This is a genomic window from Legionella spiritensis (assembly GCF_900186965.1).
GTDB lineage: Bacteria > Pseudomonadota > Gammaproteobacteria > Legionellales > Legionellaceae > Legionella_C > Legionella_C spiritensis.
The window spans coordinates 3,233,064-3,290,734 of record NZ_LT906457.1 but is presented as its reverse complement, the minus strand read 5'-3'; the positions used below and the strand labels follow the sequence as shown (position 1 = coordinate 3,290,734).

The following is a 57,671-nucleotide window of genomic DNA, read 5'->3' as shown; positions in this document are numbered from 1 at the left end:
CCTAGGGAGCTTGCCTGGCCAGGGTACGGCTTTGCCAGGCTGCCAGAAGCAGGCCCAGCTCGTAGAGCAGGCATAAGGGAACTGCGAGCATAATCTGGGAAAAAACGTCGGGCGGGGTCAGTAACATCCCTGCCGTAAACGATCCCACGATGACATATGGCCTGATTTGCTTTAATACGCTCAATTCTATCCAGTGCAGGCGAACGGCGGCCATACAAAGCAAGGGAACCTGAAAGCACAATCCAAACAAGATCAGCATATTGGTTATGAAGCCCATGGCTCCGGCTATATCCGGCATGAGTTTGACACCTGCGGGAACGGCCCGGGCAAAAAACTGAAACATAAAGGGCAACACCACATAAAAGCAAAAGAGCAGACCGGCGCAAAACAAAAGCAGGCTCATGATCATGGCGCCTGTCAGGATGCGGCGTTCATCCCGGTACAAACCGGGCGCTACGAACAGCCATATTTGGATGAGCGCAAAGGGCATGGCACCTAACAAGGCCGCATCGGCGGCCAGTTTGACAGGGGTTAAGACAGGTGAGGCGATTTGAGTGGCTATTAAGGTGTTGCCGCTGGGAAGTGCCTGGATCAGGGGGGTCACGACAATTTGAAATAAAGGATTGGCGTAGAAAAAGAACAGGAAAAACAAGCCTGCAAAAAACAGGATAACCATTAATGCGCGTTTTCGCAATTCGATAAGATGGTTTAGCATGGGCGAACCTTGCTGGTGCCGGCATTTTAAAATGATCAGCTTACAGGGATTGTCACTATTTAAAAAGTATTCCTCTGAAAAAACGGGTTGTCTATAGACAGCCCGGGGAATCTATTGGTCAAAATTAATTAACCGGAAGGCATGAAAATTCGTTATAATAGGGGCTTGTTGACATGTCAACATCCTAGTGTGATTATTTGAGGTAATATCCTGTGCGTCACCAGCCACGTAAGCGTTTCGGCCAGAATTTTTTACAGAGCCAGCCTGTTATAGCGAATATACTCACCGCTTTAAACGCGCAAACCGACGATCGATTTGTTGAAATCGGTCCTGGATTGGGCGCTTTGACTCTCCCTCTGTTGCAGCGCCTGAAATCTCTGACCGTCATTGAAATCGACACGGATTTGCAGGACTATCTTGCCGGTTTACCGGATACGGAACAACGCTTGCATCTTGTGCGGGCCGACGCGTTAACGGTTGATTTTTCCCAATGGGGGGAGCGGTTGCGACTCATTGGTAATTTACCCTACAATATTTCAACGCCTTTGCTGTTTCATTTGCTGCGGTACGTATCATTCATGCAGGACATGCATTTCATGTTACAAAAGGAAGTGGTTGAACGCATTGTCGCAAATCCGGGCAGCAAAACCTATGGTCGGCTCAGTATCATGATACAATATTTCTGCGAGGCTTATCATTTGTTCGATGTGCCGCCGCAGGCGTTTCATCCTCAACCCAAGGTTCATTCCGCCGTGTTGCGATTAATTCCTCATAAGACACCGGTTTATCCCGACGTTTCGATCACTACGCTGGAGTGTCTGGTAGCCAGGGCTTTTGCCATGCGTCGCAAGACTCTGGCAAATAATTTAAAAACGCTGCTGAGTGCACAACAACTTCGGCAATTGGGCATTGATCCCGGCGCCCGCCCGGAACAAATATCCGTTGGAGATTATGTCCGTATGGCGGACTATCTTGCCCATGGTGTAAAATTATAAATGTAGTATCAATTCTGGAGGTTCCATTGTTTCATCGCTACGGGAAAAAAGGGAAGTCATCTCAAGCCAAGCCATTGAAGGAGTTGACTCGTATCGTCGCTACGGAATTATTGCTGGACGATGAAAAGCGACGTGTTCTTTTACAGCGGATTGAAGACGCGTGCTCTCTGGAGACGACGCGTTACGACAGTCTGTGTCGGGTTTTAGTCCATAATCTGGTCAATCACTGTCAGAGTTTACCGGAAACGTCAAACAGTTACTATTCCCAGCCCGGCGGTTTGCTGGATCATGCGTTGAATCGTACAGAAGCCGCGTTAAGTCTGTTTCGTCGTTTTCTTATCCGGGAAGATAGCAAGGATGAGTTGTCGGAAGAGCAGAAACTTTGGCAATACGCCTTATTTTCCGCCGCCCTGCTACAGGGAATAGGAAAGCTGTACATGGATTTGCGTGTGGATATCTTTGATAACAGCGGCCTGTTTTTAAAACAGTGGAATCCCTTGCTGGAAAGTCTTGTCGCAGTAGGCAGTCACTATAAGTATGAGTTTCAGAAGGAAGGTGATATTGAGTTTCGGCGACGTTTGAATTTGATGCTGGCGCGTTGGTTAATGCCGTCCGCCGGATTTGCCTGGATTGCCTCCAACCCACAGGTTTTGACGGTCTGGCTGGCGTTGTTGAATGAGGATCCTTATGCAGCAGGAACGCTGGGTGCGATATTAATCAGAGCCGATGCCATCGCTATTCAGCGATATTTTAACCAGTTGCTGGCGCGAAACTATGGCGCGCGGACCGGGCGTTACAGCCGGGTCAGCACGTTTGCGGGAGGAACTCCGGAGTCACTGAGCGATCTGGAGCAGATAACCGGAATGGAATTTATCCAATGGTTGACCAAAGCGCTGGAGGGCGGACGGTTGATGATTAACAAGGCGCCATTGTTTATGGTGCCCGGTGGTTTGCTGATGTCGCCCGATGTTTTTAAATTGTTCGTCAGAGAGCATCCCGAATTCAAAAACTGGCAAGCGATTCAAAATGGTTTCCTGTCATTGGGCATGCATAAGGTGGGGCCGGATGGCAATGCGATTTCCCGCTTTGAGCAAAGCAGTAATCAGCAAATGCACAGCGGAATTGTTTTTGCGGATTATGCCGTCGCCTTGCCGGACGAAGTGGGGCTTCACCAGATGAATACAGGAAAATCAAGCAAAATTTCTGCAACGGAATTTATTTATCAGGCTAAATTTAATCAGCATTTTACCGGTCAGACATCCCAGATGGCTGCCCAATCCATGCAATATCTCAATGCGTCCGGACAATGGCAGCAAACGGCGCCAGCGGCTGCCGCGGCATTACGGCCTGGCTCCGGAGCGTTGCACGGTGTCTGATTACGCCATCGGTGATGTACAGGGATGTTATGAGCCGCTTGTCCGTCTTCTGGAGCAGATCCGGTTTAACGAGCATCGCGATCGCTTGTGGTTTGTCGGTGATTTGGTGAATCGTGGCCCTCAGTCACTGCAGGTCTTGCGATTGATCAAAGCCCTTCCCGTGCCTCCCCGCATCACACTTGGCAATCATGATTTGCATTTATTAAGTACGCTTTTCGGTGAGCCGGTCAAAAACAACGAAGACGATACCCTGCATGATATTCTGATAGCCGAAGATGGGGAGGAATTGGGGCATTGGCTACGAAATCAGTCCATACTTCATTACGATGAAACATTGAACGTGGTTATGTGTCATGCCGGGATTGCTCCCATGTGGGATCTCAAACAGGCGAGGCGCCATGCCCGGGAGCTGGAGCAAGCGATAGCCGGGCCAGACTATCGAGAATTTTTTTCCCATATGTACGGCAATCATCCGGATGTGTGGTCTGACGATTTAGCCGGAATGGATCGGTTGCGAGTGATAACCAATTATTTTACCCGCATGCGCTTTTGCGATGTTCAGGGCCGTCTGATCCTGAATTACAAAGGTACTATCGCCAAGGCGCCACCCGGCTTAATGCCCTGGTTTGCCGTTCCCGGGCGATTATCTGTTTCCGCCGATGTTGTGTTTGGCCATTGGGCTGCCTTGCAGGGGCAATGTCCGGATCCGCGTATTCATGCTATTGATGGCGGCTGTTTGTGGGGCGGGGAGCTGATTGCGCTGCGGTTACAAGACCGGAAACGGTTTGCCGTTCCCGGCCTCAGGCCGTAAGGTGACTCGATACGTAGGCACGGAACCTGGTACCTGATTCACAATCAGGTTGTTGGGCTGTCTTCGGCGCGATATTCTATAATATTGCCGGGCTGGCACTGCAAATAGCGGCAGATTGCTTCAAGTGTCGCAAATCGAATGGCTTTTGCCTTACCGTTTTTTAGAATAGACAAATTGGCTTCGGTGATCCCTACCGCCTCCGCCAAATCCTTTAGACGACATTTGCGCCTGGCCATCATGACATCCAGATTAATAATAATAGACACAGACGTTTCCTTATATGGTTAATTGGGCATCGGCTTTTAATTGATACGCCTCTTTAACTATCCAGGAAGCCAGCAGAATAATTATAGCGGTCATCAGGGTACTGGCGTTTGCTTCTCCGAACGTAATACTTATAAATCGTTGTCCCGGCGGATTATTAAAGCTTAGCGCCGCTGTTATCAATGGTTGATACAGGACAAGATGGATAAGCTCTCCCGTGATCATAAACAGGCTGATTTGCCTGATAATTCGGATATTTTCCACCTCAAACAAGCACCCTTGCTCATACAAACGGAAGAGTCGGGCAAGCTTATGGCAAATAAATACGGTGATAGAAAGCGGAATGGCCTGAATCAGGAAGAGAATAGCCCGTTGAAGCATCGAATAGTCCGTCGCTTGTATGCGGGAAGCGGAAAGAATTTTATCAAACATGCCATAATGGATCATGGCTTCCATGTTAAAAAAAATAAGGTAGGCCATAACGGCCGGAATGAGCCAGCACAGCGATTTAAAAAACAGGTGCAGCAGGCGGCTTAAGCGTTGTATTTTATTCATGATAATAGACACCTCGTTTGTTGTTTTTCGGATAGCATAAGAAAAAAATTATTGTTTTGCAATAATTAAATATCGTTTTTCATTATAATTTTGTGTGGTTTGATGGGTTGTCCAGGGCTTGTTGAACAAAAAGGAGGCTTGCTGCCGTATTGCTGTTTCATGTCGGGACAGCCGGTGAGTCCCTGTATGAGCGTTATCCCGCATTTCGGCTTCGCTTTCATGGCGGGCTACAGGAAACACTACAAAAAAGGGACAAATCACACACCTTTTTGTAGCCGATAAAAGATAAGTGCGCAGAACCTAGCGGGCGAAATGCTCCTTACTGAACGCGACCCTGTCTTTTACGGAGGCTTTTCCCAATGCGGCGTGTTTTTCTATTTCGCGGTAGCGTTGTACACCGCCTTCCCGATTGGCAATTTGAATGTTGAGGCCGGGTCGGGCATTGAGTTCCAGCATCATGGGGCCTTGTTCCTTGTCCAGAACAATATCAACACCAAGATAACCCAGGCCGGTTAATTCATAACAACTGGCGGCGATTTCCAGAATTTTATCCCAGTAAGGTACGGTGATGTCAACGATGGGATTAAGGGTATCCGGATGATAATCAATCATGTCATTATGAAACACGCCCCCCAGGGTTTTACCGGTTGCCAGATTGATTCCCACGCCGATAGCGCCCTGATGGAGATTGGCTTTGCCGCCGGACATGCGGGTCGGTAACCGCACCATAGCCATAGCGGGATAGCCCAGTAAGGTGATGACCCGAATGTCTGGGATCCCTTCATAGCTCACTTCCCTAAAGACCGGGTCAACGATGACGCGATGCTCAATAATGGCATAGTCGTTATACCCTCCCAGGCTGTAAGCGCCGGCCAGCAGGCAGGAAAGATGATAGCCAAGCTCCTGGCCTGTGAGCAACTTTCCGTTAATCTGGCGATATCGGCCAAAGACTCGATCGGTAAAGACCAGAATCCCGTCGCCCCCCGCTCCATGCGCCGGTTTCACGACAAAATCCTTATAGGGAAGAAGGATTTGATCGATTTGCTTGATCTGATGCTCGTTTTCGATGACTTCATACAGTTTCGGTACGGCAATGCCGGCGGCTTCCGCCAACTGTTTTGTTTTTAATTTGTCATCAACCAGGGGATACAGTTTGCGTTTATTGTAGCGTAAAACAAAATCGCTGTTGCGCTGATTGATGCTTAGGATGCCACGCTCCTTAAGACGGCGAAAGGTCTTGAGCATCATTTATCACCGGTCAGACTTTTAAAGCGCGCAAGCTCGGACAGGCGATACCCGCGGTATTGTCCGAACCAGATAATGAGCGCCAGAAGAACCAGTAACAATTCCGGAAATGCGAACAACAGGTATTGGGCGGGCGCGTAGTTCATGGCTCCAAAGGCAATAACAGCCGCCACCAGGCTGCCTATTCCCGCCAGAATGGCTTCACGGGGGCCGCGCTCATCCCAGGTGATACACATCCGCTCAATGGTCATCGTTAAAATGACCATGGGGAATAGTGCGACCGACAGGCCGAATTCCAGCCCCAGGTTCTGACTCATTACGCTGATAAAAATCATTAAAAGAATCACCACGGTCAGGATGGCGGCCAGTCTTGGAACCAGTAAAAGACGCAACTGGTCAAGATAAAAACGAGCCAGTAATCCGAATGAGACTATGAATGTAAACAGGGTGATGCCCCAGATAACACGAGTTTCACGAAAGGCCAGCGCAATCAGAACCGGCATAAAGGTGCCAAAGGTTTTAAGGCCGACAAAATTTCTCAGCAATAGAATAATGAAGGCGCCTATAGGCACGGTGAGCAGTATTTTATAGGTTTCCTGAACCTGAACGGGTAATTGCAGTAACGAAAAGCGCAACAATTGGGAGTCGTCCTGCAAGCCTCGTGCCTTGGCAATGCTCAGGGCATTGATGGGGGTGGGCGATACCGTCAGATTAAATACCGGTTTTTTCGCACCGGTGACATCAAAGACCGGATCGAAACCATATTGCCAGACCAGAAAATTTTTGGGAAACCCGGCACCGCCTGTGCGCGGATTGATGTAAATCCAGTCCTTGTCGTTATAAACGATGAGATAGGATTTGAAATCAGCCTTGCTTTGCTGGCTTAAGGTAATGCCCTTGACCGGCATGGCGTAAATTTTCGCCTGATTCAAAACGGTAATCGCCGCTTTGATAATATTATCATCGTCGTAATCCGAACCCACCAGCAGTTTGGCGTTGCCGTCTTTCTTATTCAATTCCCGGATGGTTGCCTGGGCAAAGGTCTGAATGTCGGCCGACGATTGCCGTACCAGATTGGTAATGGCTTCCACGGCTGATTTCTGGTTCTCTTCCAATGGCTGGACTTTGACGACCGGTGGTTTGGATAAAGAGGATTCGTTGCTGTCCGTTTCCCTGAAAATGGCGCGGTAATAGAGCGATTGCGCCCCGCTGGCGCGACGCAGTGACCAGACGGTCTGGCGGTTGTATCCGCTCAGATTGGTCGTGACGCCATAATTATGAGAGATGAAATACTCATCCAGAATGGCGTAATAAGGGGGCATATAGGGAATGGTAAAGCTTGCCTTCACCGGGGTATTGCGATCGGCGGTGAATTTCAGATTGGCTTCTATCATCCAGCTGTTGACGGTTTCCGTGTCGGTTAACGGTACGTCCAGAACCAGGTGGCGATAGAAAAAAATACCCATGCCCATGACGAACAAGGTGATAATCAAGCCATAGACGTGGTTTTTAGTCGATTTCATGTTATTCCACGGTTTGATTTTTTATGGTGAAGGCCATACCGGGATCAATCAAGCCGTCAAAGGTTTTGATGGCGTCACGGCCAAGCAATAACGGATAATTAAAACGCTTGCGGTTGGTCAGGTTAACCGGAATCATATGTTCCTTGCTCCCAATACGGATCCGCATCATGACTACCGGCCGTTTAATGGGTTTGGCCTTGAAATCGCCGGTCGGCCTCTCTCCTGCCCGGACTTTGATTTTTACCCGCCCGACGTATTCGGAAACAAATTCAACGTCGCCGCTTTTGCTGGGAACGATGAAGCGTAGATAAGTCTTGCCGTCTTTTTCAATTTCCTGAATATTGATGGCGCTTAACGATGCGGATTTGGCACCGGTGTCCAGTTTCGCGGACAAAGTCAGGTTTTTGTCAACCAGCGTGGCTTTTTCAACGTACCCGTAAATTGTTTTATCACTAGCCGCCATGGAGTATCCTGATAACATAATCCCTGCAATAAAAAGAAAATGTTTTAATTTCATTTACCACTCTTTAAGTAACGGTCAAACAGGGTAGCTGATTTTAGCAGATTAGAGCGCTTGCGCCCAGAGCATTACGCCATTGGCTGTTATTTTGCTTTATGATTGGCCGAGAACCCAATCCATGGCGGGTTTAGTGAAAACTGAACGCTTCCACTTCCTCCATTTCAGGGCGGGGAAATAGCTTGTCTGCTTCTTCCATATCTGTCTTAAATGCCGTTAGCTTACTAGCAAGCGACGCTTCATAACCCTCTTCTCCGGGTTCGGTTCTGGATGAAAAATGGCTTAATCCATAGTCAATAAGGTTCAGCAGGTACTTCTTGTTGGTTGTTTCACCGCGTACATGTTCCAGAGCCTTAATACCATCCGGAGCCTCCCTATAGTCTGTGAAAGCGTCATTTAGCTCGTCAATATATTCCGCCCTTTCCTGGGCATCGGTTTTATAACCCAAACAACCCAGACCCATGGCGAGCAAATGGCTGAAGAAATCTTTCAGCCAGAACGTTGCGGCACGTTTTTGCAAGTAGTCATTAAAAGAATTTTCTTCATAGCTGAAATAATGGGTGGCTATGGCATCCGTTTTTTCCTGGAATGTTTGTGAGGCGTGTTCATGGATGGGCTCGATCTCCTCAATCTCCATTTCCAACTCGGGTCGTAGTACCGGGCTTTCAGCTTCTGATGGTTGACGCGCGATGGATTGTCCTGCTTCTTCCAGGATACTCTCAAGTTTCACGATTGTTTTGCTGGCGGAGGAGTTCAGCTCCTGTCGCGATGTCTTCAAGTGCTTCTGTTTATCGGAAAGCTGGCGGTATTCCTTCTGCAATCGTTTCTGTTTGGCTAGCTGTTCCTCTGATGGCTCGTTAACGTCTTTTACCAGCTTTTCCAGCGTTTCCAGTTCCTTTTGCAGGCTATTGAGTGACCATCCGGTACTTTTTTCCAGTTCCTCGTCCGTTTTGTCCCTGTAATCAGTACGGGCTGCCAGGAGCGCATGGGCTTGCAGGGTATTGATTCGTTCTTTTTGCTCTTCGTAAAAGGCCAGTGCATCCTCGGGATTTTTACTCGCGAGGTTTTCCACAATCTCTGTTAACTCGTCTTGTGCTTCCTGGCGGGCTAGTAATTTATGATCCAGCCTCAGGTAATCAAGTGCTATCATGGCCAGTTGATGATCGGTTTTATCCAGTCGATATTGCAGTGTCGCCCACGCCTTGCGTTGCTCCAGTCCCATTTTTTGGCGTTCCCATTGCTCGCGTGGTTCTTCCTGCTCTAACTGGTTCGCAAACTGGTCTTTTTTCTTTTGGACAGATTGATATTCCATTTGTAGCTGCCAGAGGTGATCTTTTTTTAGCAAAGCCACATTCGGTTTGCCGTGGATGTCACTTAAGCGGATATCCGTCTGCAATTCAAACTCGATCAGCGAGATTTTTTCATCAACGTACTCAAGAATGGTATCCAAATCCCAGTCAAATTCGCTAGGGCCAATGATGGAAGTGTAATGATTGAGTTTATTGCTGAAATTAGCCCGGTTAAAACCGCCCCAGCCGCTGGCTTCCCGTTCGGTTTCATAGACGTCATCAATGAACTCTCCGATGCCGTCGTTGCATTCCAGAAAGGCTTTCAATGGCTCTTTGGGGATTAATGCGGCGGGTATGTAAAGACCTTGATGAGAATTGATAATATCCCGGTAATCCTGTAACGCCTTATAAGCGGTTGCCAGAAATTCTCGCCGTTCCTTGCCCTTCTTCTCCAGTTGGTCAAGTGAATGTCCATGGGTACTGATTCCCATGGTTGCCGCTTCGATGCGTTTAACCGCGGGGTTATACATCCGCATGAATTGGGTGTACGCATGGTTTGCCTGAGCCTCTGTTTTTCCGGATTTATCATGCATATTGTTAAAGGCTCTGCGCACACGAGCTTCGGCTTGTTGCCGCATGTCCTGTCTCTTGCTGGCGGAATATCTTGACAACGTATCCTCAAGGTCGTTCTTTTCCAAAGACGCACGGTCGATGAGTCGTTGGGTTAACTCTATCCGTTGAGAAATCGTTTCCAATACCGTTTGTCTGGTTTCTGTACGGGCAAACTCGAAATGACGTTTTCCTTTCAAATGTTCATTCTCGGAGGAAGGCAGCGGGTTATTGCTCTCGAAATCAGTATCCACCGTTCTTTTGAAGAGAATCAATTGCTGCTGATGACGTTGCATCACTTCAATTTTTTTATCATAAATCCGGATATTGTCTTCCAGACGCTCTATCGGATCAGGATCTTCCGATAAAGTGATGTGGTATTCATCTGTTTCATAATCGACAAAGGCGAGAACGGGCATTTCCTTGTCGAGGAGCATTTCGGCGTGCTTTTGTAATGCTTCCTTAAATGTTGCCAATTCGTCCGTGGCTTCTATGATGGCAGGAAATAATGAACTGTGCTGGTTCAGTATCATGAGATAGATATTATCCTCAAGATCGGCCGTGTCTTTGTTTCCATCCTGCCAGGTATCTTCAAGCGCCCCGCTGATTTTTTCAGAAGGGAGGTTATCACAATCGTGATTAAAAAGTTCAAGCCATAATTGCAGCGGATCGTCCTTTCCACTCTCCAGGTTGAGGATGAACCTGGAAACGGGAATTTCATCAGGCAGGTCCAGGACTGTATTTTCCTCATGCCAGCGACTGTTAAATTCAGCGAAGGTTGTTGCTGCCTCTTGCAGTTCCTTTCGGAGAGTGTCGGTCAGGCGTGCTCGTTGTTTCAGGCTTGCAACATCATCGCCACGAAACCAGCTATTCATGATCCTGCCGTTTTCCTGGACAAATTGCTCCAGTTCGTCTAGTTTACCGATAAATTTACCGTGTTCTTCATGCCATATGCGAAGCCTTTCTTTTTTCACCAGCAACGCCTCACGACTTTTTTTCAGTACATTCTCGTGGTGCATTTCATAGGTGGTTATTCGCTGGTTTAGTACGCTTTCCATACCCCGCAAGTTTTTTCGGAGATCGTCTCGCACGTCCTTCACAGGGATAATGGCCAGATTTTCGTCATTTACAGCATTTTCAAAAAAGGTTTGCAGGGCTTTGCCTACTAAATATGTTCGTTCATCAATAATTTTGGGTACCCAGGTTTTTTTATCCAGGTAGATAAATGATTTCTTGATTTCAGTGAAATTTAGAACGGCTTTCCAATAACCTTTTGAGGTATGAGCCGCAATATTCCAGATAGCCTGCAACACTTTATTCGAATAATCTTGCCGTTCCTCATCGCTGACCATATCATCGGGAAGCGGAAGGTCCGCGGGGAATAAATCCTTATTAAAGAAATTCTGTTGGGATTGAGACGCGTCATCCAGCCCTTCCATTGTTGTGACAGGAAGTTTTCCGTTATTAATTTCTGCAAGGTCGTTTCGCAGAATGTTTAATGCCTCGAAGATGTTCATAATTTGTAACCTGCAACAGGTTGGCTGAGTGAAGCAATATAAATATTTTATACACTTAGTATATTTTTTTTATATTAACAAAATATTAAGCATGTAATCAACGGCAGGGACAATATTGTTAATGGCCAGTGCACATTGTCAGGGGATCCGGGTGGGGATTGCCCTGCATGGGCCTTAACTTGAGGTAGACGTCATCGCCAGCGAGGCGATGGCAACAAATAATGTAATCAGATAAAACACTGCCATTTTTAAGCGGCGGTGTTTTCGCATGATTAATCCCATGATCGTCAAGGCGATAATGCCCGGATAGGTGATCTGCAATATCGGCGCTAAAAACGCGCCGATGCCTTTGAAATCGAGCAGGGAGATAATAAAGGAAATGCCCGTTGTGCCAGCAAGAATAAGATAGAACTGACGCTCGCTCATCTTCAGGGACGACTGCAGGTAACGCGCGAAGAGGTTATTTAAGGCAACAGCCGTTGTCAGGCAGGAAAACAGCATGGCAAGACCCATTAACAGGGTGGCCTGGTTTCCGAACGTATTTACGGCAATAGCCGGGAGCATCAGTTCGGGTTTGACGCCTTGCAGCATGGGCGCGTAATGCGCGCCCAGAAAAACAAAGCCATAATACACCAAAGCCAGCAGTCCTGCTCCCAAAAGGCTGGGTTTGAGTGCGTAGCGGATAACGTCCTTGTGGCTGGCGTTTTGTAGTTGCTGCTGGATTTGATTAAAGATCAGCGCGGAGAAGAAAAACGCTGCAAATAAGTCCATGGTTTGATAACCGGAGAAAAACCCGTTTGATAAGGAGGCGTAAGGCTTGATTCCAGTGGTGGTCACTGGCGCCTTGAAAATGGCCATGCCAATCAAGACCATCAGGATAAGCAGAAGAATCGGGCTCATCCATTTTCCTAATACGTTGATCATGATCCGATCATTAATGCAGCAGAAAAAGGTGACGATGCAAAAGAGCAGACTGAATAGCCCCAGAGGAATTTGCGGCAGTAAATAACTGACGCTGCCGTAAGCGACGGTAATACAACGGGGAACGACACCAAACGAGCCGAGCAGGGAAAGTAAAACCAGTGGTAGAAACACGCCTGCGAACGATCCCGCTTCGTTAAAAAAGGAGCGGTAGTTGCCCTGATGTAACTTGATCACGAACAATCCCATCAATGGCAGGCAAATACCGGTCAACAGCAGACCTATAAACCCATAAATCCAGCCTGTACCGGACGCGTAGCCAATCTGCAAGGGAAAGACCAGATTTCCGGAGCCAAAAAACATGGCGAAAATGGCAAAACCATAGATGAAAATCGATTTTTGTTGCTGCATGGATTGGAAGCCCCTTTTAAGATGGTTTCTGGAAAAAATGCGGTAGTTGTCAGGAAAGGTTATATGGCCGGGCGGGCCACATTATCCACGACAAGGGACACTGTTACGATTGAGGGCAGGGAAAAAGAGGCTTTTCCTGTTGCTAATAGTCTGATTGCGGTCCAATCAAAATGGGCCGAGGATTGAAAAACAGTAGTGCGTGGTGTCATGGGTATCGATTGCATATGAACAAATTTATATCAAACAAACCCAGTTATACTCATTTTTTTTACGCTTGGCAAGTCAATTTGTTAATCAATAAGATAAAAAAAAGAATATCTTTTTCTATTTTTCTTATGATAGGATTGTTGATGGTGCTTTGGTTTTTGTTCTGAAATAGATCATCATGAAAATTTTATTGCCAAAAAGTGTTCGTTAAAGTACAATCTGCTCCATCTTAGGCATTACACCTGTAGATCATTGTGAGCGAAACAATCCCTGTCGAAAAAATTGAACCGCCTCATAAGTTAAATTATGTATCCCGGATTGCCGGCAGAATGGATACGAAAAGCCGACGCATGGCAAAACGTCTGCATGATTTGCGGCTTATTTATGCCCTTTATGGCGCGCTGGATGGCTTAAGTAATTCCTACAGTTTCCTCAAATACTGGATAGACCTTGCTCTGACCAATAGTGATCTTTCCTCTTCCGATGTCATGCATGAATTGCTGTTGACCCCGGCCGGTATTGCCGTGGCTGCAACGGAAAGCATCACCCTGATCACCTTGGCCATGCTGGGCAATTATTTTGACGATAAGGACAAAAATCGTTTCAAGCGCTATATTGCCACGGTATGGCCTTATCTTCGCGATGTGATTAAGGGATCCAAAAACACCTACAAAGGCTTGCGCAGCACCTTGCAAATGATGAACGTGCTGGGCGGGCCTGATCTGAATTCCATGCTGGTTCCCGCGTCATTGTGTCTTGGCGCGGTGGCCATTTTAAATCGCCTGTGGATGCGGCGCATGCAAAAAAACCGCAAAGACATGATGAAGGCGAACGCGGTATTGCTGGCAAAGATTCAGGATGCCCACCAACTCACTGAGGAAGAGTGCCTGCGGTATCGCAAGCAATTACAATTGCAAAGTAAAAATACCCGAATCGCCGCGTTTGGTTCGGTTGCGCTGGGTGCTGTGATTGACAGCCTTTATCTATTTGTCGGTACGATGTTTCTTGCCCCCGTTGCCTGGCCGCTGTTTGTGATGATGGTGGCGTTTTCCGCCATTTACGCAGTTAGCCTGATTGCAACCCGCCTTTATGAAGAATACGACTATCAGCGCAAGTTGTTAATTACCGAAGCGAAAGTGGAGCTGGCTTTAAGCAATAAAGAGCTGGGTCCCCAGATAGTCGAGTTATTGCGTGAGCTTCAGGGTATTTCAAAACAGCTCGCCAAGTTGTCTGATAGCAAAGAGGATCTGTTAATACGGGCAGATCTGGAAGAGCTGCAAACGCAAATCCTTCAGGAACTCGACGAGAAAAAAGGGGTTCTCAACGCAAAACGCCAGCGCTTGCAATCCCTGTCCACGTTATCTTATTCCTCTGCCCTGTTAGTCGGTGCTAAAAACGGCCTGGCCGCTTATTCGGCCGTTGCCAGCCTTCTGTTTACTACCGCAACGATTTTATTGCTGACGTCAACGCCTTTCCCGCCCCTGCTTCTGATTGTTGGTGTCTCGCTGGGCATGGCTTGTCTTCTCGGATTTATTATTCATTCCCTGATCAAAAATTATATTCATAATTCCCGGCAAAAGAAAAAGCAGGAGCATGAGCCGTATGAACGGTTAGAGGACATACTCAAAACGCTGAAAAGCGGTATTCCCGATGTCGAGGAGCTGAATCTGGATGTGGAAATTGATTCAATCCTTGAGAATGGCATGGTGGTTGATCCGTCTCCGCAATTCTTTTTCCAGGAATGGTTTGAAGTGGTACGTTCCTTTTTCTCAGGCCTTGGAAAAGGGTCCAAATCGGTGGACTATACCATGAATCCTTTTCAGGAGCGGGATGAGCAGGGGCATTATCACGATACGCCGATTATGCTGGGTGTTACGGTATTCAGTTCGCTGGTTTATTCTCTGGCTCTGGCCTTGAACGCGTTGACTCGAGGTTTTGGCCGTACGCCGCCTGATCAGGTTGATGTTCCTGCCAAAGATGTAAAAAAATCAGCCAGCTTTGGCAGGGAGGAAGATAAAGATCAGCCGGATATCGAACCTTATATCGATGAGCCGGAATTGCTTCCCCTTGTTCCTTCGGCTGATTCGTCGATAAGGGAATCAGGGCCTGCCAGCGAGCCGACGCCTGATTCCCAACGTCCGAAGATCCCCCGCTCATTTTCCCTTTCCTTTTTCCCTCCCCTGGCAACAAGCAAGACAAGTAAAAAAACCTATAGCAAAGATGATATCGGTATCGGTATGAAACCGAAACAGGTTGATGTCGTCAGCTCGAATACAATTCGGGGTTTAATGTAGGATCGTTGTACATTTTAAATTGATGATAAACTCGGAACGTTCGTTGTCCGGCTTCTACGTCCTTGATTAACTGACGCAGACAAGCCAGTAATTGTTGTTGCTGGGCGATGATCACCGTGAATTTTTGCCGACAGGTTTGCCGGTGCTCCAAAGACGCGTCGGGACGTTCGGCCTGCAGATTCATGTGGTAGGCTTTCAGGGCCAGGATGGACAGGCGATCAATCATCATCCCCGGTGTTTCGGAGTGCACAGGGCACTGGGCCGAGGCGACCGGTCGCAGCGATTGAACCAGCCATTCGTCCATAGCTTCCATACGATTATTGCGTTGTTGGTTGAAATGATCAATGTCGCGCTTGGCGCGATAGACGAATTCAAAGCCCATATCATCCCGCCTCGCCCGATCTTCGGCGTGCCATAACTGATAATTAAAGGCGTGGTTTTCTTCCACCAACCCTAAAAAATCATGGAAAGAGTAGCTGATGCCGCTTTGTTTCCAGGAAATAATACAGTTACGGTGCAGGGGTTCAATGGCGTCGATGATAGAGGTCATGGGCTTCATTTTTTTGAAAACGGCTAGTTTACCATGCCTGAAGATGAACGCAAAACAGAGCCTGGTGCTTCGTCGTATTGCGATTTAATTGGATATCTCACTGAAGTACCTGGTAAAAATTTGCAGGTAGGTTCCGTCGTTTTCCATAGACAGTAAGGCTTTATCAATCGCGTTGATAAGTTGGCTTTGATTTTTATTGGCCATAATACCGTAGCCGGTATCCATAAAAATTCTGGGGCCTACCAGTTTGAACATATTGGCATTATTATCCGCCCAGTATTGCGCGGTTCCTCCATCCATCAGAACGGCGTCCAGATTGTTATGGCCCAGCGCGTCAACAAGCAACGAGGCGGTTGGGTAGTCAAACACAGTCGCTTTGCCATTAAGCTGCTGAAAAACAATCATTTTTAAATCCGAACCTTTTAAGATGCCAATTCGTTTGTCAACGAGTTGCGGTATGGAATAAATGGGCGCTGACATGGTCGTCATATATTGCACCTTGCTGCATAGATAGGGGATACTGAACAGAAACTTCCCGGCGCGTTCTTCGGTAATGTCTATGGTGGCGACAGCCAGGGTAATGTTCCCGGCTTTTAATTGTATGAACAAGTCCTTAAATTCCATGGCCACATATTCGCATTGCAGGTTGGCACGATTGCAGACGGCTTCCATCAAATCAATTTCAAAACCATAAAAATGGGAGTGGTCATCGGCGAGCATGCTGAAAGGCGGGTGATCCGGCATGGTGCCGATGATAACCTTTTGCGCAAATAGACAATTGTTTAAAAACAAGGATAATACTAGCAAAGACCATCGCACAATAAAGATCCTGTTTTTTTTATTAAGACTAGTTTATTTTATACTCAATTTCTAGGTTCTGTGCAAAATCATTGATGGAGATGTCTGAATGAAGTATTTGGGTTCGTTATTGCTGCTGTTTCTGGTTTCCGTTGGCGTGCATGCCGAAGAAAAAACGCCGCCCTCCTGCCGATCCGTTGCCGTACAGGGTGAGTCGGTAACGCTGTCTGCCAGGAAACCACAGCTTGTTTTGATCCATAATTTATCCGATGCGGATTTATGGATTACTCATCCGGTTTCGGAGCCAGGCGCCAGCGCCGGCTGGAGCAGCCGCCTGCAAAGCGGGAAATGGTCCGCTCTTGCCCTTGATCAAAAATCATTTGAACTAAGTTGTATTGAATCCAGACCCGGCCATGAACAGCAAATCCCCTGCGCGGGTGTCATAGCCGTGTGTCAATGGTCAGATGTTGGTATGCCCGCCAAAGCGGCAGGTACCTATTGGGCCGGTGAGGATATGACCTTGTCAAAATTAATGACTTATTTGGGCGGCAACGGTTTTAAATTACCGTCTTCCGAAGAATAGGTGGTAGACTGACTTGAATTTCTATTTCATCAAAGTGGGCCGTGAATAAAAAACACAAAGATCCTTTTTATAAAAGGGAAAAGGAAAAATACAAATTACCAATCCCCAGCCGTGAGTTGATCATGAAGGTGCTGGAAGAATATGGTCGTCCGATCTCTCGTAATCAACTTATTGAGAAACTGGATATTTGCGAGCATGAGCAGGAGCCGCTGGGCTTTCGCCTCAAGGCGATGGTAAGAGACGGCCAGCTTATGCAGGATCGTCGGGGGCGTTTTTGTCTTCTTGGCCGTATTAACCTGGTGAGAGGCACGATTCAAGGCCATCCGGACGGGTTTGGTTTTTTTATTCCCGACGCGGGTGGCGATGATATGGTGCTGTCCGCCAAGGACATGAAAGCCGTGATGAACGGTGATGTGGTGCTCGCTTATCAGAGCGGCGTGGACAGGCGTGGCCGGCCGGAAGGGCGAATCCACGAAGTGATTGAGCACGCTAACGCGACGGTGGTCGGCCGGTTTTTTACCGAACACGGTGTTGGTTTCCTGATTCCTGATAATAAGAGGTTGACTCAGGATATTTCCATTCCAATGGAATTTGCCGGCGGCGCCCAGAATGGTCAGGTGGTGCTGGCGGAAGTCATTGCCTTTCCGACCAGACGAAATCAGGCCATTGGCAAAATCATTCATATTTTGGGAGACCATATGGCTCCCGGCATGGAAATAGAAGTGGCCATCCATGCCCATGGTATCCCGGCACATTGGCCGGAAGATGTATTAAGAGAGGTATCCCGAATCCCGCAGCATGTTAATGAGAATGACATAGCGGGACGGACCGATTTGCGGCATTTGTCGTTTGTGACCATAGACGGTGAGGATGCCAGGGATTTTGACGATGCGGTGTATTGTTACCGGAAACCCAAGGGCGGGTTCCAATTGTTTGTGGCTATTGCCGATGTCAGTCATTATGTGGCTATGGATTCCGCTTTGGATCAGGAAGCTGCCAGGCGGGGAAATTCCGTATATTTTCCCGGCCAGGTTGTGCCGATGTTACCCGAGGCTTTATCCAACGGTATTTGTTCCTTAAATCCGCAAGTCGACCGACTCAGTCTGGTGGCTGAAATGGCCATCAGCGCCGACGGAAAAATAACCCGCTCGCGGTTTTATCGTGCGGTTTTTCATTCCCATGCCCGATTAACCTACACCCAGGTGGGCCGGTGGCTTGCCGGGCAGCGGTGCGATACGGAATATGAGGCGTTGTGGCCAATGATCGAATCATTGCACGACCTTTATAAAACGCTGCACCAGGCCAGAAAAATCCGTGGCGCCATGGATTTTGACACCACCGAAACCAGTATTCAATTTGATGCCCAGCGCAAGATAGAGCGTATCGTACCGGTCATCCGAAACGATGCGCATCGTTTGATCGAGGAATGTATGCTGGCGGCGAATGTTGCAGTAGCGCGTTTTCTGGAAAAAGCCAAAATTCCTGTTCTGTATCGTGTTCATCCGGCTCCGGAAGAAGACAAAATCATAGCGCTCAGGCAATTTTTGGGCGAATTGGGGCTGACTTTGGGCGGAGGTAAAAAACCGACGCCCAAAGACTTTCAAAAAACGCTGGCGACAGTTGGGGACAGGCCGGAAAAACATTTGATTGAAACGGTGATGTTACGCTCATTAAAACAGGCGCAGTATATTGAAAGCAATGACGGGCATTTCGGTCTGGCTTACAGTGCCTATACCCATTTTACCTCGCCCATACGCCGTTATCCTGATTTACTGATCCATCGGGCGATTGGCCATCTGATTGACGATAGCGCCGGGGAAGCCTTTGTTTACAGCGAAGACGATATGAACCGGTACGGCAAGCATTGCTCCATGACCGAGCGGCGAGCGGACGATGCTACCCGGGAAGTGGTCTCCTGGCTTAAGTGTGAATACATGCAGGACAAGCTGGGGCAGGTATTTCAAGGCACGATCTCGGCCGTTACCGGGTTTGGTATCTTTGTGGAACTGGATGATATTTATGTGGAAGGGCTGGTTCACGTCACGTCGTTACGCAATGACTATTACTCTTTTGACGCGGTGAAACATCGCCTGGTCGGGGAGCGCGGCGGACATGTCTATCGTTTGGGCGATAAAATGACGGTTCTGGTCGCCCGGGTCGATCTCGATGAGCGGAAAATCGATTTTGAACCGGTCGAAAACGAGGCTGTGAATGACTGAGCACCTGGTCTATGGGCTGCATGCGGTAAAAGCGCTGCTGAGGAACCCGCATCGTCCTGTCAAAGCGTTGTACGTCAATTTTGACCGCACGGATCAAAAGATGCAGGCGATTCTCGATGCGGCTGTTCAACGTAATATCCCCGTTGAAAAAATGTCGGCACAGGTTATGAATCAGCGTTTTAGTGGTTTTACGCATCAAGGTGTGGTTGCCGCAGCCGGAGTGCTACCGGAGTTTGGAGAAGCGGACTTAACGGCCCTCCTCACTTCGGCCAGGCAACCGCCACTCATTCTGATTCTCGATGGCATTACTGATCCTCATAATCTGGGTGCTTGTCTGCGAACGGCGGATGCGGCCGGCGTGGATTTTGTCATTATACCCAGGGACAAGAGCGCCGGCATGACGCCGGTGGTCAGCAAAGTGGCTTGCGGTGCGGCCGAATCCGTTCCATTGGTGCGGGTGACTAATCTGGTACGCGCCATGGAAAATCTCAAGCAACAAGGTGTGTGGATCTATGGTGCGGCCGGTGAAGCATCCCAAACACTTTATCAACTGGATTGCAGATCATCACTGGCGCTGGTGATGGGCGCGGAAGGCAGCGGGATGAGACGTTTAACCCGGGAACATTGCGACGGTTTGTTTGCCTTGCCCATGCTGGGCAGCGTGGACAGTCTCAATGTGTCGGTGGCAACCGGCGCTTCCTTGTATGAGGTGGTCCGTCAGCGCCGATCAGGATAAAAGTCGTTATACCGCTAATTTCAGGTTGGTTGTCTGGCCGATATTGTCCGGTTGAAATTTGCCTGGCCAGTCCATACCAAGGTATAACGCTCTATTGATAAACGGTGTTACGTACGCCCCATTGACCTCCGTGTCCGTATGGACCGGATACCCGTATTTGCCGCATACCGCATCCAGACTGTCCCGCAAGGCATTTCTCTCATATTTATTACTGATTTTATCAATGTTCGCGCGAATATAATAAACAGCGCCTATCAGTTCCTGCTCGGCCAGAGCCTCGGTTCGAATACCCTCAAACCAGTCCATAAGGCTTTTGTATTGACTGGAAGGCCTGGATGAAAAACAGCCAAATGAGCTAAAACAATTTACGGGTGCATGCTCTTCCATATATTGTGCACAATGGCTTCTTAACTCCTTGAGGTCACAACTGATTCGTAACACCTGGAATTTTCCGGCTGACGTTTTTATCGCCTTATGCGCCTTGCCGATAATTTTTTCCTGGTTTTTGGAGAATTTGCTCTGGCCCAGAATCATGGTTAATAAACCCGCGTAATTGTCTATCGCGGTGGCGGCGACCTGAATTTTAACCTCCAGGATCTCACGGCTGTTTTTATCCTGGTTGTTTTGAGGAACAATACCGATACCTATGGTGGCGTTGGATAATATTTCCTGTAAATATCGATTGAGGTTGCCTTCGTAACCGTCTTTGAGTAACCGAAATATTTCGCCTACAGGAATTTTTTGAGATGTGGCTGAAAATAAATGAAGCGCGCCCGATTTCGATCTGGTTACCGGCTCTTTAGCCAGAATGTTGGTCAGCCTGTTGAGATGACGTATCGACTCCAGAAATTCCTCGTTATCAATGTGTGCGGACAGATCCTCTATCTTTCGGCTGTGAGGATGAACCAGTGCCCTTGCTTTCTCCAGTTCCTTACGTATTTGTTCCCGGTTTTCCAGTGTCATGGTTTATTTCCCTATAAAGTCCATTCCCGTTCAGTGTAATGGAAGGTCAAGCCTGTCCGCAAGAAGGCGCGTCACTTGACGGTATCCATAAGTCTGCTTATGCTTAGAATGAAATCAGGGCTTATGAAAAATTTTTTTTTATAATTAAAAAAAGTTTTAATTCAAGCACTTGCTTTATCCAGACTCCTCAAACTACCCGTTTATGGTTTTGATCCGGGATGATTTGTGAGTCATTTGAAATAAGGAAGCGTTCATGGCCAGGAAAACAAAAATCATTAACCTTGCCTTACAGGGAGGCGGTGCTCATGGTGCTCTTGCCTGGGGGGTTTTGGATAAGCTTCTGGAAGACGGGCGTATTGAGTTTGACAGTATTTCCGCCACCAGTGCCGGCGCCATGAACGCGGTTATTCTGACTCAGGGAATAGCAAGCGGCGGTAATCGGGGGGCGCGGGAATTACTGCATCGCTTCTGGAAGGAAATCAGCGACGTAGGTCAAATTTACAGCCCGGTTCACATTACCCAGTATGAGCAATTATTAAATATTGCTCCCGAGCTTTCCCCGACGTATTTCCTGTTTGATATGATGACAAAATTATTCTCACCTTACCAATTTAACCCGATCAATTTTAATCCCTTGCGCGATATTCTGGAATCCATGGTTGATTTTGAACAGGTAAGAACGTGTAAATCACCTCGCTTGCATATCTCCGCGAGCAATGTGAGAACCGGCAAGATCAAGGTGTTTAATAATGAAGAAATCTCCCTCGATGCCATTTTAGCGTCCTCATGCCTGCCCTATCTGTTTCAATCCGTCAATATTGGCAGTGAATCCTATTGGGATGGTGGTTACATGGGTAATCCGGCTCTGTACCCTTTAATCTATAATTCCAAAAGTCGTGATATTTTAATTGTGCATATCAATCCGATTCAGCGGGAAGAAGTACCGCAATCGGCCTCTGAAATCATCAACCGTATCAATGAAATCAGCTTTAACTCGTCTTTGATGCGGGAAATGCGTGCTATAGCCTTTGTAAGTAAAATGCTGGACGAGGGCTGGTTAAAAGAGGAATACGCTAAAAAAATGAAACGTATGCTCATTCACGCCATCAGAGCCGACAAGGCGATGGAGGATTCGTCGGTAGCCAGTAAATTTAACACGGATTGGGAATTTATTTTGCTGCTGCATGATGTGGGTCGTGAGTTGGCAACCACGTGGCTTGAACAGAATTTTAACCATATAGGGGTATCTTCCAGCATTGATATCAATGAATACCTCTAGACGAGCTGACAATGGAATGAAGCTTCTGAACAACAGTAAAATCCTGTTTGCAGGACTCATGTTAGGTGTTTTAATCGCCGTAGACGGTATTTCATTCGGATTTCTGGTTTATAGCGACAGTCTGCACCAGTATTTGTTGTATGGTATTTCCGCCAATCTGGTCGGCTCGGGCATTCTGCTCATCGCCGTCGCCCTGTTTAGCTCTTCAAGGTATTCCATTGCATCCACGCAGGATATATTTGCCGTCAACGCGGCGCTGGTTGCCATGTCCGTGACAAAAACCATGCAACAAAACGGATCCGTTGAAGAGATGTTGGGCACGGTTGTTTGCGCCATCGCAATTATGGCTTTGTTGATGGGACTGGCTATGTATTTTTTAGGTGTCGCACGTCTTGGTAAACTGGTGCGATTTATCCCTTATCCGGTGATCGGGGGATTTTTAGCCGGAACGGGCTGGCTAATCCTAAGCAGCACGTTCGGTTCGCTGACCGCAACCTACTCGATTATGGATACGGCACGGCATTTATGGAGCGGCGAGCATTATCTGATTTGGTTGTTGCCAGGTATTTATGGTTTGATGATTTTGCTGGCCGAGTCCTTTATTCCCAGTACAAAAGTGTTTCCGGTCATGGTAATTCTCGGATTTCTTGTTTTTTACGGTTATTTGTTAATCAGCGGTATTTCCCTGGAACAGGCTGGAAATTACAATTGGATGATGGGGCCTTTTCCGGAAGGTCATTTACGCCTCTTTCCGAATTCCGCTTTGGGTTTTGGTGTACAGTGGGGATTACTGGGCCAATACATCGGCGAATTTTTTGCGGTAAGCGTTCTTGGAATTATCAGCTTGTTACTGAACGTTTCAAGTTTTGAAATGAGCAGCAAGCAGAGCATGGATGTTAACCGTGAATTAAAAATAACAGGATTAGCGAACGTCGTCTCCTCCCTCTTTGGTGGTTTTGGAGGCTATCAGGTCTTAAGTTTTTCAAAAACAAATCTTAATTTCAGGGTTGCTACCCGATGGGTCGGAGTGTTAGCCGGTTTTGTTTGCCTGGCGACCCTTTTTGTCGGTACCGGGTTTTTAACGTGTTTACCCCGGTTTATTTTCAGTGCCTTGCTGATCTATATCGGCCTGGAGTTTATGGTCGCCTGGATGATTTCCATAAAACATAAAATTTCATGGCTCGATTACCTTATCGTACTCTCTATCGTAGTTATTATTGCTATTTTCGGCTTGTTAGTCGGTATCCTCGTGGGATTATTGTTGTCTTTAGCCATTTTCTTTTTTCGCTACAGCCGCATTCCCGTGATCGCGTCCATGGTATCCGGTCAAATTCTGCATAGCAACGTGGAGCGCAACGAGTTTGATAAAGCCATTCTGGAGCAGTTTGGTAATAATCTGTTGATTGTTAGCGTACGGGGTTATCTCTTTTTCGGAAATGTTTATGAAATGATCAGCAGCATTGTAGATAAACTCAATGACATTGTGGAAGTTAAGCATCAGGGCGAGAAAGGCCGTCCAATCTACGATTCTATTGCTGAAAAAAACACGTATTTGATTATTAACTTCCGTCATGCGACAGGAATAGAGGTGTCGGGAACCATTGGTTTTGTTAATTTGTTGCATTACACTCGAAAGCGCCATATTACGGTTTTGTTTACCGGTTTACCGGAGAATATATCCGGGGAAATTCAGCGTTTTGCGGCTAGTGAACATGAACAACTGCCTTTTATGAACGTCAACGATCTGGATCATGCCCTGGAATGGTGTGAAAACCGGCTGTTAATGGATCACTGCGCAATACCTCATGATTTGATACAGCTTTTTACCATGTCTTTCCCGGGAATTGAACAGGCCCAAACCCTGTTAAAATACGCGGACAAACTGGAGTTTAAGAAAAATGACGTGGTTTGCCATGAAGGAGAGCAAAGCAAGGAGCTGTTCTGGCTGGCGGAAGGGGAGTTGGAGGTGATCGTGGCGTTTCGTACCGGCAATGCAAAAAGATTGCGGCGTATTCGGGCGGGAGCCATCGTAGGTGAAATGGGTCTGTACCTGAATGAACCACGTTCGGCATCCGTCGTCGCCGCGAATCGTTGTCTCATGTACCGTTTTACGTCGGATGTTTTGAAAACGCTTATGTCTGAACAACCGGAGCTTGCGGCGCTTTTTCATAAAAGTATTGTTAAGGTTTTGGCAAAACGGTTAATGTATGCCAATCGATTGCTGTCTTCGAACGCCCTAACTCCGGACATGGATACAAAATAGGTCAGGATCATGAAATTATTATTTTTAGGCAGTGCCAGCGGACTTTCCGAAAGTGTCGGTAATTTTCAATCCAATATGGTTTTGATGGCCGATTCCGGTAAAAAACTACTGATTGACTGCGGTACCGATATTCGCTTTTCGCTTTCGGCGGCCAAGCTTTGCCCGGATGATATTGATGCCATATACATCAGTCATCTGCATGCCGATCACGCCGGTGGTCTGGAATGGCTGGGATTTAATCGTAAATTCAAAAGTCAAAAAAGCAAGCCTTCGTTAATTATTCACCATACCTTGGCTGATCCCTTGTGGCAGCATTGTTTATCAGGAGGAATGGATACTTTAAAGAATGAAAAAGCCACTTTGGCCAGTTTTTTTGATGTTCACGCATTGGCTGATGGCCAGGAATTCGCGTGGGAAGGCGCCGTGCTTGAGTTGGTGCAAACCATACACGCGTTTTCCGATGGCCATTTAATTCCCAGTTACGGATTATTGATAAGAATCAAGGAACGTCAATACTTTATCACGGCGGATACCCAATTCAATGAACATTTGCTGATGCCTTATTACGTTGAGTCGCAATTAATTTTCCATGACTGTGAAACGTCGGACGTACCCAGTGGTGTTCATGCGCATTACGAGCAGCTTAAATCCCTGAGTCCCGCTATTAAAGCGAAAATGTGGCTCTATCATTACAGCGACGACAAGTTGCCTGATGCCGGAAAACACGGGTTTTGCGGGTTTGTCAAACCTCGGCAATTGATTGATCTGGAATAAAAACGGCCTCGGCCGGCAACTGCTGCCGTCCGAGGCGTGTGTCGATTGTGTTTGAAACACAAGCAGGTTGATTTTAAGTCACTCGGTACTCTAGCCTGGTTGCCTCGCTTCCGTTGCGGCAATAAACTCATGGATGGTTTTATTCAGCCGCAGTACCAGTTCATCAATTTCCTCTTCCGTGATAATGAGCGGCGGCAGTAATCGTATAACATTTTCTGCGGTGACGTTGAATAACAGACCATGGTTTAATCCTGTGGCCCTGGCATCACCAACCGGTCTGTCCAGTTCAATCCCCAGCATTAATCCGCGACCACGGATAGCCCGTACAGCCGGATGATGCCCCAGCCCGGCCATTAATTTTTCTTTCAGTATCATGCCATTTTTTGCAGCCTGTTCGCAAAGATGATCTCGTTCAATCACTTCGAGAACGGTTAACGCCGTCGCACAGGCCAGTGGGTTGCCGCCGAACGTTGAGCCGTGATTACCGGGTTTAAAGAGATTGCAGGCGCGTTTGCTCATCAGGCATGCGCCAATAGGAACACCATTGGCCAGACCTTTTGCCGTCGTCAGAATATCCGGTTGCACATCGCTGTGCATGCACGCAAAGAGTTTCCCTGTTCGTCCGTTGCCGGTTTGGATTTCATCAAGAATCAGCAACCATTCATGATCCTCGCAAAGTTGTTTAACCGCGCGCAGATAAGAATCTTCAGCGGCGAAAATACCACCTTCTCCCTGTATGGGCTCCAGCATGATGGCTACGACGTCATCACGATTGGCGGCAATGGTATGCAGCGCGTCAATATCGTTAAACGGAGCACGGATAAAGCCTGGCACAAGAGGCTCGAAGCCCGCTTGAACCTTGCGGCTGCCCGAAGCGGTCAGGGTAGCCATGGTTCGACCATGAAAAGCACGCTCCATGACAATGATGGAAGGCGTTTTTATCCCTTTCTGATGACCATACAAACGGGTAAGCTTGATAGCGGCTTCGTTCGCTTCTGCACCGGAATTACCGAAAAAGACCTGCTCCATGCCGGCCATAGTTGTCAGTTTTTCAGCCAGTAATTCCTGCTCCCTGATGTGAAAGGCATTGGACGTGTGCAGTAATTTTTCCGCCTGCCGTTGAATGGTGCGTGTTACATCCGGGTGAGCATGTCCCAGGCCGCACACCGCGATTCCGCTCAATCCGTCAAGATACGCCTTTCCCTGCTCATCAAACAACCAGATCCCTTTCCCGTGGGTGAAGGCGACAGGCATGGGGTTATAACTTGTAATCAGTGCCATTAAAACTCCTTATTAATCCTCCGTTACACGTGTTAACGCAGATTGCTTTCAACAAACTCCCAGTTGACGAGAGACCAGAACGCCGCTACATAATCCGGTCGCGCGTTGCGGTAATCAATATAATAGGCGTGTTCCCAAACATCACAGGTCAGCAAGGCATTGAGTCCGTCTGTCATCGGTGTGCCTGCGTTGCTGGTACTGGTGATTTTAAGTTCGCCCTTGTTATCCTGAACTAACCAGGCCCAGCCTGAGCCAAATGTTGTGGCGGCTGCCTGACTGAATTGTTCCTTGAACGCGGCAAAAGAACCGAACGCCTTGTTAATCAGATCGGCCAGATCTCCTTTGGGTTCACCGCCGCCATTAGGGCTTAAGCAATGCCAGTAGAACGTGTGATTCCATATTTGAGCCGCATTGTTGAATACACCGCCTGAGGATTTCAGGATAATATCTTCCAATGTTAATTGTTCAAACTCGGTGCCTGGTATCAGTTTGTTCAGATTGTTCACATAAGCGTTATGGTGTTTACCATGGTGGTATTCCAGTGTCTCCCTGGAAATATGGGGTTCCAGGGCATCCAGCGCATAAGGCAAGGGTGGTAAACTAAAGGTCATGCTCGTCTCCTAAAATATTGAAATGCTAAGTTTAGCAGGAAGATCAACATATTCAACGTTATACTGTGCACAGTATAGATAACAAGAGCTATAGTTGCGTACTGGTTTTATTTTCGCCATAATTGGCGCTGTTTTGTTTGTACTTAATTAAACTACGCAGGTGACTTAGTGGATACGATTGACCGAATCAAACAGCAAATTGCTGATAATGCGATATTATTATATATGAAGGGGACTCCCCAAATGCCGCAATGTGGTTTTTCCGCACGCGCCGTGCAATGTATTGATGCCTGTGGCGTTGATTTTGCCTATGTTGACATCCTTGCCAATCCGGACATTCGCCAGACTTTGCCGCAATATGCGGATTGGCCGACGTTTCCGCAATTATATGTGAAAGGTGAATTAATTGGCGGCTCCGATATTATCGCCGAGCTTTATGAACAAGGCGAGCTGGAGACTTTATTGAAAGAAGCTGTTGCGCTTTAAAAGCACACCTGACTATTGAATTTCAAAGAGGCACGATTACAGGTTTAATCGTGTCATTTAATCCGCGTGCCATGAGATGGGGCACGCTTTATCAAGGAGAACGCAGATGAGTGTTTTAGTTGGAAGAAAAGCCCCGGACTTTACCGTTCCTGCCGTACTCGGTAATGGTGAAATTACCGATAAATTCAATTTACATAACGCGATAAAGGGAAAATACGGGCTGGTATTCTTTTATCCTCTTGATTTTACCTTTGTTTGCCCTTCCGAATTGATAGCGCTTGATCATCGCATGAAAGACTTTGAGGAGCGCCATGTCGAGGTGGTCGCCGTTTCTATTGATTCCCAGTTTACACATAACGCTTATCGCCATACGGCAGTAAAAGATGGTGGTGTCGGTCAGGTTACATTCACTATGGCTGCCGATGTTACCCACACTATTTGTCAATCCTATGGTGTTGAGCATCCTGTAGCCGGTGTTGCGTTTCGAGGCGCTTTTATCATTGATAAAAACGGCGTAGTTCGGTCACAAATCGTTAATGATTTGCCCATTGGTCGTAATATCGATGAATTGTTGCGCATTATCGACGCGGTTCAATTCTTTGAAGATCATGGCGAAGTTTGCCCGGCAGGCTGGCAGAAAGGTAAGGCGGGTATGAAGGCTTCTCCCCAGGGCGTGGCTGATTATCTGGCCAATCATTCCGATTCCCTGTAAGTCGGAATGACTTGTTACAAAACGTAAAAAATCATGTTTTAGACCATTTCTCGCGCCATGAATTCAGCATGGCGCAAAATAAATCCGCCGTCTTTTCCGCATCATAAATAGCGGAGTGCGCTTCTTTCGGGTCAAAATCCAGACCGGCAGCCTCTACGGCTTTTGCCAATACGGTTTGGCCATAGATTAATCCGGCCAAAGTTGCCGTATCAAAGCATGTGAAGGCGTGAAACGGGGATTTTACCCCCGTGCGTTTTACCGCTTCTTTCACAAAAAGCAGATCAAACCAGGCGTTATGTCCCACAAGGACGGCACGCTGACATTTGCTTTTTTTCAGAGCATCATGGACAGGAGTGAATAAACGTTGCAAGGCGAGCTTTTCATCCACGGCAAAACGAAGCGGTTGATAAGGATCGATCTCATTAAATTCGAGGGACTTGGCATCCAGTTCGGCCCCTTCAAAAGGCAGGATATGTTCAAAATGAGTGGATTGGCGCGTAAAATGCCCCTGTTCATCCATCGTCACTATCACCACGCACATTTCCAGCAACGCGTTTTTATGGGGTATAACCCCGGCTGTTTCAACATCTACGACTACCGGTAAAAATCCCCGAAAACGTTGCTTCAGATTGGTGGTTAAAATGAATTTATCTTGATTCATGGACACTCCAGGGCAATAGCTCGCCCGCTGCCATAGGGATGACGCTCTGCTCCCCCAGTGGCAAGGAGAATGGAACGGTTTGAGATTTTTTTTGCAACATCAGTTGTGTCTTATTAATCGGCATATTATAAAATTCTGCGCCAAAATAACTCAGGAAGCGCTCCAGACTATCTAGTTTGTCAAGCTTATCAAACAAGTGAGCGTAAAGGGCGACGGCATAGGGGGCGGAGTAGATTCCGGCACAACCGCAGGCGTTTTCCTTGGTGTTTTGCGCATGGGGGGCGCTGTCGGTTCCGGCAAAAAATTTAGGGTTGCCACTGGTGGCCGCCTGCTGAATAGCGAGCTGGTCTTCTTCCCGCTTTAAAATGGGCAAACAGTAATAATGCGGCCTGATAGCGCCGGCCAGCAACTGATTGCGATTGTATAGCAAATGATGCGGCGTGATGGTCGCCACAACGTTCGTTGCGGCCTGCAAGACAAAATCAACCGCCCTTTTCGTTGAAATGTGTTCCAGAACAATACGAAGTTTTGGAAAATCACCGGTCAAGGGTATCAGGCATTCGGTGATGAAAGCGGATTCACGATCAAAAATATCGCCATGGGTTACTTCGCCATGCACTTGCAACACCAGATCCTGTTCCTGCATGACATCCAGCAGGGGATAAAGGGCGCGCAATGACCGCGCGCCCTCGTCCGAGTTGGTTGTGGCTCCCGCGGGGTATAATTTGGCACCCGTAATAAAGGGGGATTGACCTGCTTTGATTAATTCGTCCGGACTAACCTGTTCATTAATATACAGGGTCATCAATGGCTGGAAGGAGGAATCCTGCGGCAGGGCATCGAGGATCCTTTGGCGATAAGCCGTGACGGCCTCTACCGACGTCAGGGCCGGCTTGAGGTTAGGCATGACTAAAGCCCGTTCAAAGTGTTGCGCCGTTGCCGTAACCGTATTCATTAATATGGATCCATCCCGGAAATGGACATGCCAGTCGTCGGGACGAGTAATAGTTAATCTGCGCACAATAAAGATTCCGTGCTATTTGCCGATATGGGTAGAATAACATGGAATATCTGGCAGGATGAGCAAAAAATGCCATCAACGCGATTTTTTATACATATAATAATACCGTTATTATTGATAAACGGCCTTTGCTCCTTTCCGGCGAAGGCTCGTGTGGCCGTGGTTTACGCCAGTCCGATGGGGGATGAAAACTGGCGCATGAGCGGTAATCGCCTGCGTTGTGGTCTGGCGCTTACGATTCCTGATTATGGCGTGGCTTATTTTGAACAATATGCTGCCAAAGCCCCCCACTTTATTTTGCATAAATGGCAGCAGGTCGAGAGACCGTTGACTGCGGCCGTTTATGCCAATCAACCGGTCTGGAAGCCGCAAGGAGCCAGTCATTTTATTGCCAAAACGGTTATCAGCCCTGGAAAATATGGTATTTATTTAAAGCGAGAGGCGGCACTCAAGGCATTAACGTATCTGGCGCAGGGTTTCCAGACCAGAATCAGTTATCAATCCGAGCAGGGATTCCCTGTTTCAGTATCCCTCTCGCCCGTTCGCTTTCAGACGGTTTACGCGAAGTATCAGAAATGTCTTGGATCGTTACTGCCTTTTGACTATGCCAGCGTCAAAACCAGTGTCTTGTTGTTTGAAACGGATGACGATACGTTGAGCGATGCCGGCAAGCGGCAGTTGCAGCACGTCGCGCAATACGTGCGCGAGGATCACAAGGTAAAAAGAATCAGTATTACCGGTTACGCGGATAATCGGGGGCGAAAATCCTATAATAATGCCATTTCTGAAGCGCGGGCGGTTGCCGTCAAGCGATATCTTCTGCAGCTTCGTGTCCGAAAGGACTTGCTGGATACTACCTGGGTCGGGGTTAATGATCCTGCGGCATCCAATGATACCGAGGAAGGGATGGCACAGAATCGGCGTGTTGTCATTATTATAGAAAAGTAGTACCTCATCCATGTCGTTTTGCCCACTTATCTCATCCATAAATTGGAAGCGGGTCGGATTGTCTGTAGACAACCCGACAAAATAACTCCTGCAAAAATAAACAAATCAAACACCTTATGCACCCTGATATGGATAAGTTGTCAGAACGTCACCGGCAAAGATGATGATATTAACCCATGTTGTCTAAATAATGGCGCGTTTAAGGCGGCAAGGCAAAAAACAGTTAAAAATTTAATAAAAATTTCCTGTTGTTTGTGGAAAATTGACTATAAATCATGTAGCCTTTTGTAAGTCTGCCTGGATAGATGAATCATAAATTTTTCAGGCCGCTCAAAATGTGAGCGAATTCGGGAAAGATATTAAGATTGTTGATAAAACTTGCAATTTTAATGTTGACTTTACAAGAATTGGGCTGGATAATTTGCCTATGTACGTTCTCGGATAGAGCGATGATTGCGTACTGTGGTCAGCACCTAGTTGTGTTTTGACAGCAAAACGGAAAATTAATAATAAAAAAGTGGAGATGAAGCAATGTTTAAATTGAAAAATACAGCGGTAGCTGTTCTTGCTTTAGGTAGCAGTGCAGTGTTTGCTGGAACCATGGGTCCTGTTTGTACCCCTGGTAACGTTACAGTTCCTTGCGAAAGAACTGCCTGGGACTTCGGCGTTACGGCTTTATACCTGCAGACAGTTTATGATGCAGATGTAGCCTATCCTTACTTTACTGTTGGTAACAACAACGATTTCTATTACCATGATCTGGATATGGATTACGATTGGGGTTTCAAACTGGAAGCTTCCTATCACTTCAGTACTGGTAATGATGTCAACATCAACTGGTATCACTACGATCAAACTACTGACTTCACATACAGTAACAGTGTTGGCAACTTAGGCTTGATTGGCGGCGTTAACACTTTTGTTACCAGCGTTAATCCGCAATGGGATGCTGTAAACTTTGAGTTCGGTCAGCATGTTGATTTCGGTGAGTGGAAAAACATTCGTTTCCATGGTGGTGCTCAATACGCTCGCATCGAAACAGAATCCTGGTCTCAAGTTAGCGCTATCGCAACCAGAGCAAACCTGGATTCCAAGTTCAACGGTTTCGGTCCTCGTGTTGGTGCTGATATGTCTTACGACTGGGGTAACGGCTTCGGTATCTATGCTAATGGTGCTGCTGCAATCCTCGTTGGCGACAGCGACTTTGACATTGCAGTTGTCACTAATGGTGCTACTGTTGCTTCTTTCCACGGTTCCAAAACTGCAATCGTTCCTGAACTGGAAGCTAAACTGGGTGCTAAATACACCTACGCTATGGCTCAAGGCGATTTAACTCTGGATGCCGGTTGGATGTGGGTTAACTACTTCAACGCTCAAACTCTGGTGCCAGGTGCTGAAAGTGATTTCGCTCTGCAAGGCCCATACGTTGGTCTGAAGTGGGTTGGCAACGTGTAATTAGCCTGTTAGGCAGCGTTTTAATAAAGCCCATCACTTGTGATGGGCTTTTTTTTGGATAATGGAGTAAACATGCTGAAAAAAACAACTTTGGCAATTCTAGGATTGAGTATTTCCAGTTGGGCTGCAGCCGGCACTATGGGCCCTGTTTGTACACCCGATGCTGCTACAGTACCTTGTGAAACTAAAATGTGGGATATTGGCATTGACGCCTTGTTTTTAAGGGCCGTCTATGACGCGGACATGGGCTATGGAATTGCTACTATCAATGCCAACGATTATAAGGAAATTGATAACGATTGGGGATGGGGGTATCGTCTCCATGGGTCTTATCATTTCAGAACCGGTAATGATATTACCATGACCTGGCTACACTATGATGTGGATACACGCCATGGTTATTTGGCCGGAACGTTTCCCTTGGGTATTCTGATAGTGCCCTCCTATTACAACTTGTATGTCGATAATCAATTTGATCAGGTTAACCTGATTATGGGGCAGCATGTTGATTATGGAGTGAAGAAAAACGTTCGTTATTATGGCGGATTCCAATACGCTGATATTCGAGTCGATTCCAAACTGCATTATCTGGTGCCGGCTCAGTTCCAGCCGATCTTTACTCAGACGGTAGATGGCCTGCAAAATACCGACTTCAGTGGTGTTGGACCTGTTGTTGGCGCTGATTTTAGCTATAATGTGACGCCGACGTTTAGTGTGATAGCTAATATAGCCGGTTCCATTCTGTATGGGTCGTCTCGATATAATGATTCTACCTTTTATAGCCAAAGCCTGGTTGTACTGTCTCGTTACGGCAGTAAAAAGTCGATGGTACCCAGTCTTGAAATGAAACTGGGCGGTCATTACGAACACCCCGTTGCACAAGGTACTATCAACGTTGAAGCGGGTTATCAGGTAATTAACTATTTTAACGCCTTACACACGTTGACTGCTGCCGGAACATTGGCAAATAGCGATTTTGGTCTGTATGGTCCCTATGTTGGTGTTAAATGGGTTGGTAATGTCTAAAGCATGATTTTTTTCTTAAAGGCCTATCGATTCGATAGGCTTTTTTATGGCTCTATTTCGGCTGACAGTATCATGTCGATTTTATTTTGACCGCATGATTTCCTTTATTCAATTTTTGTTGGGTTTCCAGTTCGTAACGTTACAAGTCTAATCCTGATAGTACATTCAAGCGTTCACCGCATTCCCTGATGGTGGAAATTTATACTCGGAAGCCCGTTAATTTATGGCTAAACACTGGTCAGTTTGCTTGGCGCAAGATATAATGCCTTTGAAAAAGGCGAGGAAGAAAAAAAATAATCAGGAGTATGGTTTGTGAGACGTAAAGCAGTATTTTTAGCCGTATTAGCATTCGCTAAACCCGTATTTGCCGTATCCAATGAGCAGTTACTTCAAGAAATAGAACGGTTGCAGAAACAATCAATCACCATGCAAAAACAAATCAGGCAATTGCAGAAGCAGGTTATTGCCCACTCTATTCCCCCGCATGCCATAGCGAAACCCGCGAAATCCAAATCTGCCGCCGAAAATAATAAAAACAAAACCACTACTCCCGAGCAGCATGTACCTATAGCCGGAGAAAAATTCCACAGTAGCGCCTTGCTTGTTCACGCCCCCGATACCCATCCCGAATCCATAGGATTTTATCCCACAGCACTGGTGGCGGATAACCAGATTGTTACCTATATTGCCGGGACACCGGTTGTTTCATCTCCGTATCTTGGTGAAAGACCCGCATTTGACGGTTCTGACTATATCGTTAACATCTCCAGTATTAACCGTGATATTCGTTTAATGCAGCAGCGCAGACGCCTTTACAGAGCCTATCAGCACATAGGATATCCGCAACCCAACAGGCCAATTATTGCCATCAGCGGTAAATCGGAACCGGTAGTAACCTTTTCCAATCCCTATAGCGGCGCGTCTACCGGTGACGCCACACTGGGTTCCAGTGAGCTGGATGTGGCTGCTGCTCTTAATAACATGGTCGAGGCTTTTATCGGTATTGCCTACGATGAATCACCGCCCTATATCGGAGGACCACGAATTTCCAATTCGTCGTTTAATTTGAATTTGGGATTTGTCAACATTGGTGATCTGGATAAATCACCAGTCTATTTTACCGCAGGCCAGCTTTATGCGCCTTATGGCAAATACGCCAGCGCCATGATCAGTTCTCCTCTTACCTTGATACTGGCGAGAACCAAAACCAGACCGTTTATCCTTGGTTATAAAACACCGGATGGATCCGGGCCATTCGCCGCCATTTATGGTTTCATAACCGATACGACGATAGGTCGTTCCGGAGTAGGTGGTGTGAATCTGGGCTATACCTTTGAGGGGCACGACTCCATAGCGGAAATAGGTGGCGGGTATATCGGTTCCATTGCTGATTCCGGCGGTATGCAGAATAGCGGATCCCTGCCCGGCACAACGTTTGGCGGATTCGGCTCCATAACCAACGGAACAGAGGCGGTTCGCGGCGTACCAGGGGCAAATGTTCATGGCAACATCAGTTTCGATCGCTATACCCTGGCTGCTGAATGGGTAGGAGCAACCCAGGCTTTCCGGCCACAGGATTTAAGTTTTAACGGTCGAGGCGCCAAGCCGCAAGCGGCACAGTTTGAAGGGGGTGTGACATTTAAAGCGTTCGATAAACCGGCTTCCGTGGCGGTTGGGTATCAATGGTCTAAAGAAGCATTGGCATTGAATATACCGCAACATCGTATCAGCGGCGTGTTTAACATCTCTATCTGGAAGGATACGGTTGAAAGTCTGGAATATCGTCATGATATTGATTACAAATCCAATCAATTTGCCAATGGTGCCGCTCCTCCCGGCGTTGTTAATGCAAACACGACAGGAACCGGAGGTGTATCCGATACGCTTGTTGCCCAGATTGGTGTTTATTTCTAATTCAAACTGATCCCTGGCCAGATGGCAGCTGTTGAGTAATATTTATTGATCCACCGCTTCGTGTGATCTGGCTTGCTGAAGCCGTCTACCGACAAAACCTGCTATGCTTTAAATGGTGGTTATCAGTGGGCAGGACGCTTTTATGAGTAAACCGAAAAGATTGCGACGGTGGTTGGTGATATTGGGCTGCTTCTTAATGATCGTTCCAATAACCTGTTATGCCGGCAAAATTGTCATTTTATCCATAGAAGGCGCTATCGGTCCTGCGACGGCCGATTATGTTAATCGCGGCATCAACAATGCGCAAGACAATGCGTTAATTATCATCAGGCTGGATACGCCCGGTGGATTGGACAAATCCATGCGTAACATCGTCAAAGCCATTCTGGCGTCCAAAATCCCTGTTGTGGTTTATGTGACTCCAAGTGGGGCGCGCGCCGCCAGTGCGGGGACGTATCTGCTCTATGCGAGCACTCTGGCCGCCATGACTCCTGGTACGCATCTGGGAGCGGCAAGCCCGGTCAGTATAGGCGTAGGATCAAATAAAGAGGATGGCAAGGATTCCAGCCAATCTACCATGCGTAAAAAAATCCATAATGACGCACAGGCTTATATACGCTCGCTGGCGCAATTGCGCGGGCGTGATGTCGATTTTGCCCAACGTGCGGTCGTTGATGCAGCGACCATGACGGAATCGGAAGCACTAAAGGCCGGGGTTATCAATATCATTGCGAAAAATGAGAAGGATTTGTTGACCAAAGTGCACGGTAAAGTGGTCACCCAAAATGGTCTTAAAATTCAGATTGATACGTCCGATAAGCCAATAGTGCGCGTCGAACCGGATTGGCGCACAAAAATTCTCATGGTCATTACCGATCCCACTATCGCGTATATGCTTCTTGTACTGGGGATCTACGGTATTTTTTTTGAACTACTTAATCCCGGTTTTGTCTTGCCGGGTGTGATTGGAGCTATTGCGATATTGGTGGCGTTATATGCCTTGCAGCTTTTACCAGTCAATTACGCAGGACTTGCTTTGATTCTCGTGGGCATTGCTTTCATTGTCGTGGAAGCGTTCACGCCCAGTTTCGGTATTCTGGGTATAGGTGGAACGGCCGCGTTTGTTATCGGTTCCATTCTGTTGCTGGATTCGGAACATCAGCATTATCAAATAGCCTGGGCAGCCATCTGGGCAATGGCTGCTGCAAATATACTGGTGATGTTGACCCTGCTTGGCATGGCGGTTAAATCCAGAAAAAAACAAATTCAGCATGGCCTCGAAGTCTTGATCGGTGCGCAGGGACGGACATTGTCTAGAGTCGATCCCGAAGGTCAAGCCGTGATTCGTGGTGAAATCTGGCAAGTACGATCCGTCCAGCCCATTGATAAAGATAAAAAAATTAAGGTAAAAGGCGCAGGCAGTTTACTCCTCGATGTCGAGGAGCAGGACGTGTCGCAAGAGCAAGGAGATTAATTATGGGACCATTCGTAGGATTTTTCCTGGGTATCATACTGCTGTTGCTCATGGCCACTTTTAGAGTGTTACGCGAATATGAGCGTGGTGTGATTTTTATGTTGGGGCGCTTCTGGAAGGTGAAGGGGCCGGGACTGATTATAGTGATTCCGCTTGTGCAGCAAATGGAACGCGTGGATTTGCGCACGGTGGTGATGGATATTCCCAGTCAGGATGTCATTTCCCGAGATAATGTGTCTGTTCGAGTCAACGCCGTACTTTATTTTCGTGTGGTCAATCCCAATAACGCGATCAACCAGGTGAATAATTATTTAGAAGCCACCAGTCAACTGGCGCAAACAACGCTGCGTTCGGTACTCGGACAACACGATTTGGATGAAATGCTGGCAGAACGGGATAAATTAAACAGCGATATTCAAAAGATAGTGGATACCCAAACAGACAACTGGGGTATTAAGGTCGTGAATGTTGAAATAAAGCACATCGATTTGGATGAAAGCATGATTCGCGCCATTGCCAAGCAGGCGGAAGCGGAACGGGAGAGACGAGCGAAAGTGATTCATGCCGAAGGGGAATTGCAGGCGTCTGAAAAATTGATGCAAGCGGCTCAGGTTCTGGCCCAGCAACCGCAAGCCTTTCAATTACGCTATCTGCAAACATTAGCCGGAATCGCGGGTACCAATAATTCGACGATCGTGTTTCCCATGCCTATGGAACTGGTTGACTTGCTGGGCAAACTCTCCAAATAAGTGCACCAGTACCGTTGCCAAGTCGTTTTGACAGTCTGTCTTCCCCCGCCTTCGCGGGGGTGGCAACATGTCAAGCATGCCGGACAACCATACCTGTCAAAACGACATGGCAACGGTACTGGATCATGGATTAATGACTTCCACTCTTGCGAACTTTGTGATAGAAGGTTATCTTTTCGTACATTGTTTTACTCGGGATACCGCATGTCAATCAAATCAGATCGCTGGATAGAAAAAATGGCGCTGGAAGAAGGAATGATCAGTCCTTTTCAGAGTGGGCAAATTCGTGAGACCGGGAATGGCCGTATTATTTCCTATGGCGTATCCAGCTATGGTTACGACGTGCGCTGTGCGGATGAGTTCAAGATTTTTACCAATATTAATTCCGCCATAGTGGATCCCAAGGCGTTTGACGCCAATAGTTTTGTTGACGTCCAATCGGATATCTGCATTATCCCCCCCAATTCCTTTGCTCTGGCGCGAACCGTCGAGTACTTTCGGATCCCCCGCAATGTGTTGACCATTTGTCTCGGGAAATCCACTTACGCACGCTGCGGTATTATTGTGAACGTAACGCCACTTGAGCCGGAATGGGAAGGTCATGTTACGCTGGAGTTTTCCAATACAACCCCTTTACCGGCTAAAATATATGCTCACGAAGGTGTGGCGCAGATGCTGTTTCTGGAATCGGATGAGGTGTGTGCGGTGTCCTATCGTGACCGTAGCGGGAAATATCAGGGACAGACTGGAGTCACGTTACCCCGAACCTGACAGCTTTTGCTTCAGCGGGATCCTTATCCTGGATTTGACCGCTTGCCGATCGCCTACCCGCCGGCTCGTTATTAATCATCGTGTTTGATTGGTACCTTTCCCCGTGACGCGTCCACGCGCTCGCGAAGTTCTTTACCCGGCTTGAAATGGGGGCTGTATTTTTCTTCCGTTATCACTTTTTCGCCGGTTTTAGGATTGTGCGCGTTGCGAGGTGGCCGATAATGGAGTGAAAAACTGCCAAATCCGCGAATTTCAATGCGTTTTCCGTCGATGAGCGCTTCACTCATTAATTCAAGAATCCGATTCACACTGTCGGTCACCTGTTTTTCAGGAAGACGGGTCATTTCTGCAGCAAGGTTTGCAATGAGTTGCGATTTAATCATATCCACCTCGGTTGGCCGCGTTTACAGGAACCATCCTCACGATGCTTCAGGAAACGGTATCGTTATATAGTTATATTCAGTATAGACGTGGGAACAAATTATTCAATGTTATCAATTAACTGTACCAATTTTTTTATGGGGTATGCAAATATTATTGTTTTGTTCCCGCCGTTGTTCGCTTTACCCCCAGTTTCACAGCACGCTTGCGGTTGATTGTATGTGAGCCAGGCGCTCCAGTACCTTGGTATTTTTTGAAGCCATATTGTAAATTTGGGTAATGGTCTCGTTTTTAATGGTTTCAAAGATTTGTTTGATTTCTTCCAGTTCATTTCCCCCAATGATGCGGACGCCGGTTTCGGAAATTAAATGCTGCATCAAATTCAAATCGTAATTATAAAAAGTATAAAAGGAATTTCTTTTATAAATGTCTTCGGGAAAAACAAAATTATTGGAAATCTCAGGTAAATGGACTTCGTGAAAAGCATCATCGGATTTGTCCAAAGCGTCTTTCCTCAGGAAGTTGATTTGGTTGAGAAGAAAAAACTCCTGGGATATTCCGGTAATTTTTCTGTCCACAATAGAACAATTAAGCAAAGGGATCCCTAATCCGATGTAGTTCAAAAAAAGCAGATCAAACACCATGCAGATATAGTTCTCAAACTCATTTTCTTTCCTGTGGATGATGGAATCAAAAATAAAATTAAAATCAAGGCCCCTGCCGCGTGTGCCATGGTTCCTGTGGGAATACCAAATCACGTAAAAACATCCCTCCCAGGGCGAGGTAAGATAGCGATCAACCAGGGAGTTTTGTAAATCCCGTATGTCTTTGATCAGGGAGTGGGTAAGCACCTCGGGCGAGCAGGGTTTCAAACAAACTCGCACCCCATGCAATTGGGTTTCCTCAATAACAAGTAATTCTACATGTTTCATATTTTGCTATCGTAAATTAGGGCTTCTTGCCTGGAGACTGCGGCATCTATCCATAGATTCCGCTAAAAGAAAAAAAAACACAATCAAAATTCAAAAATAATAGTTCCCCATGTATAGCCGGCGCCAAATGCCGTTAATAGTATCAATTCCCCACGATTGATTTTCCCCTGATGCAACAGATCGTCAAAAGCCAACGGTATGGATGCTGCCGACGTGTTACCATGTCTATCAAGCGTGACATGAAATTTTTCAACAGGAATATCGAGTGCTGATGCTACGGCGTTAATGATTCGAATATTGGCCTGATGAGTAATAATCTGTTGCAGATCATCGATGGTTAAGTGCGTTTCTTTTAACGCGTTTTGTATATTAGTAACAAACTGATCAATGGCATTTTTAAAAACCTGTCTGCCATTCATGACAATATAGGGTTTTTGAGTCGTTAATGCGGAAAAACCTTTGGCAACGCCCCAGGGGATCTCGAGTGCGTTCTTGCCGTAACCATCTGCACCAATATCGCAGTAAAATATCCCTTTTTCCTTGTGATGATCATTTCGAGTCAATAAAAATGCACCAAAGCCATCGCCGAACAATATTCGTGTTGTTCTATCCAGTGGGTCGGTCAGATTAAAAAAAGCGTCACAACCCAGGACTAGCGCGCAATGAATGCGGGGATTTGCCTGCATCAAATAGAAGGCATTGGCCAGGGCGTAAATAAAACCGCTGCAGGCCGCCTGGATATCAAAGGAAATGCAACGTTCAATAGCCAGTTTTTGTTGCAGCATCACGGCTGTGCTGGGCATTAATTGGTAGGGTGTTGATGTGCCTATAATAATTAAATCGATATTTTGCGCATGAACGTCCGCCTGATTAATGGCCGCACAAGCTGCCTGATAACAGCAATCCAGATAATCATCTTCTTCGCCTGATATGTGACGCTCCTTTATACCTGTCATCTGTGTAATCCATTCATCAGTGGTATCAAGGACCTCTTCAAAATCAGCGTTATTAAGAGTGCCGGCAGGAAGAAAACTGCCGATACCTGAAATTTTTATACTCATTGATACGGTCTCTGATAAATGCCTTTTAAAGTGATTCAATAACCCTGTTGTTATAATGTAGACCATTTTCGCCACATTTGTTTATATATTGAACAAAATGTCAGGGCGAAGAGAGGAAAATTTTCGCTGCTTTCAGGAGATATTTAAGGCGTTACAATTTTTAATTATTTGATTAACAGGACGATTTTCTGTTAACAGGAACAAATCCCGGTCATTATATTGCAGTGCAAAAAAAATACATTGATATAATTAAGTGCACTATCTATACTTTATTAATACAATAAGACAGGGGGACGTATGGCTGCCGTGAACATTATGTCAATTGCATCGGAAGTACCGGACCAGCGCGTTTTAAGCGAGGATATTATTAATGCAATGGAGGGCAAGGTCAGCAACGGTGTTGCTGATATGATGAAAAACATGGATATCAGGCAACGCTATTCCGTGGTGGAAGATTATTCCAGATATCTGAGTGGGAAAAAAGAAAGAAAACTCATATCAAATGTGAATCAACTTGCTGTGAAATCCATTCATAAATGCGTCAACGCGGTTAAGGAAAAGCTGGACATCAGTTTGTTTATCGCCATAACCAACACGGCGCTGCGCCCATTGCCTTGTATGGCCTATGAAATCATGTCCATGATTGACGAAACTATTATTCCACGGAATACCAACGTCATCAACATGCAAAATCAAGGTTGCTCAACCATGGTTAAGGCACTGGAAATCGCCCAGAATTATTTAAAGCTGGATGAAAACAAACAGGTCATGATAACCATTGCTGAAACTCATACGGCTATGTGTCCCGCTATATTGGGAAATAATGTTTTGAGTTATGCGGAAATTGATGAGCTGGTGAATCTGGACGATAAAAAAGAAGCGTTATTGGAGTTAAATAAATTAATTAATGGTTATTTGTTCGGGGATGGGGCCATTACCATTTTATTGAGCAACAATAACAGCAAATCAACGTTTATCTGTGAGCACGTCACCAACCTCTCTCCCGGTGATACGGATATTTTATACATGAATGAAGGCGGCAGTTTAATTCCTTCCTATTCCGGATTTCCTCATTATTACCTAAGCAAATCAGTACCTCTAAGAGGCATTATTTACAGTAAATATTTATTAAAGCAAATTCTCGCCGGCATGCCGCAAGAGGAGTTTGTAAAGAATCTGGATTTGGTTTTCATTCATACCGGTAGTAAAAAAATAATCGATTGTATATTACGGGCGCTAAAATTCGGTGGACATGAAGAAAAAAGCGCCATTTCATACTCCGTTCTGGAACAATACGGTAATTTATCGGCTTGTTCGCTGGCTTTTATGCTGGAAAAGGCGATCAATGATAATCAGAAACTGGGTAAGGTACTGCTTGCCTCTTTTGGGGTTGGATTTAGTGGGAGTATGGCTTCATGGTCTTTTTAGAGCATGTTGTTTCCTCTGTATATAGGCGTAACTGATGCCCCAGCTCATCTGTACAGGTGTGACGTGTACCAGATCAAACCAATCCGATTGTATCGCCTTGCTGGTGCTAATCACCAGGGAATCGGGTTTCATCTGTTCCAGATGCTTGCTGATGGCTTGCCAGCGTTCGCCGAAAAAAGCGGTTGCATTGATAAAGGCCAGAGTGGTGTCACCCAACGGTGCGTTCATAAAATCCCCCAGGGTAAACGTGATACATCTCGCTTTGTGGCTGTAGGCTGGAATTTGTCGCAACCGACAAAGTTGCTGCTGAGCCGCCTGATGCAGTTCGGGAAACAGTTCAACGCCATAACTTCGCGCTACCTTAAACACCATGGCGCAAGCCAGCACTGCTTTCCCTGTCCCGCTCCCCAAGTCACCAAATACGGTTTTGTCATTGATACCGCACAGCGATAGCAGAGCAATAAACGACTCAAATTCAATTTCACCATAGACATATTCCATGGCGTCCTGGTGGATGCGGGCGGTTTGTGATATTAAAAATCCATTCACATCGTCATACAACTTATTGAAAACAGGTTTATGCCGCTCCAGCGCCAGCGCTTTACGCCATCGCCCGAGCCGTCTTTTGCGACAGGTTGCCCATAAAAAAAGCACCAGCAATCCGAACAGTAGAACAGACCCGATCAACCACATATCAGGAATACTTCAATTTTTGATGGTTGAGTATTTTATCCTTTTCCTGCTGGGTCAGGCCAGGCCAGGCTTTCATGAGAATTTTTCCCGCTTCACGCTCGCTCATGGCATGCTGATGAATTTCCCAGGGCATTTCATTACTGACGTATAAACCGATAGCGAAAGCGGTTAAAATGGTGGTCAATAAGGCCAGAGAAATAGATCGCCACTGAAACGCTTTCAGGTATCCGGCGCTTTTGGCGATGGCCTGAGTCGCGGTTTTTTCAACTATCTCGCAGCTTTCACTGGCAACACGCCGAAAATGCTGAATATCATAGGCGGCAAGTTGTTCGTCAATTCTTGTTATGGCCCTGTCAGCGTGCTGCTCAATTTGAGCCACGCTTTTTTCAACCATTTGGGTGAACTCTCCGTGTTGGGTATTCAAATCATGGAGTATTTGCCGGCTGGTTTTCTGCAGGAGAGCCATATGCTCTTCTCCCTGCTTGAGAGCCTGTTCGGCACTGAGGCGAAGACGGGCTAATCCGGCTTGGGTTAAAACATCCTGTAACGATTCAAGTTCGTGATGAAGAGCCTGTAATTGCTGTTGGGCGCGTTGCTCCTGGAGTTTTGTTTGTTGTTCAATATCTTGCCGCCACTCCGTCATTTTTGCTTCGGCAAGTTCAAAGTAGGCGATAAACTCACCGGTATGGCGTAACAACTCCTTAATCTTAATCAAATCCTGTTCCTGAACATGTTCCATGTTATCCCCCGGTCTTTGGTGAAGACTACGTTGATTACCATCCCTGCCGATACCGTTAAAATAATTTGTTGTTCTATGGTTTGCCTGGCATTAAAGTAGTACGTTATCCCATTTTACAATCGAAGTTTTTAATGAAACAGCTATTTTTCGCCGTCGTGTTCGTGTTTCTCATATTTTTGCTGATTATATATCTTTTACAGCGCCATATGATTTATTTTCCAGCAAAAGGGATGCCAAGTCGAAAGATATTTCATGCCGAAGCCATGCAGGTGGTAAAACTGGTTACCAAAGATGGTTTAACCCTGCAATCCTGGTACAAGGCGGCGAATCCGGGCAAGCCGACGTTGCTTTTTTTACACGGCAACGCGGGACATATCGGTTTCCGGATGCCTATGGCTAATCAATGGCTTGCAGCGGGGTATGGTGTGTTATTGCTGGAATATCGTGGTTATGGCGGTAATCCCGGGCACCCTGGCGAGCAAGGCCTGTATCTGGACGGGATAGCGGCCATGGCGTTTCTTAAAGAGCAGGGCGTCACACCGTCAAGCACCGTATTGTATGGTGAATCGTTAGGGACGGGAGTGGCGACGTATCTGGCTATAAACTATCCCGTATGCGCCGTAATCTTGCAATCGCCGTTTACGTCCCTCCCCGCTCTGGCACGCGTTCATTACCCCTGGATTATGATTCAACCCTGGGATAAATTTGATTCCCTGTCCAGAATAGCGGATATTCAAGCGCCGTTACTGATCCTTCATGGGCGTAACGATGCTATTGTTCCCTATCAACAAGGGGTTGAATTGTTCGCCAGGGCCAGAGAACCCAAGTTGTTTGTTGAATTGCCCGGTAAAGGGCATAACGACTTATGGGATCAGACGTTTGTCAACGATATTCTGCGGTTCATAAAAGCCAACTGTACTTGACCGAGATATGAGCAGGGTTATATTTATATAAAATATGGTCAAAATATGATTTCTCGGGCAGTAAAAAAAGCACTATACTGTTAATATTTCCTTAATCTGTATTGATTAGAATGGAATCATAGAACGACCAAAGGAACGAACCATGGCTATCACAGGGTTTTTTAAAAAACCAAACACGCTGCCTGATACCCCGTCTGTGCAGAAGGTCAGACAAGATCAAAAAACAGGACGGGAGCTGGTTGATGTTGGCGGTTATGGGGATTGCGGATTCCGGGCGGTTGCCGCAGGAGTACTTGACAATTTTTTTGCCCAGACTTTTACCAATCAGCCATTATTAAAAAAATTGCTGGAGCGCCATTTTCAATATTTTCCTCCAAATCCGGCGGTGGGTTTGAGTACACCGTTTGATAGGGTTCGCAATACGGTGAGTACGCCTGCCGGTATGGCGAAATTCCTCAACGAATTTGCTTTTACGCTGCGCCAGCTTGCTGTGGAAGAGATGGTTGCCCACCCGGAACATTATCGAGGCGCGTTTGTGAATGGACATGAAGGCACTTCGCCGGAAGAGATGCGCCAGCCCGCTACCTGGATAGATGAAACGGCCATTGCGGCACTGGCCAATGCGACCAATCTGCCTATTGATGTGCGGGTAGTAGAATCCGGCAAGGAATTGGCAATGCGATTGCAATACGGTCCGGATAGCAAGAAAACCACGTTTGATCCGGTGGTCATACAGTTACAAAACGGGCATTATATTCCACAATTAAGACAGTCTGCCCTTTTTAAATCCGTCAAAGGACAACCGGTATCCGTCACATTCCCCACGGCGGACCATAGTCATGATCCGGATATGGCCAGCATCCTTCTGCGGATCAAGCAGGACGATGAGCGTATGGCCACGTTGTTTGATGATCATTTCAAGCGCTTGAACAGCATGCTCGACGCCAGGGAAATAAACAAGGAGCAATTAATACAGATTTACATAGATGGTATGGGCAGTAGTGATTATTTAAAAGGACGCGTACATCAGGTGGGACTGGAAAACGGTAATCAACGGTTCTTTGCCGATGTCATTGAGAAGGCCCAGGGTGGTGGTTTGCCCATCAAGCTAAGCAACGATACCCATGAAACGCAGGTTGTTCATGAATTGACGCATGCCATCGCACGGGCTATAGCCATTGGCCATCTCGATCCGGAACAGGTATACGCTTATATTGATAATAATGAGGAGGAAAAACCCTCTTCCATGAGGCTTTCCTAGGCTCTGTGAACCAATTTTTTCCGCTCGAAAACAAGACAACTATAGTTGCGCAACAACTAATAATTTCTTGTAGCCCGTCATGAAGGCGAAGCCGTAATGCGGGATAACGTTTACTTCGGTGCCCGCCTCTCTCTGTGATGCGGTATTTGGACATCAAACCCGCAATACGGCCTGCGGCCTTCTTGCGGGCTACGGCTCTTTTATAAAAACCCTTCTTCTTTCATCCATTCGTCACTGGCAAATTTGGACATATAGTTGCGTATGGAATCGGGCAGGATCACCAGACATTTCTGGCCCTGGCTCAATGACTGCGCAGCCTGCACGGCGCCCCACATGGCCGCACCACTTGAGCCGCCGACCAAAAGCCCTTCTTCACGAATCAATCGTCTTGCCATGTTGAACGAATCGGCGTCGCTGGTTTTGATGTAGCGGTCGATCAAATTGTTATTCAAAACGTCCGGAAAGAAGTCATAACCGATCCCTTCCACCTGATAAGGCTTGATCTCATCGCCGCCTCCCAATATGGAACCTTCCGGATCCACGCCGACGACTTGAATGGACGGGTTGTATTCTTTCAGGCGTTTGGCAATCCCTGTGATGGTACCTCCCGTACCGACTCCGGCCACAATCATATGCAAATCCTTGCCGAAATCATCAATAATTTCCTGGGCGGTGCCGTGGTAATGCGCATTGGGGTTGTCCGGATTGGCGTATTGATCGAGAATGTGCGAGTCGGGGATATCGCGTTGCAGATCTTGCGCCAGGGAAATATGGCTATCCGGATCATTCCATGCGGCTTCCGTCCGGGTTCGGTAAATAGTCGCGCCGAGACGTTCAAGAACCGCCTGTTTTTCATGACTCATTTTACTGGGCATGGTAATGATAACCTTGTAACCCATGACTGCCCCGGCCAGAGCGATGCCGATTCCGGTATTTCCGGAAGTGGGTTCAATCAGGGTGTCGCCTGGTTTAATCCGTCCGGATCGCTCCGCGTTTTTTACCATCGCATAGCCGATACGGTCCTTTACAGAACCGCCGGGATTAAAAAATTCGCATTTGGCATAGAGTTCACAAGACAGCGCTTCGCTTATGCGGTTAATTCTAACAATCGGCGTATGGCCGATGGTGGCAAGAATATTATCATAAATCATAGTTCGTCCTTACTAACAAGTTGGTAGCCAGTATACGCATAATCATTTTTTATCCCAACGGAAATTTGATGATTCCGTTCAACTTTGACTCATTTTTTTTTAGGTTGTGTTGTCTATGGACAACCCGACAAATCTATCGGGCAAAACAAAAAAATGGTTGCGGTTTTCATTTCTACAAACCCGGTGTTTATTGTTGAACGTGAAGGTTGTATGATTTAAAAATCAGCGGATGGCCAGGCTTTATTTTACAGGGTGCCGCCGTTAAGATTAAAAAACGTAATTCTATCAAACATTCCCAAGGATGATACCATGCAAAAAATCAAGTTGAGCAACTCGTTGATAACCTTTTCTCTGATCGTCACCATGCCCGTTCTCCTGGCCGGTTGCGATGCCATTCGCGATTTGATGGGCGAGTCGGAGAGCCATTCATCAAGTATGAATTATTATTCCGACGATACCGCACACCAGAATGGTTATTCTTCAACTGGATCATCAGCGGACAGTAGTGCCAGTGGTTCCGGGGGCGGCTCGTCGTCTTCCGATGCGATGAGCGCTAAAAAACCGGCTACCAAATCCGTGAATACTCCGGCAGTCCCATTAGAGGCTCCGTCTGTAGGTCAGTAGGAATGTGGGTTAGAATATACCTCCGGAAGATAACAACCATCGGACATAACCCATGAGTGATTTAAAATTGAAAGCCGCCCGCGCGGCGCTGGAATACCTGGATAACGAAACGGTTATTGGTGTCGGAACAGGTTCGACCGTTAATTTTTTTATTGATCAACTGGCGACCGTCAAGCATCGCATTGACGCCTGTGTAGCCAGTTCCAGGGCGACGGAAGCCCGATTGCGGGCACTGGGTATTCCAGTGATCGACTTAAATGCAGCCGGTGATTTGAATATTTATGTAGATGGCGCAGACGAGGTCACCGAACGACATGAGATGATCAAGGGTGGCGGCGGTGCGTTAACACGCGAAAAAATTATCGCGACTGTGGCCAGCCAATTCCTCTGCATCGTCGATGAGTCGAAGGTAGTCAAACGCCTGGGGCATTTTCCTCTCGCCGTTGAGGTATTGCCTCTTGCAAGAAGTTACGTAGCCCGTGAGCTCGTGAAGCTGGGTGGTGATCCGGAATACCGGGAGGGATTTATAACAGACAATGGCAACATCATTCTGGATGTCTTTAATTTGGAAATAACAACGCCCATTGCCCTTGAGGAAGCCATCAAATTGATCCCCGGTGTTGTGGAAAGCGGCCTGTTCGCCAAACGTACCGCGGATAAAGTGCTGGTTGCCGGAAGTCAGGGTGTGCAACCATTGTAAATGATACCCAATAGCCCGCTATGCGGGCGAATCCGTAATGGGAGATAACGTTTATACAGGTACCCACCTGCTCTGAGTACGAGATTTGGTCATAAAACCCGCAATACGGCCGCACTTGCAATCTCGTGAAACAATTGTCACAAACCCCCATAAAGAACATCAAACCAGACGTTTTGATTCTATAAACGATTGTGGCCTGTTGTCTTATATCCAAAGCGCAATAACAATAGTAAACATAGGATAAATTTTGTGCAAATAATTGATGATGAGTCTTAAGTTTTTCTTAAGGTTTCCCCGTTATACTATTTTCAATAGTCAAAGGGAGCTTTCATGCGTGTATTAATTGTCGAGGACAATACATTCAATGCGTTTTGCCTGACTCGTTTGTTACAGGAGGTGCACCCTCATGTGCAGGTAACGACGGTTGGCGACAGTATAAGTGCCTTGAGCGCTATTGCCCAGGAGTTGCCGTCTCTGATTATTATGGATGGTGATTTGGGCGCGAGTGATGGTTTGCACTGTAATGGCCCGGCCCTGGCAGATTTGATCTGGCAAAACAATCCGTCTTTGCCCATGATTGCCTGGTCGGATTCCGAAGGCATGCGGCATGCGTTTGCAAGAATTTATAAATTACATAAAAAACCCTTCAATGATATGTTATGCTGGCCCAAAATAGTGGCTCAGGAGCGCATTCGCCAATCCCTGATGCAATTGCGTTTGTTGTCTTACCAGACAAAACCGGTCAGTACCGTCAGCAAGAGCGCCGAAGCGCTACATCTTTGATGCCTGTTTATTACAGCGGTCGAAGCTGGATCCGTCTGTCATCATCAACAAGCAGCATATGATTGACTGGCACATCCTCCCATTGAGCATCCAATCGCGTCAATTTTTCAGAGGCGATTAACACCGCGTGATGACTTTCCGAATGGTTTTCCTTTATGTCGTTTCGCAGGGGATTCGGTGTAAAGCAGTGGCCGGAAAAATAATGCAGCGAATCCGGCGATGTTTTTTTACCGGAACAATAACGGGTGGCCAGCAGGCGACGCCCGTCAGTAATGCAGATATTAAAATAGGAATCATCCTGTGTGCCAAATTGTGCTACCAGGGCGTTGACTTTTTCAATGGTGGCCTGGAATACATCGGCGGCGACGGATAGCTGAGACAAGTCTTTCTCTTTGGCGAGTTGCAGAAACAAGGCAAAAAAATGTTCCGAATCCGTTTCCCCTTTGATCCAGTTGTAAATGTCATCATCCAGCAAATGCCTTAAGTGTCTTTTAACCGGCATGAAATCGGCAATCCCGCCATTATGGATTAACATCCATTCACGATGAATAAAAGGATGACAATTATAATGGGTCACCCCGCCTTCGCTGGCGGCTCGTACATGGGCAAAAAAGCAGGTGGATTCCACTTTAGCGGTCAAATGCAATAAATTCTGGTCATTCCAGGCCGGAGAAATGGATTTGAACAAGGCGGGTTCCTTACTGATATGATGGGCATACCAGCCGAGGCCAAAACCGTCGCCATTAGTCGGAACATCGGTTTCACGCGCGTGCAGACTTTGCATAATGATGGAATTGGCCGGCTTGACTAACACTTCTTCCAGCAGGACTTTATCGCCAAGATAGGCAACCAGACGGCACATATTCTCTCCTGTTTCCTGTTAACTATAGCAGGAAAAACACACCTTAATATTGACTTAATAATTTCTGCGTACAATTTATTTTCAGCAATCCTTATCCTGAAGGAAACACCTATGCCCGGCGCTATTATCGAATCGCTTTTAAGTTCTGTTACGCCTCATCGTTTTTTACTGCATGTTGGATTAACAAGGGAGCAGTATAAGCAAACGTCTGCTGTTTCAGGAGAGGAAAAACAGGCGTTGGCCCGGAAAATAGTAGACCAGGGCGGTGATAGAGAGGTTCTGGCCATTATTGAAGTTCTGGCAAAACTGGAGTTTTCTGTGGATCGTAATAATCCTGTGCGGGCGGGAAATCGTTTATTAGCGCAAGTCATGCGCGCTTACCTGGCCCGGCATGAGGAAGAGCGGTTTAATCAATATTATCAAAAGCAGGGAAAAGCCAGGCTGGCGGAGTATAAAATAGCTCCTGAAATTAAAACCATGTGGGCCATCATCAACAGTGCGGCTGAAACCACCTTGTCGTCCCGACAATACGAACAGTTCCTTGAGCAGGGTTATCAAATTATTCCTTTGTTTCATTACGAGCAGCTATTGCCGGACATCACGGATGAGCAATTTATGCGTGGTGAACGCTATGATTTAATCAAGGACAAGGCGCTGGTCGCCGCCTTTAACGAACAATTAACAGCGGATGAAGAGACGCTGGACTGGCAACCGGATACCGATTCTCTGGCGGACACGATAAGCAATATCCAGGCCCATATTCTGCATACCAAATGGAAAGTAGGTGGTGTTTGGTTTTTCAGCGGCGGTGTAGAGCATGAAGGCAGGCGGTTGCCTCACCGGGTATATGAGATGCTTGAGCGGATCAACCTATGGCAAGGGAACTCGCGAGCAACAGAAGAGGAAACCAGACAACTGTACCGTGATCTTGTCGAGATAGCCAAAGAGGCTATCGATCATCCGCGGCGTGGTCGGGACGGCGGTACAACGGCGTTCTACCAGGCTATTTTCACCCATAGGGTGCTTGATGAACGTTATCCCTTCCATGGGGAAGAACCAGACGATGGGCAGCCGGATGAAAAGACGCTGCTTTTATTATAGGCTCTGTGCACCAAAATTTTCCCAGCTGCAAATGCGGCTAATTGGCGCCATTATCCACATTTTCGTTTTGCGAAAAAATTGATTCACAGAGCCTGGGATTACTCAAACAACTTGCGAATGGTATCAGGCACCGGTACGGATTGATTTTTGCGGTAATCCACCCAGACGATTTTTGAGGTGCCTTGCGCCACCAACTGCTCGCTCTGATACAAGTCGTAATCGATGATAAAACTGGAGCGTCCCAGGCTGTGGGCGCTGCTTTTTATGGTCAGGGTAGCCGGATAAACCACCGGTTTTAAAAACGTGCATCCCACGTGAATGACTACAGGTCCTGCGGGTTGCTTCATGTCCAGATGGAGGTTTTCCAGCCATTCGATCCGGGCCTGTTGAAAATAATCAAAGTAACGCGTGTTATTGACATGCCCAAGCGCGTCCATATCACCCCATTCAATTGCAAAGGTTTTCTGGTGAATCGTGATTTTTTTTTCAGTCATGACAGATCCATGGGATCAACGTCCACGTTCCAGCGGACGTTGCGGGTTAATTTATTTATTGTTAACCACTCTCGTAATCCAGTCAATGTTCCCTGTAGCGTTGTACGCGACGGCGATTTCAGCAGCAATTGCATGCGATGCTGATGAGCCTTGCGCGCCAGCGGCGCCGGAGCGGGCCCAAGCACCTGAACCGGCTGGTTGCGCAGGTGATCCTTGATGGCGTGGAGAAATTGCAGCAAAGACTGCGCTTTTTTATCCTGGGCGCGAATGACCGCGAGGTAGTGATAAGGCGGTAAGGCGGCTTGTTGCCGCATGTCAAGCAGCGCGCTGGCAAACGCGTCGTAACCTTCCTGCACCAGCAGATTGAGCAGCGGATGTTGCGGGAGATGGGTTTGGATAATGACCTGGCCGTCCTTGTCGGCCCGCCCCGCCCGTCCTGCAACCTGGGTTAATAACTGGCCGAGACGTTCGAGGGCGCGGAAATCCTGATTGTAAAAGCCGGCGTCGGCATCGACAACCACTACCAGAGTCAGTCTGGGGAAATGATGGCCTTTCGCGAGCATTTGTGTGCCCACGATTAATTGCGCCTCGCCCCGGTGGATCTGTTCCAGACGAGCGTCAAGTTCATGCTTCCCACGCACTTCATCCCTGTCGACACGAAGTACCCGGGTTTCCGGAAACTGCTCGGAAAGATAGTCGTGCAGACGTTGCGTGCCGGCTCCTATGGGAATTAATTCCGTGCTTTGGCAGTGTTGGCACAGGGCTGGTACCGGGGTGCTCAGGCCGCAATGATGGCAAATAACGCGCTGACTGCGGCGATGATAGGTCATGTGGCTGTCGCAGGCGCGGCAATCCACCATCCAGCCGCATTGATGGCATAATAATACCGGCGCGAAACCGCGGCGGTTAATAAAGACCAGAACCTGATTATGGTTTTGCAGATGCGTTGCGATGGCTTGCAGGGTGACCGGTGCCAGGCCATGCTGAAGCAAGACGTTGCGCATGTCCGCAATCTGGATATGAAGCGGATTCTGGTTTATCGCTTTCTGGCGCAGACGTAACAGGGTATATTTTCCCTGTCGGCAGTTTTGCAGACTTTCAAGGCTTGGGGTTGCCGAACCAAGGATGATAGGAATATCGCTCTGATGCGCGCGCATCAATGCGGTATCACGCGCGGAATAACGAACGCCCTCGGCTTGTTTCAAGGAGGCGTCGTGTTCCTCATCAACAACAATCAGACCCAGCGCTGGCATGGGGGTAAACACGGCGGCCCGTGTTCCGATCACCAGTTTCACGCGACCGGCTTGCGCCAGATGCCAGGCCTGTTGCCTTTCCCGCTCATTCAAGCCGGAATGAATAACGACCATAGGCTGATCAAATCGTGCCTGAAAACGAGCCAGAAGCTGAGGCGTCAAGCCAATCTCGGGAACCAGAATCAGGACTTGCCGCTCTCTAGCCAAAACACCGGCGATAACCTGCAGGTACACTTCGGTTTTACCGCTGCCGGTCACGCCTTGTAATAAAAAACAATGATACGCGGCGCCATGCCCGAGAATGGTTGCAACGGCACTCGCCTGCTCCTCGTGTAACAACAGCGGTTGTTCCCGGGATGGCCGATGGTGTCGCGGAATATCCGCCTGCCGGAAATGGGTTATTACGCCCAGTTTCAGTAACGCGTTCATCTGTGCGGCGCTGAATCCCGCCTGAGTCAGCTCTTTTCTGGTTACAGCCCCGGACGATTGATTGAGAACGTCGATCAACGCGTGTTGTTTGCCGGCTTGCCTTGAAAGCAAGGTGTGGGCGGTATCGGCTGGCATGGCCAGTTGATAATAATCGCAGTAAGGTAGCTGTGCCGCTTCCCCGAGACGATATTTTTTGGGCAGCATCAGAGACATCACTTCCGAAAGCGGTGACTGATAATAACGGCTCACCCAATGACCTAATTGCAGAATGGATGGACTTAACAGGGGCTGTTCATCAAGGATCGTGAGAATGGTTTTTAGCGCGCGGTCGCTGCCTTTTTGCTCATCAATGGCTATGACCACGCCGATTCGTGTTTTATGGCGAAACGGCACAGCGACTCGCGCCCCTATGGCCGGAAGTGTGCCATCATTGGCCAGATAATCAAAATAGTCGCGGCTGGTGTTTGGCAGGCATACTCTAACGATCTTATTCATAGCCGGATGTTCCGGTAATGACGCCGGCAGGGAAAATCGTACATTACTCCTGTCCGCTTTCTTGCGGGCGCAGCCATTGATGGCTGGCTGATTGCCCCGGGGCGGAAAACACTTTAATGACAATTTTTTCAATGCGGTGTCGTATTAATTCCTCGCGATCCTTGATTAATTCTTCCACAAACCAGCGCGACAGTTCCTCAACCGTAATATTGGTGAGGGGCATGATGGTCACGTCTTCTTTAAGAAAAGGAATTTTTTTATGGTTGAACGTAAAATAATAATACGTGTCGTCTTCGGCAAACGTAAGGAAAGGCGAAAATTTTGGCATCAAAAACGTTTGATTGAGATGCCGGCATAACTGATGGATCCGATCCTTGTAGTAACGGTAATCAAACGTCATGCCGTTTTCTTCCACCCAGGTCGTCAATGCCAGATAGACGGTATACATATGGCCGTGCAGAGGTTCGCGCTCGGTTGCGGAAAACAGGGTGGTGTGGCCCGCGGAAAATTTCATCGATTCTTTTTGTAATTCCACGGTTGTTAAATATCTGCTCATAGTCATAAACTCGCTCGTTTATCATGCCATTGAAAACCTTGCAGAGGAACGTCTATCTGTTTGGTCAGGGCTATAACCTTGAAGAGTTCGCCCATTTCATCGGGCTGGATCAATCGTTTGACGGCCTGTTGGGCGCGAAACAGCGTACGTTTGTCCTCAATTGCTTCCAGTAAGCTTAGCAAACCGTTCGCCAGCAAAAAAGAGGCTTGATTGGTATAGCCGCTTACATGAAAGCCGGCGGCATGCCCCGCTTCGGCAACGTGGGTAAAATCGACGTGGGCGGTGATATCCTGTTCGCCGATATGCACCAAAGGATTGCTATGGGCCTGGTGATGATAATGGCACATCAAGGTGCCTTGATGCCTGTCAGGATGATAGTATTCATGGCGTGGGAAACCATAATCGAAAATCAGCATGGCACCTTGCGCCAGTATTTGACCGCACTCCTGAAGCCAGTCGTCAATAAACAGATTGACTTCCGACTGGTAGGACGGCGGCAGGGACGGCAGGTTCCTTTGTATGTAATCCAGCAGGCGCTGATTGGTACACGGTTTAAACCGCTCCTGTAATTCCCCCGCGGAATTTAACGTCACCATGCTCTCGCAGAGTCCGGATGTTGTCTGCATAAAACGGTGTACCGGCATGGCGTCCAGGATTTCGTTGGCGATCATCACGCCGCAAAACGGTTTTTTTGGCCAGCGATCCAGCCAGCGTACCCGGTTAGCCAGATGAGGAATTTCCTGCTCGACCAGTGCCTGTTGACGATGACGAAGATGGCCGCTGACCTCCAGGATATCATAGTGTGTCGGCAGGGATTGCAGGCGCTCCAGTTGAGCGAGCAAATCCACACACAGGCGGCCGGAACCGGCACCAAATTCAAACACAACAGGGTCATTGATGGTCGTGAACAGTTGCAGGCATTGTTGCGCCAGGGTCTGGCCGAAAAGCGGTGTTAATTCCGGGGCTGTGATAAAATCCCCCTCGGGGCCGAATTTCTGCAGTCCCGAAGTATAATAACCACCGTCAGGGGCGTACAAGGCGTGTTGCATGAATTCTGCAAAAGGGATTTCATGGCGCTGCCTGAGCAGTGTTTGTAAGGACGTCATAGCGTTCATGCGTTGGATAGGATAAATACGGGGAACATACCTTGAATCAGAACAATAAACAAGCAATTCCAGTGGCCTTAGTCACGGGATCGGCAAGACGGATAGGCGCGGCTATTGTGCAGATATTGCATAAAAGTGGTTACAAGGTTGTGATTCATTGTCACCACTCGCACACTCAGGCGGACAAGCTGGCACAATTGTTAAATGACCTACGGGCCGACAGCGCCCTGGTTATCCGACAGGATCTGAATCAGCCTGATGTCGGGGAGCGGTTGATTCATGACGTGATAAACCGGACCGGCCGCCTGGATCTGCTGGTGAATAACGCGTCGTTGTTTAGGCGAACCGAGCTTCACCAGTGGGATGCCCGGGATCATCAGGAACTGTTTGCCGTGAACGTTTTGGCGCCGCTTGCACTGAGCATGGCCGCGTTTCCATTTTTGAGTCAACAAAGAGGCTGTATCGTTAATATCACCGATATTCATGCGGTAAAGCCTCTGAAAGGGTATGCGTCCTACTGCCAGACCAAGGCGGCACTGGCTATGCAGACCAGGGCGCTGGCCCGGGAATTGGCCCCCACCGTACGGGTGAACGCGGTTGCCCCGGGAGCTATCCTCTGGCCGGAGCATGAGAATGCCTTAAACCAGGACATTCGCGAGCACATTATTGCCGGCACGCCTTTAAAGAGTCACGGGCAACCGGATTACATCGCCCAGGCGGTACTGGCGTTGATCGACAATCCTTTTATTACCGGTCAGATTTTGAATGTGGACGGGGGGCGCAGTGTCTGCTGAAGCGTTGGTGATTCAAATACGTATTCCGTCATCTCTCGTCATGCCAAGCGCCTGCTCAATGCCCCGCAGACTTTTTAGTGTATAGAAATGGGAGAGGAAGGCGGATTGCCGTTGTTCTCTGAAGTAATAACGAACCAGTGATTTGCTTTGCAGCACCGCCCGATGCTCGTTCTCCAGTGCTGCCAGTCCGTGCAGATGCTGCAAAAAAAGCTGTTTCTGGAGGTGCGGCGTCACCGGTGCCGGCGAAAGATGTAACAGTTCCTGATACAGCCAGGGCTTTCCCGTTCCGGCTCTGGCAATCATAAACGCGTCACAGCCTGTCTCACGCCACGCGGTCTGCAGGTCGGTGATGTCCTGCAAGTCACCGTTGACGATGAGCGGCAGTGACGTAGCCTGTCTGATACGCGCTATTTGTTTCAAGTCACAGGGCGTATCGTAATCATCAACCCAGCGCCGTCCATGAACAATCAGGGCATCGGCGCCCGCCTGTTCAATTATTTGGGCAAGCCGGATATCTTCCTCACGACCTTGCAGACGGATTTTTACCGTCAGGGGACAACGCACTCGTTGACGTATGGCGTCAACGATGGCGTACAATAACTGCGGTTGCTCCAGCAAGGCGCTCCCGGCTCCTTTTTTGCGAATTTTGGGTTTGGGACAGCCGCAATTAATATCGATCAGATCGGCGGACAAGTTTTCAAGCCTCACAGCCGCGTCGGCCATCACTTTCGGATCGTTGCCGGAAATCTGGTAACCCAGGATGGTTTCTTCCGGAGCGCGATACAGGTAGCGGGACATCGCCGTGTGTTTATGTACCAGATCGTAAGCGGATATCATTTCGGATACGCAATAGGCCGGTGGGGTGAAACGATGGAATAATTGCCTGAACGGGGCGCAACTGAAGCCTGCCAGCGGGCCTTGAATGAGACGGTTCGGTAAGGACAGCGAACCTATGGCAAGCGGGTTGTTTAGAAAAGATCGCATGCGGCCGGATCATGGGAGTGAAAATCAACGTTGTTTGCATTATACACATCTATTATCATGTGCGCATGGTTGTCAGGCGTCATTGGACTCTGATTCCTGACAACATTATTTTCTTGCTTATGGAATGTACTATGGATAAACATTATTACTCCCCGATCGATATGTTAAAAATCGCCGCCCAGCATGCCTATTGTGCTCAGCATTTGCTCAATAACGACGCGGAAGTGGAGATAGACCGTTACGGGATCAGTGACGCGCTGGCCCCTGTTGCGTCACTGATGTATACCGCGTTTGAATTGATGTTCAAGGCCTTTCTGCTGCACGATCACCGGCCGGTGAAACAACATAAAAACCTGCAGGAACTGGTGGAGTTAAACGCGGATCTCGGTTTTTCAAGC

Annotated in this window: 55 protein-coding genes (1 of these 55 only partly in view); 28 read left to right on the top strand and 27 right to left on the bottom strand. The window is 47.5% G+C overall.

Features of this window, described 5'->3' with window-relative positions; translation table 11 throughout:
- Position 1: 1 nt before the first annotated feature.
- A complete protein-coding gene (gene tatC / locus CKW05_RS14970) occupies positions 2-715 on the bottom strand; it encodes a twin-arginine translocase subunit TatC (protein ID WP_058482032.1) in 714 nt (237 codons plus the stop codon).
- 212 nt (positions 716-927) lie between these two features.
- On the opposite strand from tatC, the gene rsmA reads away from it, so the two are divergent.
- Genes rsmA through CKW05_RS14955 form a run of 3 tightly spaced genes read left to right on the top strand, consistent with a single transcriptional unit; the run spans position 928 to position 3,897 of the window.
- Positions 928-1,710 (top strand): 16S rRNA (adenine(1518)-N(6)/adenine(1519)-N(6))-dimethyltransferase RsmA, encoded by a 783-nt coding sequence (gene rsmA, locus CKW05_RS14965; RefSeq protein ID WP_058482031.1) that lies wholly within the window; start codon positions 928-930, stop codon positions 1,708-1,710.
- A 26-nt stretch (positions 1,711-1,736) separates the two neighbouring features.
- Complete coding sequence (locus CKW05_RS14960) at positions 1,737-3,086, top strand: conjugal transfer nickase/helicase domain-containing protein (protein ID WP_193392647.1); 1,350 nt, start codon at positions 1,737-1,739, stop codon at positions 3,084-3,086.
- Positions 3,079-3,897 carry a symmetrical bis(5'-nucleosyl)-tetraphosphatase gene (locus CKW05_RS14955; RefSeq protein ID WP_058482029.1) on the top strand — a complete coding sequence of 273 codons (819 nt, stop codon included), beginning with the start codon at positions 3,079-3,081 and terminating at the stop codon, positions 3,895-3,897. Before CKW05_RS14960 ends, CKW05_RS14955 begins: the two co-directional genes overlap by 8 nt.
- A 44-nt stretch (positions 3,898-3,941) precedes the next feature.
- On the opposite strand, the gene CKW05_RS14950 is transcribed toward CKW05_RS14955, so the two are convergent.
- The 7 genes from CKW05_RS14950 to CKW05_RS14915 form a co-directional block, all read right to left on the bottom strand.
- Complete coding sequence (locus tag CKW05_RS14950) at positions 3,942-4,163, bottom strand: helix-turn-helix domain-containing protein (protein WP_058482028.1); 222 nt, start codon at positions 4,161-4,163, stop codon at positions 3,942-3,944.
- A 10-nt stretch (positions 4,164-4,173) separates the two neighbouring features.
- Positions 4,174-4,716, bottom strand: a complete 543-nt coding sequence (locus CKW05_RS14945; RefSeq protein WP_058482027.1) for a DUF2975 domain-containing protein — start codon at positions 4,714-4,716, stop codon at positions 4,174-4,176.
- A 300-nt stretch (positions 4,717-5,016) separates the two neighbouring features.
- On the bottom strand, positions 5,017-5,961 hold the full coding sequence (locus CKW05_RS14935; RefSeq protein ID WP_058482025.1) for an alpha-L-glutamate ligase-like protein: 945 nt from the start codon (positions 5,959-5,961) through the stop codon (positions 5,017-5,019).
- Positions 5,961-7,484 carry an inactive transglutaminase family protein gene (locus CKW05_RS14930; RefSeq protein WP_058482024.1) on the bottom strand — a complete coding sequence of 508 codons (1,524 nt, stop codon included), beginning with the start codon at positions 7,482-7,484 and terminating at the stop codon, positions 5,961-5,963. The genes CKW05_RS14935 and CKW05_RS14930 overlap by 1 nt, the downstream gene beginning before the upstream one ends.
- A 1-nt stretch (position 7,485) precedes the next feature.
- On the bottom strand, positions 7,486-8,001 hold the full coding sequence (locus CKW05_RS14925) for an ATP-dependent zinc protease family protein (RefSeq protein WP_058482023.1): 516 nt from the start codon (positions 7,999-8,001) through the stop codon (positions 7,486-7,488).
- A 130-nt stretch (positions 8,002-8,131) separates the two neighbouring features.
- Entirely contained in the window at positions 8,132-11,416 is a 3,285-nt protein-coding gene (locus CKW05_RS14920) for an AAA family ATPase (protein WP_058482022.1), read from the bottom strand.
- 174 nt (positions 11,417-11,590) lie between these two features.
- Positions 11,591-12,748, bottom strand: a complete 1,158-nt coding sequence (locus CKW05_RS14915) for a branched-chain amino acid transport system II carrier protein (protein ID WP_058482021.1) — start codon at positions 12,746-12,748, stop codon at positions 11,591-11,593.
- A 536-nt stretch (positions 12,749-13,284) separates the two neighbouring features.
- Here CKW05_RS14915 and CKW05_RS14910 point away from each other — a divergent pair.
- A complete protein-coding gene (locus tag CKW05_RS14910; RefSeq protein ID WP_133141148.1) occupies positions 13,285-15,249 on the top strand; it encodes an AAA family ATPase in 1,965 nt (654 codons plus the stop codon).
- Here CKW05_RS14910 and CKW05_RS14905 read toward each other — a convergent pair.
- Positions 15,218-15,799 carry a DUF4254 domain-containing protein gene (locus CKW05_RS14905; protein WP_058482019.1) on the bottom strand — a complete coding sequence of 194 codons (582 nt, stop codon included), beginning with the start codon at positions 15,797-15,799 and terminating at the stop codon, positions 15,218-15,220. The genes CKW05_RS14910 and CKW05_RS14905 overlap by 32 nt on opposite strands.
- A gap of 84 nt (positions 15,800-15,883) precedes the next feature.
- Positions 15,884-16,618, bottom strand: coding sequence for a transporter substrate-binding domain-containing protein (locus tag CKW05_RS14900; protein WP_058482018.1), 735 nt, complete (start codon positions 16,616-16,618; stop codon positions 15,884-15,886).
- 88 nt (positions 16,619-16,706) lie between these two features.
- Here CKW05_RS14900 and CKW05_RS14895 point away from each other — a divergent pair, with 88 nt between their 5' ends.
- The 3 genes from CKW05_RS14895 to rlmB are packed head-to-tail and all read left to right on the top strand — an operon-like array spanning position 16,707 to position 20,135.
- Entirely contained in the window at positions 16,707-17,180 is a 474-nt protein-coding gene (locus tag CKW05_RS14895; RefSeq protein WP_058482017.1) for a hypothetical protein, read from the top strand.
- Between the two features lie 41 nt (positions 17,181-17,221).
- Complete coding sequence (gene rnr / locus CKW05_RS14890; protein WP_058482016.1) at positions 17,222-19,399, top strand: ribonuclease R; 2,178 nt, start codon at positions 17,222-17,224, stop codon at positions 19,397-19,399.
- Positions 19,392-20,135 carry a 23S rRNA (guanosine(2251)-2'-O)-methyltransferase RlmB gene (gene rlmB, locus CKW05_RS14885; RefSeq protein ID WP_058482015.1) on the top strand — a complete coding sequence of 248 codons (744 nt, stop codon included), beginning with the start codon at positions 19,392-19,394 and terminating at the stop codon, positions 20,133-20,135. The genes rnr and rlmB overlap by 8 nt, the downstream gene beginning before the upstream one ends.
- Before the next feature lie 6 nt (positions 20,136-20,141).
- On the opposite strand, the gene CKW05_RS14880 is transcribed toward rlmB, so the two are convergent.
- Positions 20,142-21,098, bottom strand: coding sequence for a hypothetical protein (locus CKW05_RS14880; protein WP_058482014.1), 957 nt, complete (start codon positions 21,096-21,098; stop codon positions 20,142-20,144).
- A gap of 253 nt (positions 21,099-21,351) precedes the next feature.
- On the opposite strand from CKW05_RS14880, the gene CKW05_RS14875 reads away from it, so the two are divergent.
- From CKW05_RS14875 to CKW05_RS14865, 3 genes are read left to right on the top strand one after another with little or no spacing between them, the layout of a single operon-like run.
- Positions 21,352-22,377, top strand: coding sequence for a patatin-like phospholipase family protein (locus CKW05_RS14875; RefSeq protein WP_058482013.1), 1,026 nt, complete (start codon positions 21,352-21,354; stop codon positions 22,375-22,377).
- The gene (locus CKW05_RS14870) at positions 22,364-24,640 is read left to right on the top strand and encodes a SulP family inorganic anion transporter (protein ID WP_082642686.1); all 2,277 of its coding nucleotides are present in this window, start codon (positions 22,364-22,366) and stop codon (positions 24,638-24,640) included. The genes CKW05_RS14875 and CKW05_RS14870 overlap by 14 nt, the downstream gene beginning before the upstream one ends.
- Positions 24,641-24,649: 9 nt before the next feature.
- Positions 24,650-25,414: an MBL fold metallo-hydrolase gene (locus CKW05_RS14865; RefSeq protein WP_058482011.1), complete on the top strand. Its 765-nt coding sequence runs from the start codon at positions 24,650-24,652 to the stop codon at positions 25,412-25,414.
- Positions 25,415-25,504: 90 nt separating this feature from the next.
- Here CKW05_RS14865 and CKW05_RS14860 read toward each other — a convergent pair whose 3' ends face one another.
- Positions 25,505-26,695 (bottom strand): aspartate aminotransferase family protein, encoded by a 1,191-nt coding sequence (locus tag CKW05_RS14860; protein ID WP_058482010.1) that lies wholly within the window; start codon positions 26,693-26,695, stop codon positions 25,505-25,507.
- A gap of 32 nt (positions 26,696-26,727) precedes the next feature.
- Positions 26,728-27,306, bottom strand: coding sequence for a superoxide dismutase [Fe] (sodB, locus tag CKW05_RS14855; protein WP_058482009.1), 579 nt, complete (start codon positions 27,304-27,306; stop codon positions 26,728-26,730).
- Between the two features lie 168 nt (positions 27,307-27,474).
- Here sodB and grxD point away from each other — a divergent pair, with 168 nt between their 5' ends.
- Positions 27,475-27,792, top strand: a complete 318-nt coding sequence (gene grxD / locus CKW05_RS14850) for a Grx4 family monothiol glutaredoxin (RefSeq protein ID WP_058482008.1) — start codon at positions 27,475-27,477, stop codon at positions 27,790-27,792.
- A gap of 106 nt (positions 27,793-27,898) precedes the next feature.
- Positions 27,899-28,504 (top strand): peroxiredoxin, encoded by a 606-nt coding sequence (locus CKW05_RS14845; protein ID WP_058482007.1) that lies wholly within the window; start codon positions 27,899-27,901, stop codon positions 28,502-28,504.
- Between the two features lie 31 nt (positions 28,505-28,535).
- Here the strand turns inward: CKW05_RS14845 and rnt are convergent, their stop codons facing one another.
- Both rnt and pyrC read right to left on the bottom strand, forming a co-directional pair.
- Positions 28,536-29,165 (bottom strand): ribonuclease T, encoded by a 630-nt coding sequence (gene rnt, locus CKW05_RS14840; RefSeq protein WP_058482006.1) that lies wholly within the window; start codon positions 29,163-29,165, stop codon positions 28,536-28,538.
- On the bottom strand, positions 29,152-30,186 hold the full coding sequence (gene pyrC, locus CKW05_RS14835; RefSeq protein WP_082642685.1) for a dihydroorotase: 1,035 nt from the start codon (positions 30,184-30,186) through the stop codon (positions 29,152-29,154). Before pyrC ends, rnt begins: the two co-directional genes overlap by 14 nt.
- Positions 30,187-30,255: 69 nt before the next feature.
- On the opposite strand from pyrC, the gene CKW05_RS14830 reads away from it, so the two are divergent.
- From CKW05_RS14830 to dcd, 7 genes are all read left to right on the top strand, one after another.
- Positions 30,256-31,134, top strand: coding sequence for a flagellar protein MotY (locus CKW05_RS14830; RefSeq protein ID WP_157737729.1), 879 nt, complete (start codon positions 30,256-30,258; stop codon positions 31,132-31,134).
- A gap of 531 nt (positions 31,135-31,665) precedes the next feature.
- Complete coding sequence (locus CKW05_RS14825) at positions 31,666-32,589, top strand: Lpg1974 family pore-forming outer membrane protein (RefSeq protein WP_058482003.1); 924 nt, start codon at positions 31,666-31,668, stop codon at positions 32,587-32,589.
- A gap of 72 nt (positions 32,590-32,661) precedes the next feature.
- Positions 32,662-33,615 carry an Lpg1974 family pore-forming outer membrane protein gene (locus CKW05_RS14820; protein WP_058482002.1) on the top strand — a complete coding sequence of 318 codons (954 nt, stop codon included), beginning with the start codon at positions 32,662-32,664 and terminating at the stop codon, positions 33,613-33,615.
- Between the two features lie 312 nt (positions 33,616-33,927).
- Positions 33,928-35,529, top strand: coding sequence for an LbtU family siderophore porin (locus CKW05_RS14815; RefSeq protein WP_058482001.1), 1,602 nt, complete (start codon positions 33,928-33,930; stop codon positions 35,527-35,529).
- 142 nt (positions 35,530-35,671) lie between these two features.
- On the top strand, positions 35,672-37,003 hold the full coding sequence (locus tag CKW05_RS14810) for an NfeD family protein (protein ID WP_082642692.1): 1,332 nt from the start codon (positions 35,672-35,674) through the stop codon (positions 37,001-37,003).
- Positions 37,004-37,005: 2 nt separating this feature from the next.
- Positions 37,006-37,752 (top strand): slipin family protein, encoded by a 747-nt coding sequence (locus CKW05_RS14805; protein ID WP_058482000.1) that lies wholly within the window; start codon positions 37,006-37,008, stop codon positions 37,750-37,752.
- A gap of 204 nt (positions 37,753-37,956) precedes the next feature.
- The gene (dcd, locus tag CKW05_RS14800) at positions 37,957-38,523 is read left to right on the top strand and encodes a dCTP deaminase (protein WP_058481999.1); all 567 of its coding nucleotides are present in this window, start codon (positions 37,957-37,959) and stop codon (positions 38,521-38,523) included.
- A 71-nt stretch (positions 38,524-38,594) separates the two neighbouring features.
- Here the strand turns inward: dcd and CKW05_RS14795 are convergent, their stop codons facing one another.
- The 3 genes from CKW05_RS14795 to CKW05_RS14785 all read right to left on the bottom strand — a co-directional run bounded on the left by CKW05_RS14795 (position 38,595) and on the right by CKW05_RS14785 (position 40,897).
- Positions 38,595-38,906 (bottom strand): integration host factor subunit beta, encoded by a 312-nt coding sequence (locus CKW05_RS14795; RefSeq protein ID WP_058481998.1) that lies wholly within the window; start codon positions 38,904-38,906, stop codon positions 38,595-38,597.
- A gap of 192 nt (positions 38,907-39,098) precedes the next feature.
- Entirely contained in the window at positions 39,099-39,836 is a 738-nt protein-coding gene (locus CKW05_RS14790) for a hypothetical protein (protein ID WP_058481997.1), read from the bottom strand.
- A gap of 83 nt (positions 39,837-39,919) precedes the next feature.
- A complete protein-coding gene (locus tag CKW05_RS14785) occupies positions 39,920-40,897 on the bottom strand; it encodes a 3-oxoacyl-ACP synthase III family protein (protein WP_058481996.1) in 978 nt (325 codons plus the stop codon).
- Positions 40,898-41,194: 297 nt separating this feature from the next.
- Here CKW05_RS14785 and CKW05_RS14780 point away from each other — a divergent pair, with 297 nt between their 5' ends.
- Entirely contained in the window at positions 41,195-42,325 is a 1,131-nt protein-coding gene (locus CKW05_RS14780; RefSeq protein ID WP_058481995.1) for a 3-oxoacyl-[acyl-carrier-protein] synthase III C-terminal domain-containing protein, read from the top strand.
- Here CKW05_RS14780 and CKW05_RS14775 read toward each other — a convergent pair.
- Both CKW05_RS14775 and CKW05_RS14770 read right to left on the bottom strand, forming a co-directional pair.
- On the bottom strand, positions 42,311-43,018 hold the full coding sequence (locus CKW05_RS14775; protein ID WP_065238347.1) for a class I SAM-dependent methyltransferase: 708 nt from the start codon (positions 43,016-43,018) through the stop codon (positions 42,311-42,313). The genes CKW05_RS14780 and CKW05_RS14775 overlap by 15 nt on opposite strands.
- A 1-nt stretch (position 43,019) precedes the next feature.
- On the bottom strand, positions 43,020-43,757 hold the full coding sequence (locus CKW05_RS14770) for a hypothetical protein (RefSeq protein ID WP_058481994.1): 738 nt from the start codon (positions 43,755-43,757) through the stop codon (positions 43,020-43,022).
- Positions 43,758-43,987: 230 nt separating this feature from the next.
- Between CKW05_RS14770 and CKW05_RS14765 the strand changes: the two genes are divergently transcribed.
- Positions 43,988-44,680, top strand: a complete 693-nt coding sequence (locus tag CKW05_RS14765; RefSeq protein WP_331712929.1) for an alpha/beta hydrolase — start codon at positions 43,988-43,990, stop codon at positions 44,678-44,680.
- A gap of 142 nt (positions 44,681-44,822) precedes the next feature.
- A complete protein-coding gene (locus CKW05_RS14760; protein WP_058481992.1) occupies positions 44,823-45,941 on the top strand; it encodes an OTU domain-containing protein in 1,119 nt (372 codons plus the stop codon).
- Between the two features lie 200 nt (positions 45,942-46,141).
- Here CKW05_RS14760 and CKW05_RS14755 read toward each other — a convergent pair whose 3' ends face one another.
- Positions 46,142-47,092, bottom strand: coding sequence for a pyridoxal-phosphate dependent enzyme (locus tag CKW05_RS14755; protein WP_058481991.1), 951 nt, complete (start codon positions 47,090-47,092; stop codon positions 46,142-46,144).
- A 309-nt stretch (positions 47,093-47,401) separates the two neighbouring features.
- On the opposite strand from CKW05_RS14755, the gene CKW05_RS14750 reads away from it, so the two are divergent.
- The 3 genes from CKW05_RS14750 to CKW05_RS14740 all read left to right on the top strand — a co-directional run bounded on the left by CKW05_RS14750 (position 47,402) and on the right by CKW05_RS14740 (position 49,199).
- Positions 47,402-47,716, top strand: coding sequence for a hypothetical protein (locus tag CKW05_RS14750; RefSeq protein WP_058481990.1), 315 nt, complete (start codon positions 47,402-47,404; stop codon positions 47,714-47,716).
- Between the two features lie 52 nt (positions 47,717-47,768).
- A complete protein-coding gene (gene rpiA / locus CKW05_RS14745; RefSeq protein ID WP_058481989.1) occupies positions 47,769-48,416 on the top strand; it encodes a ribose-5-phosphate isomerase RpiA in 648 nt (215 codons plus the stop codon).
- Positions 48,417-48,746: 330 nt separating this feature from the next.
- Positions 48,747-49,199 carry a response regulator gene (locus tag CKW05_RS14740; RefSeq protein WP_058481988.1) on the top strand — a complete coding sequence of 151 codons (453 nt, stop codon included), beginning with the start codon at positions 48,747-48,749 and terminating at the stop codon, positions 49,197-49,199.
- A gap of 10 nt (positions 49,200-49,209) precedes the next feature.
- Here CKW05_RS14740 and CKW05_RS14735 read toward each other — a convergent pair whose 3' ends face one another.
- Positions 49,210-50,061: a class II glutamine amidotransferase gene (locus tag CKW05_RS14735; protein WP_058481987.1), complete on the bottom strand. Its 852-nt coding sequence runs from the start codon at positions 50,059-50,061 to the stop codon at positions 49,210-49,212.
- Between the two features lie 111 nt (positions 50,062-50,172).
- Here CKW05_RS14735 and CKW05_RS14730 point away from each other — a divergent pair, with 111 nt between their 5' ends.
- On the top strand, positions 50,173-51,162 hold the full coding sequence (locus CKW05_RS14730) for a hypothetical protein (RefSeq protein WP_058481986.1): 990 nt from the start codon (positions 50,173-50,175) through the stop codon (positions 51,160-51,162).
- A gap of 98 nt (positions 51,163-51,260) precedes the next feature.
- On the opposite strand, the gene CKW05_RS14725 is transcribed toward CKW05_RS14730, so the two are convergent.
- The 4 genes from CKW05_RS14725 to CKW05_RS14710 are packed head-to-tail and all read right to left on the bottom strand — an operon-like array spanning position 51,261 to position 55,504.
- Positions 51,261-51,656 (bottom strand): acyl-CoA thioesterase, encoded by a 396-nt coding sequence (locus tag CKW05_RS14725; protein WP_058481985.1) that lies wholly within the window; start codon positions 51,654-51,656, stop codon positions 51,261-51,263.
- Positions 51,653-53,833, bottom strand: a complete 2,181-nt coding sequence (locus tag CKW05_RS14720) for a primosomal protein N' (RefSeq protein ID WP_058481984.1) — start codon at positions 53,831-53,833, stop codon at positions 51,653-51,655. The genes CKW05_RS14725 and CKW05_RS14720 overlap by 4 nt, the downstream gene beginning before the upstream one ends.
- A 43-nt stretch (positions 53,834-53,876) precedes the next feature.
- Positions 53,877-54,389: a 6-pyruvoyl trahydropterin synthase family protein gene (locus CKW05_RS14715; protein ID WP_095140671.1), complete on the bottom strand. Its 513-nt coding sequence runs from the start codon at positions 54,387-54,389 to the stop codon at positions 53,877-53,879.
- A gap of 2 nt (positions 54,390-54,391) precedes the next feature.
- The gene (locus CKW05_RS14710; RefSeq protein ID WP_058481982.1) at positions 54,392-55,504 is read right to left on the bottom strand and encodes a class I SAM-dependent methyltransferase; all 1,113 of its coding nucleotides are present in this window, start codon (positions 55,502-55,504) and stop codon (positions 54,392-54,394) included.
- A 32-nt stretch (positions 55,505-55,536) separates the two neighbouring features.
- Here CKW05_RS14710 and CKW05_RS14705 point away from each other — a divergent pair, with 32 nt between their 5' ends.
- Positions 55,537-56,289: a pteridine reductase gene (locus tag CKW05_RS14705; RefSeq protein ID WP_058481981.1), complete on the top strand. Its 753-nt coding sequence runs from the start codon at positions 55,537-55,539 to the stop codon at positions 56,287-56,289.
- A gap of 12 nt (positions 56,290-56,301) precedes the next feature.
- On the opposite strand, the gene CKW05_RS14700 is transcribed toward CKW05_RS14705, so the two are convergent.
- Complete coding sequence (locus CKW05_RS14700) at positions 56,302-57,273, bottom strand: tRNA dihydrouridine synthase (protein WP_058481980.1); 972 nt, start codon at positions 57,271-57,273, stop codon at positions 56,302-56,304.
- 131 nt (positions 57,274-57,404) lie between these two features.
- Here CKW05_RS14700 and CKW05_RS14695 point away from each other — a divergent pair, with 131 nt between their 5' ends.
- A protein-coding gene (locus tag CKW05_RS14695) for a hypothetical protein (RefSeq protein ID WP_058482071.1) crosses the window boundary here: on the top strand, positions 57,405-57,671 show its 5' portion. The gene runs 177 nt beyond the window's last position; 267 of the gene's 444 nt are visible here — the first part of the coding sequence; its start codon is at positions 57,405-57,407; its stop codon lies beyond the right edge, outside the window.

Excerpts from the sequence above, each read along its gene's own strand:
- tatC (WP_058482032.1), bottom strand. The coding sequence starts at position 715 with ATGCTAAACCATCTTATCGAATTGCGAAAACGCGCATTAATGGTTATC.
- CKW05_RS14945 (WP_058482027.1), bottom strand. The coding sequence starts at position 4,716 with ATGAATAAAATACAACGCTTAAGCCGCCTGCTGCACCTGTTTTTTAAA.
- CKW05_RS14935 (WP_058482025.1), bottom strand. The coding sequence starts at position 5,961 with ATGCTCAAGACCTTTCGCCGTCTTAAGGAGCGTGGCATCCTAAGCATC.
- CKW05_RS14930 (WP_058482024.1), bottom strand. The coding sequence starts at position 7,484 with ATGAAATCGACTAAAAACCACGTCTATGGCTTGATTATCACCTTGTTC.
- CKW05_RS14925 (WP_058482023.1), bottom strand. The coding sequence starts at position 8,001 with ATGAAATTAAAACATTTTCTTTTTATTGCAGGGATTATGTTATCAGGA.
- CKW05_RS14920 (WP_058482022.1), bottom strand. The coding sequence starts at position 11,416 with ATGAACATCTTCGAGGCATTAAACATTCTGCGAAACGACCTTGCAGAA.
- CKW05_RS14915 (WP_058482021.1), bottom strand. The coding sequence starts at position 12,748 with ATGCAGCAACAAAAATCGATTTTCATCTATGGTTTTGCCATTTTCGCC.
- CKW05_RS14910 (WP_133141148.1), top strand. The coding sequence starts at position 13,285 with ATGGATACGAAAAGCCGACGCATGGCAAAACGTCTGCATGATTTGCGG.
- CKW05_RS14905 (WP_058482019.1), bottom strand. The coding sequence starts at position 15,799 with ATGACCTCTATCATCGACGCCATTGAACCCCTGCACCGTAACTGTATT.
- CKW05_RS14895 (WP_058482017.1), top strand. The coding sequence starts at position 16,707 with ATGAAGTATTTGGGTTCGTTATTGCTGCTGTTTCTGGTTTCCGTTGGC.
- rlmB (WP_058482015.1), top strand. The coding sequence starts at position 19,392 with ATGACTGAGCACCTGGTCTATGGGCTGCATGCGGTAAAAGCGCTGCTG.
- CKW05_RS14880 (WP_058482014.1), bottom strand. The coding sequence starts at position 21,098 with ATGACACTGGAAAACCGGGAACAAATACGTAAGGAACTGGAGAAAGCA.
- CKW05_RS14875 (WP_058482013.1), top strand. The coding sequence starts at position 21,352 with ATGGCCAGGAAAACAAAAATCATTAACCTTGCCTTACAGGGAGGCGGT.
- CKW05_RS14870 (WP_082642686.1), top strand. The coding sequence starts at position 22,364 with ATGAATACCTCTAGACGAGCTGACAATGGAATGAAGCTTCTGAACAAC.
- CKW05_RS14865 (WP_058482011.1), top strand. The coding sequence starts at position 24,650 with ATGAAATTATTATTTTTAGGCAGTGCCAGCGGACTTTCCGAAAGTGTC.
- CKW05_RS14860 (WP_058482010.1), bottom strand. The coding sequence starts at position 26,695 with ATGGCACTGATTACAAGTTATAACCCCATGCCTGTCGCCTTCACCCAC.
- sodB (WP_058482009.1), bottom strand. The coding sequence starts at position 27,306 with ATGACCTTTAGTTTACCACCCTTGCCTTATGCGCTGGATGCCCTGGAA.
- CKW05_RS14845 (WP_058482007.1), top strand. The coding sequence starts at position 27,899 with ATGAGTGTTTTAGTTGGAAGAAAAGCCCCGGACTTTACCGTTCCTGCC.
- rnt (WP_058482006.1), bottom strand. The coding sequence starts at position 29,165 with ATGAATCAAGATAAATTCATTTTAACCACCAATCTGAAGCAACGTTTT.
- CKW05_RS14830 (WP_157737729.1), top strand. The coding sequence starts at position 30,256 with ATGCCATCAACGCGATTTTTTATACATATAATAATACCGTTATTATTG.
- CKW05_RS14825 (WP_058482003.1), top strand. The coding sequence starts at position 31,666 with ATGTTTAAATTGAAAAATACAGCGGTAGCTGTTCTTGCTTTAGGTAGC.
- CKW05_RS14820 (WP_058482002.1), top strand. The coding sequence starts at position 32,662 with ATGCTGAAAAAAACAACTTTGGCAATTCTAGGATTGAGTATTTCCAGT.
- CKW05_RS14810 (WP_082642692.1), top strand. The coding sequence starts at position 35,672 with ATGAGTAAACCGAAAAGATTGCGACGGTGGTTGGTGATATTGGGCTGC.
- CKW05_RS14805 (WP_058482000.1), top strand. The coding sequence starts at position 37,006 with ATGGGACCATTCGTAGGATTTTTCCTGGGTATCATACTGCTGTTGCTC.
- dcd (WP_058481999.1), top strand. The coding sequence starts at position 37,957 with ATGTCAATCAAATCAGATCGCTGGATAGAAAAAATGGCGCTGGAAGAA.
- CKW05_RS14795 (WP_058481998.1), bottom strand. The coding sequence starts at position 38,906 with ATGATTAAATCGCAACTCATTGCAAACCTTGCTGCAGAAATGACCCGT.
- CKW05_RS14790 (WP_058481997.1), bottom strand. The coding sequence starts at position 39,836 with ATGAAACATGTAGAATTACTTGTTATTGAGGAAACCCAATTGCATGGG.
- CKW05_RS14785 (WP_058481996.1), bottom strand. The coding sequence starts at position 40,897 with ATGAGTATAAAAATTTCAGGTATCGGCAGTTTTCTTCCTGCCGGCACT.
- CKW05_RS14780 (WP_058481995.1), top strand. The coding sequence starts at position 41,195 with ATGGCTGCCGTGAACATTATGTCAATTGCATCGGAAGTACCGGACCAG.
- CKW05_RS14775 (WP_065238347.1), bottom strand. The coding sequence starts at position 43,018 with ATGTGGTTGATCGGGTCTGTTCTACTGTTCGGATTGCTGGTGCTTTTT.
- CKW05_RS14770 (WP_058481994.1), bottom strand. The coding sequence starts at position 43,757 with ATGGAACATGTTCAGGAACAGGATTTGATTAAGATTAAGGAGTTGTTA.
- CKW05_RS14765 (WP_331712929.1), top strand. The coding sequence starts at position 43,988 with ATGCCAAGTCGAAAGATATTTCATGCCGAAGCCATGCAGGTGGTAAAA.
- CKW05_RS14760 (WP_058481992.1), top strand. The coding sequence starts at position 44,823 with ATGGCTATCACAGGGTTTTTTAAAAAACCAAACACGCTGCCTGATACC.
- CKW05_RS14755 (WP_058481991.1), bottom strand. The coding sequence starts at position 47,092 with ATGATTTATGATAATATTCTTGCCACCATCGGCCATACGCCGATTGTT.
- CKW05_RS14750 (WP_058481990.1), top strand. The coding sequence starts at position 47,402 with ATGCAAAAAATCAAGTTGAGCAACTCGTTGATAACCTTTTCTCTGATC.
- rpiA (WP_058481989.1), top strand. The coding sequence starts at position 47,769 with ATGAGTGATTTAAAATTGAAAGCCGCCCGCGCGGCGCTGGAATACCTG.
- CKW05_RS14740 (WP_058481988.1), top strand. The coding sequence starts at position 48,747 with ATGCGTGTATTAATTGTCGAGGACAATACATTCAATGCGTTTTGCCTG.
- CKW05_RS14735 (WP_058481987.1), bottom strand. The coding sequence starts at position 50,061 with ATGTGCCGTCTGGTTGCCTATCTTGGCGATAAAGTCCTGCTGGAAGAA.
- CKW05_RS14730 (WP_058481986.1), top strand. The coding sequence starts at position 50,173 with ATGCCCGGCGCTATTATCGAATCGCTTTTAAGTTCTGTTACGCCTCAT.
- CKW05_RS14725 (WP_058481985.1), bottom strand. The coding sequence starts at position 51,656 with ATGACTGAAAAAAAAATCACGATTCACCAGAAAACCTTTGCAATTGAA.
- CKW05_RS14720 (WP_058481984.1), bottom strand. The coding sequence starts at position 53,833 with ATGAATAAGATCGTTAGAGTATGCCTGCCAAACACCAGCCGCGACTAT.
- CKW05_RS14715 (WP_095140671.1), bottom strand. The coding sequence starts at position 54,389 with ATGAGCAGATATTTAACAACCGTGGAATTACAAAAAGAATCGATGAAA.
- CKW05_RS14710 (WP_058481982.1), bottom strand. The coding sequence starts at position 55,504 with ATGAACGCTATGACGTCCTTACAAACACTGCTCAGGCAGCGCCATGAA.
- CKW05_RS14700 (WP_058481980.1), bottom strand. The coding sequence starts at position 57,273 with ATGCGATCTTTTCTAAACAACCCGCTTGCCATAGGTTCGCTGTCCTTA.